Genomic DNA, 57,111 nt, shown 5'->3' on the forward strand with positions numbered 1-57,111 from the left:
TGGGTGGCTTCCTGACTCTGACGCGCATCGCCGGCGAGCACTGCGACGCCTGGACCGGCTTGGCTGCCGCAGGCGCGGCAACGCCCGACGTGGTCGAGGCCATCTGGCGGACGGTTTCGTCGGCGGGCGTGTTGCAGCAGGCCCTCGACCTCGCCGACGGCGATCTGGGCTTCACCTACGACAGTGGTCTGTACCTGCAGTTCCGCGCCGCCGACCGCGACGGTTTCCAGCTGGCCTACGCCGCGACGCTCGCCGGTGCCGGCGCCTACGAAGAGGCTGATCAGCTCGTCGGCGACCTGCTCGACCGCAAGCCGGGCTGGCTGCCGGCGCGCTGGGTGCGGGTGGCGATGCACCACCGTACCCGCCGCTGGTCCGACGTCGTCCGGCAGCTGACCCCGATCGTCAACGACCCCAGCCTCGACGCGAACTACGCGCATGCCGCGCGGGTGGCGCTGGGTATCGCCCTGGCACACCTGGGCATGTTCGCTCCCGCGCTGTCGCACCTCGAGGATCCCGAGGGACCGGTGTCCGTCGCCGCCGTGGACGGCACGTTCGTCAAGGCGCTGTCGCTGCGGGCGCAGGGCGAGGACGACGAGGCCACCGACGTGCTGGCCGAGCTGTATGCCGCGCACCCCGACAACACCGCAGCCGAACATGCGTTGACCGACACCAGCTTCGGCATCGACCCGACGACCGCCGCCAGGATCGAGGCCCGGCACAACCCGTGGGATCCCGAGACCGAGCCGACCGAGGCCGACTTCGTGGACCCGGATGCCAAGTCGCGCAAGGCGCATCTGCTCGTCGAAGCCGAGGCCGAGCTCGCCGAGTTCATCGGCCTGGAAGAGGTCAAGTATCAGGTGGCCCGGCTGAAAAGCTCTGTGGCCATGTCGATTCGGCGGCAGGAGCGGGGCCTGGCCGTGGCCCAGCGCACCAATCACCTGGTGTTCGCCGGACCGCCCGGAACCGGTAAGACGACCATCGCCCGCGTGGTCGCGAAGATCTACTGCGGCCTGGGCCTGCTGCGTAAAGAGACGGTGCGCGAGGTGCACCGTGCCGACCTGATCGGCCAGCACATCGGTGAAACCGAGGCCAAGACCAACGCGATCATCGACAGCGCGCTCGACGGCGTGCTGTTCCTCGACGAGGCGTACGCGCTGGTGTCCACCGGCGCCAAGAACGACTTCGGTCTGGTCGCCATCGACACCCTGCTGGCCCGCATGGAGAACGACCGCAGCCGCCTGGTCGTGATCATCGCCGGCTACCGCAAGGACCTGGACATGTTCCTGGACACCAACGAAGGTCTGCGCTCGCGCTTCACCCGCAGCATCGACTTCCCGTCCTACTCGGCGACCGAACTCACCGAGATCGCCATGCGGATGGCCGAAAAGCGCGACAGCGTCTTCGAACCCGCGGCGCAGAAGGAGATGGAGCAGCTGTTCGGGCACCTCGCGACGGCGACGACGCCCGACGCTGCCGGTGTCGCGCGCCGCAGCCTGGACATCGCGGGTAACGGCCGCTTCGTCCGAAACCTGGTGGAGCGCTCCGAGGAAGAACGTGAGTACCGGCTGGATCACCTTGCCGCACATGACTTCACCGATGACGAACTCATGACGATCACCGCGGGTGACGTCAGCAACTCGGCCGCGCCGTTGCTGCGCGGCCTCGGACTGGCGGTGCCCAGCGAGGAGCCGAAGGCGGATCGCGCATGAGCAAGCGCAATGAGACCGATCGACTGACATTCAGTTCCCGTACACCGGTGAACGACAACCCGGACCAGATCCACTACCGCCGCGGATTCGTCACGCGGCACCAGGTGTCCGGTTGGCGATTCCTCATGCGGCGCATCGCCTCTGGTGTGGCCCTGCATGACACCCGCATGCTCGTCGACCCGTTGCGGACCCAGAGCCGCTCGGTTCTGGTCGGCGCACTGGTGCTCGTCACCGGCCTGGCGGGCTGCTTCGTCTTCTCCCTGATCCGGCCGGCGGGTGTCGCGGGCAACAACGTGATCCTGGCCGACCGGGAGACCTCGGCGCTGTATGTCCGGGTCGGCGACCAACTGCACCCTGTCCTCAATCTGACGTCGGCCCGGCTCATCGCCGGACGGCCCGACAACCCGACCCTCGTCCCGAGCGCGGAACTGGACAAGTTCCCGCGCGGCAGCCTCATCGGCATCCCGGGCGCCCCGGAACGCATGGTGCCCAACACTTCTCGTGACGCCGACTGGACCGTGTGTGACGCGGCCACGGGCGAGGTCGTGGGGGCCACCCTGATCACCGGCCCGCTCGCCGAAGGCGGATCGCGCGCGGCCGCGCTGGGTGCCAACGATGCCGTGCTGGTGCGCAACGACGGTGTCGGCTCCGCCGGCGTCAACGGCGGCAGCTGGCTGCTGTGGAACGGCAAGCGCAGCGCGGTCGACCTCAACAACCGCGCGGTGACGGCAGCACTCGGCCTGGGCGCCAACGGAACTGCCCTGCCCGCGCCCCGTGCCATCGCCGATGGCCTGTTCAACGCGATCCCCGAGTCGGCCCCGCTGGCCGCACCGGTGATCGTCAACGCGGGCCAGCCAACGCCGTACCCCATGCCGGTCGCGGCACCCGTCGGCGCCGTGGTCACCGCCGTCACCACCGAGGCCGCCACCGACAACGCGGTGCGGTACTACGCGGTCCTCGACGATGGCCTGCAACCGATTTCACAGGTCGTCGCCGCGATTCTGCGCAACACCGACTCGTACGGTCTGGAGCAGCCGCCGCGGCTGAGCGCCGACCAGATCGCCCGCATCCCGGTCTCCACCGCGATCAACACCGCGGCGTACCCGGAGCGCCCGCTGACCGTCGTCGACGCCACCAAGGCACCGCTGACCTGCGCCCGCTGGACCAAACACGATGGTGCCACGACGAATTCGCTCACCCTCCTGGCGGGAGCGACGCTGCCGCTGCCCGCCGACGCGCACACCGTGGCACTGGCGGGCCCGGCCGGCACCGCGCAGCGCGTCGCGGTAACCCCGGGCACCGGTTACTTCGTCCAGGCCACCGGCCAGGGGGGAACCCCGGCGCTGTCGGGCTACTGGATCAGCGACACCGGCGTCCGCTACGGCATCTCCACCGAGGGTGACGCCACCAATGCCAACCGGAAAACCCCTGCCGCGCTGGGACTCACCGCATCACCGCTGCCGGTGCCGTGGTCGATCCTCAGCCAGTTCACGCCCGGCCCGACGTTGTCGCGCAGTGAGGCGTTGCAGGTCCCGGCGCTCGTGCCCACCCGGACGAGCCCGGCAGTCGAAATCGCCGTGAGGGAGAACCCGTGAGCCGTCTGATCTTCGAAGCGCGGCGCCGGCTGCCCATCCCGGCAACCCGCGCGAGCGTCATCACCATCGAGCCGCCGCCGGAGCTGCCGCGGCTGGTGCCGCCGTCGTTGTTGCGCCGGGTGCTGCCCTACCTGATCGTCATCCTGATCGTCGGGATGATCGTGGCCCTGGTGGCCACCGGCATGCGCGTCATCTCGCCGCAGACGCTGTTCTTCCCGTTCGTACTCCTGTTGGCGGCCACCGCGTTCTACCGCGGCTCGGACAACAAGACCCGGACCGAGGAGGTCGACGCCGAACGCGCCGACTACCTGCGCTACCTGTCGGTGGTGCGGGACAACGTGCGGGCGCAGGCGGCCGAGCAGCGCGCTGCCCGCGAGTGGTCCCACCCGGCGCCCGACCAGCTGGCCGCAGTCGCCGGCACCCGTCGCCAGTGGGAGCGCGACCCGCACGACGCCGACTACCTGGTGGTGCGGGCCGGTCTGCACGACGCCCGCCTGGAAACGGTACTGCAGGTCAAGGACACCGCGGCCGAGATCGATCTGGAACCGGTGTCGCACAGCGCACTACGCGGACTTCTCGACGTGCAGCGGACGGTGCCCGCGGTGCCGGGCGGTATCGACCTGGCCAAGGTTTCGCGGATCACCGTGCTCGGTGATGCCGATGAGGTGCGCGGCGCGCTGCGGGCCTGGATCGCGCAAGCGGTGACGTGGCACGACCCGGCCCTGCTGGGGATCGCCCTGGCCGCGGCGGACGCCGAGGCGCTGGAATCGGAGTCGTGGTCGTGGCTGAAGTGGCTGCCGCACAGTGACATCCCGGGCCAGATCGACGGTGTCGGCCCGGCTCGCTACCTCGCCGCCGGCGTCCCCGAGCTCGCCGCCCTCATGTCAGGTGAGCTCGCCGACCGGCAACCGTTCGGCGGCGCCGACAGCACGCCGCTGCGGCACCTGCTGATCGTCGTGGACGACCCGGACGCCGACCTCGGTGAGCTGCTGCCGCGGACCGGCCTGGCCGGTGTCACGGTGCTGCAGCGCGGCACCGAACAGCCCGAGTACCCGGACCCCGACCGCCCGGTGCTGCGCGTGTCCGGTGGCCGCATCGAGCGGTGGGCCGCGGCCGGCTGGCAGCCGTACTTCGATGTCGCCGACGACTTTTCGCCGCACGCCGCGGCGCACCTGGCCCGCGGCCTCGCGCGCTGGGACTCCAACCCGAACCGGGCCCGGAGCACGGGCGCCGGCCTGGCCACCTTCGGCACCCTGCTGGGCATCCCGGACGCGGCGGCGCTCGACGTCGCCGGCCTGTGGGCGCCGCGCTCGCGGGCCGAGGAGCTGCGCGTGCCCATCGGTGTCACCGCCACCGGTGAACCGCTGATGTTCGACCTGAAGGACGAGGCCGAAGGCGGCATGGGTCCGCACGGTCTGATGATCGGTATGACGGGCTCGGGCAAGTCGCAGACCCTGATGTCGATCCTGTTGTCGCTGTTGACGACTCACTCGGCCGACCGCCTCATCGTCATCTACGCCGACTTCAAGGGCGAGGCCGGCGCCGACATCTTCCGGGACTTCCCGCAGGTGGTGGCCGTCATCTCGAACATGGCGGAGAAGCGCTCGCTGGCCGACCGGTTCGCGGACACCCTCCGCGGTGAGGTGGCCCGGCGTGAGCAGTTGCTGATGGAGGCCGGTCGCCGCGTGCAGGGCAGCGCCTTCAACTCGGTGCTGGAGTACGAGGCGGCGCAGGCAGCCGGACACGACCTGCCGCCGATCCCGACGCTGCTGGTGGTCGCCGACGAGTTCTCCCTGATGCTCGCCGACCATCCCGAGTACGCCGAGCTGTTCGACTACGTTGCCCGCAAGGGCCGTTCGTTCCGCATCCACATCCTGTTCGCGTCGCAGACGCTGGACGTGGGCCGGATCAAGGACATCGACAAGAACACCTCCTACCGCATCGGTCTGAAGGTCGCGAGCCCGTCGATCAGCCGGCAGATCATCGGCGTCGAGGACGCGTACCACATCGAGGCCGGTCCGGAACACAAGGGCGAGGGCTTCCTGGTCCCCACCCCGGGCGCGGTGCCGGTGAAGTTCCGCAGCACCTACGTGGACGGCATCTATGACCCGCCACGTGCCGAGAAAGCGGTTGTGGTGCATGCGGTTCCGCAGCCACAGCTCTTCCCGGCGGGTCATGTCACGCCGGCTCCCGACACGGTGATCGTCACCGACACGGCACCGGACCTGCGTCCGCCCCGCAAGCTGGTCGCCACCATCGGCGAGCAGTTGGCGCAGTACGGCCCGCAGGCGCCGCGCCTGTGGCTGGCTCCGCTGGACGAGCCGATCGCGCTGCCGGAGCTGTTGGCCGGTACCGAGATTCCCGCGGGCCACGGCCGGTGGCCGCTGGGCGAGATCGACAGGCCGTTCCAGATGCGCCGCGACCCGCTGGTCTTCGACGCCACGTCGGCGGCCGCCAACCTGGTCATCCACGGTGGGCCGAAGTCCGGCAAATCGACTGCGCTGCAGACGTTCATACTGTCGGCGGCCGCGACCCACTCGCCGCGTGCGGTCACGTTCTACTGCCTCGACTACGGCGGCGGCGGGCTGCGCTCGCTCAAGCCGCTGGCCCACGTCGGCAGCGTCGCGTCACCGCTGGAACCCGAGCGCATCCGTCGCACCTTCGGCGAGCTGGAGCAGCTGCTGGCGTCGCGTCAGGCCCGCGCCGCCGCCGGTGACGGCGACCTGCGCGATGACGGCTACGGCGACGTGTTCCTGGTGATCGACAACCTGTACGCGTTCAGCCGCGACAACACCGACACGTTCAACACCCGGAACCCGTTGCTGTCCAAGGTGACCGAACTGGTCAACACCGGCATGGCCTACGGCATCCACGTGGTGATCACGACGCCGAACTGGCTCGAGGTGCCGCTGGCGATGCGCGACGGCCTGGGCCTGCGGCTCGAGCTCAAGCTGGCCGACTCGCGCGACAGCAATGTGCGGTCCGCGGGTAATCCGGGAGTGGCGGCCCTGTCCCGCCCCGCCGACGGCGTCCCGGCCGATCAGCCGGGCCGCGGCCTGACCATGGCAGCCGAGCACTTCCTGTTCGCCGAACCGGATCTCGGTGCGATCGCCGCCATCAACGACCGGTACCCGGGGCAGACGGCGCCGCCCGTGCGCCTGCTGCCGACGGACCTGGCCCCGGAAACCCTTGCGCCGCTGTACCACAGCCCCGAGACGATCGTCATCGGTCAGCGCGAGCAGGACCTGGCCCCGGTCACGGTCGACTTCGCGGCCAACCCGCTGCTGATGGTGCTGGGCGACGCCAAGTCCGGCAAGACCACGCTGCTGCGGCACGTGATCCGTACGGTCCGCGACAACGCCACGCCGGAGTCGGTCGCGTTCACCGTGATCGATCGCCGGCTGCACCTGGTGGACGAGCCGTTGTTCCCGGACAACGAGTACACGCCCAACATCGACCGCGTGACCCCGGCGATGCTCGGTCTGGCCGCGCTGCTCGAAAAGCGCAGGCCCCCAGCGGGTCTGACGGCCGCCGAGCTGAGCGGCTGGACATACCGGAACGGGCAGGGCAACCACCTGCACTACCTGATCATCGACGACGTCGACCAGATCCCGGATGCCCCCGCGGTCAGTGGTCCGTTCGTCGGCCAGCGGCCCTGGACGGCGCTGCTGGGGCTGCTGTCCCAGGCGTCCGAACTGGGTCTGCGGGTGATCGTCACCGCCCGGGCCGCCGGCTCCGCCCACGCGGTGATGACGGCTCCGTTGCTGCGCAGGCTCAACGAGCTGCAGGCCACCACCGTGATGCTGTCCGGCAACCCGCAGGACAGCGGCCGCATCCGCGGCCACCGGTTCAACCGGCTGCCGGCCGGTCGGGCCATGGTGCTCGGCGACAGCGACGAGGCCACGTATGTCCAGTTGATCAATCCGCTGGTGGCAGACCCGATCACCGGGCGGCCCACCGGAACACAACGAGGGGAGTTCCACTGATGACCTTGCGCGTCGTTCCCGAAGGACTGACCGCAGCCGGTGCCGCCGTCGAGGCGCTCACCGCTCGGCTCGCCGCCGCCCACGCCGCGGCCGCTCCCGCGGTCACCGCGGTGATCCCGCCCGCCGCGGATCCGGTTTCGCTGCAGACGGCGATCAGCCTCAGCGCCCACGGCGCACAGCACGAGGCGGTCGCGACGCAGGGCGTCACCGAACTCGGCCGCGCCGGCGGCGGTGTCACCGAAGCCGGAATCAGCTACGCGACGGGCGACGCCGAAGCCGCCGCCACCTACGTCACGGTCCTGGGCTGACATGACCGCCCCCATCTGGATGGCGTTGCCGCCGGAGGTCCATTCGACGCTGCTGTCCAGTGGGCCCGGTCCGGGCTCCCTGCTGGCCGCGGCGGCTGCGTGGCAGTCGCTGAGCGCCGAATATGCCTCGGCCGCAGCTGAACTCACCGCGTTGCTGGGTGAGGTCCAGGCGGGGGCCTGGGAGGGGCCGAGCGCCGAGCAGTACATCGCCTCCCACGCGCCGTATCTGACGTGGCTGGCACAGGCCAGTGCCAACAGCGCCGCCAACGCGGTCCAGCACGAGACCGCCGCGGCGGCCTACACCACCGCCCTGGCCGCGATGCCGACGCTTCCCGAACTGGCCCTCAACCACGTCGTGAACGCCGCGCTGATCGCGACGAACTTCTTCGGTATCAACACGATTCCGATCGCGCTCAACGAAGCCGACTACGCCCGCATGTGGCTGCAGGCCGCGACCGTGATGAGCACCTACCAGGCGGTGTCGGGCGCGGCGGTGGCGGCGGCCCCGACGACGACGCCGGCACCGATGATGCTGGCGGCGGGCATCGGTGAGGCCGGCACCGCGTCGGCGAGCGCGACGCAGGCGGGCGCCCAACTACAGGCAGCGGATGCCGGTACGTCGCTGGACACGTCGAACGCGATCACCGACTACCTGTACAACTACATCAAGACGCTGCCCGGCGGCGATCTGATCTGGAAGTTCCTGCAGGATCCGCTGGGCCAGATCCAGCAGATGATCTTCGACTTCCTGACCAACCCCTCGCAGGCGTTGGTCACCTGGGGGCCACTGCTTTTCGCGCTCGGCTATCAGGCGTTCTTCCAGCCCGTGGGCTGGGGCACCTGGGGCGCGATGCTGTCGGCACCGCTGTGGGGGCCGGCGCTGATCGCCGTCGGCCTGTCGAGCCTCGGGTTGTTGGCCCTGCTGGAACCCGACTACGTGCCGGATCCCGAAGTCGCCGACGCGTTCCCGCCGCCGCCGCAATTGCAGGCCGTCGACCACCAGATGCCGGTCGTCAGCGTCGCCCCGACGGTGCCGGCGACCCCCGCCTCCCCGGCGAGTGCGCCCGCACCCGCTCCGGCCGCGTCGGCAGCGGCTCCCGCGCCGGCAGCGCCGGCACCGCTGATGGCATACGCGGTGGCCGTCGACGATCCGGGACCGGGCTTCACCCCGACCGTGCGGGACGGCGCCACCGCGCCGGCACCGGCGTCCGGCATCGCTGCCGCCGCAGCAGCAGCCGCGGCAGCGGCCGCGGCCGAGCGTCGCCGCGCCCGTCGCCGCCGCGCAGCGAAAGAGCGCGGTGTCCGCGACGAGTACATGGACATGAACTCGGAGGTCGATCCGGACTTCGGGGATGACGCCGGTTCAGACCGGGCTCCCCGTGCCGATGTTCTCGCTTCGGCCCGCGGTGCCGGACCGATCGGTTTCAGCGGCACGGTGACCCGCCAGGACCAGCAGGCAACAGGCCTGAACCGCCTGACCGGCAACGGTTACGGGGGCGGTGTCACCGAACCCATGCTGCCCGGCAGCTGGGACACGGAAGGCGGTGCCAACCGCTGATCCTGCGGACGAAAAGACTTGACCACCAACAGAATCCGGACGAATCCCGAGAGGAATCACTATGAGCATGCTCGACGCACACATCCCCCAGCTGGTCGCTTCCGAGTCGGCCTTCTCCGCCAAGGCCGCACTGATGCGCAGCACCATCGCCCAGGCGGAACAGGCCGCGCAGTCGGCCCAGGGCTTCCACCAGGGTGACTCGGCCGTCGCGTTCCAGGCCGCACACGTCCGCTTCATGGCGGTCGCCGCCAAGGTCAACGCCCTGCTCGACATCGCGCAGGCCAACCTCGGCGACGCGGCCGGCACCTACGTCGCGCAGGACACCGCCGCGGCCGGCACCTACACCTCGGTCTGACCGCCGCACCCACACCCAGACACCTAGCAGCGAGGAGATCCCATGTCCCAGATCATGTACAACTACCCGGCGATGCTGGCCCACGCCGGTGAGATGACCGGTTACGCCGGTGCTCTGCACGCCGTCGGCCTCGACATCGCCAGCGAGCAGGCCGCGCTGGCCGGCGCCTGGCAGGGTGACACCGGAACCAGCTACCAGGCGTGGCAGGCCCAGTGGAACACCGCGATGGAAGAACTCGTCCACGCCTACCGGGCGATGGCGAGCACCCACGAGACGAACACGCTGTCGATGAGCGCACGCGACAGCGCCGAAGGCGCCAAGTGGGTTTAGGTCCAACGGTTTCGGCGCGTTCCGGGTCACTCGGTGACCCGGAACGCGCCGGAATCCCGGTCTCCGCGGTAGAACTCACCGCGGACCAAGCCTGGTTCCTCGCGGACCGTCTCGGCGCCGGGGGCTTTCCGTGGGTGCTGGCCATCACGCAGCCCTACAGCGACCCCGCCGCCAAGGGCGGTTTCGACGCCGACCAGGTCACCGCGCTGACGCGGATGGGGGTGCTGTCCGCCGATGGCTCCGTGCATCCCGCTGTCGCGCAATGGATTCGGGCCGTATGCCGGCCCCGGCGCTGGCTGGAACTGCGATGGGTGTCCGGAGCCGGTGCCATGCTGCGCGGCATTCTCGTGCGCAACGGCAACCTGACCGTGGCGGTCTTGCGCAGCGAGCACCTGATGACCTGCACCGAACTGACCGTCGCGTCGACGGATGCACTGGTACCGGTGCTCACGGCAGGATTGTCCGGCCGGGCGCCGGCCCGGTTCGACGAATTCGCGATGCCAGCCCACATCGGGGCCAAGGCCGACGAACGACTGCGCCGCGGCGACTCGCTGGACCACGTGATGGAGCACCTCGGCATCCCGGTGTCCGCGCATGCCGTCGTACGGGCCGCCTTCGCACCCGGCCGCAGCTATGTGGAGATCGTAGCGGGGGACCACCGCGACGGACACCGGATCAGCACCGACGTCGGCGTCAGCATCGTCGACACCGCCGCCGGCCGCGTCGTCGTCGCACCGGTGAAAGCCGCTGACGGCACCTGGATTTCAAACTTCACCCCGGGCACCGACCTCGCCGTCACCGCTGCGGTGCAGCGGCTGACCGCGACACTGCCCGACGGTCCCTGGTTCCCCACGGCGAACCTGACCCGAGACTTCGAGACCTCGACTGGAGAACGGAAAGAACATGTCCCCCAACACGTCTGGTAGTACCGCGATGCCGATTGTGCGGGTCGCGGTGCTTGCCGCGGGCGACGAGCAGGGTGGTCGCGGGCGACTCACCGACGTAGCCCTGCCGGCCGGCCTGCCCCTGCGCGAGATCGTGCCTGCCGTGCGGCGCATCGTCGGAGTCAACGGGGCACCCGACTCCGCAGCCCCCGCCGAGCTGTCACTCGCGCCGCTGGGCGGTGCGGCGTACAGCCTCGACGCCACCCTCGACACCGTCGGTGTGGTCGACGGTGACCTGCTGGCGCTGCAGCCCGTGCCTGCGGGTCCGCCGGCGCCGCGCATCGTCGAGGACATCGCCGATGCCGCCGCCATCTTCTCCGCCGCCCGCGAAAACCCCTGGGGTAACGCGCATATCCGGCGTTTCGCGGCGTGGGCCGTCGTGGCCCTGACGGTGCTCGCCACCGCGCTGGCGACACTGGTGCGGGTGCGTACCGGCCAGCCGGCCGGGCTGTTCACCGTCATCGGCGTGGCGGTGCTGACCGTCGCGGCTGCGCTGTTGACCCGTCCGGCCATGCCGCGGCTCGCGACCGCCCTGAGCCTGGCGGCACTGCTGCCGGTCGGTGCCGCCTTCGCGCTGGCGGTCCCCGGCCCGACCGGTCCGGCCGCCCTGCTCCTCGGTGCGGCAGCGGTCGCGGCCTGGTCGATCGTCAGCATCACCGTCGGCGGGCAGGCCATCGCGGCCTTCACCGCCACGACCGTCCTCGGTATCGCAGGCGTGATCGTCGGTGGCGCTGCGTCGATCTGGCAGCTGGGCAACGCCGTGATCGGTGCTGTGCTAATCGTTTTCGCATTGCTGGTCATGGTCCAGGCCGCGCAGCTGTCGACGCTGTGGGCGCGCTTCCCGGTGCCGAACATCCCGGCACCGGGCGACCCGACGCCGTCGGCCCTGCCGCGGTCCGTGCTGGCTGATCTGCCGCGCCGAGTCCGCGTGTGTGACGCACACCAGACGGGCTTCCTCGCCGGTGCCGTGCTGACCATGACCACCGGCTCGGTGGTCCTGGTGGCCGGGGCCCACCCGTCGCCGTGGGCGTGGTACGTGGTCGTGGCCGCGGCACTGGCGACGGCGCTGCGGGCCCGTATCTGGGACTCGGTGCCGTGCAAGGTGTGGCTGCTCGGCCAGCCGTATCTCGTTGCGGCCGTGCTTCTCACGATGTTCGCGATCGGTGGCCACTACGCCAACGCATGGTGGTCGCTGGGCGTGCTCGCGGTGCTCGTCGCGGTCGGCGTGGTGGCCGCACTGAACCCGCAGGTCGCCGACCCGCAGACCTATTCGCTGCCGATGCGTCGCCTGGTCGGCTTCGCGGCGACGGCCTTGGACGCTTCGCTGATCCCGGTGCTGGCCTACCTGGTGGGTCTGTTCGCCTGGGTCATCAACCGGTGATGGTGGCCATCCGGCGCGGAATCTCCGTCCTGACAGCCGCTTTCGCCGCCACCGCCGCAGTGGTGCCGACGGCGCTGGTGCCGACCGCAGGTGCCGTCGTGCCGCCGCACGTCGACGAACACGCGGCGCCGCCATCGGGCAGCGTCGGCCCCGTCGCGGCGATGGGGCAGCGCGGACAGTGCGTCACCGCCGGCGTGCTGCCCGGCACCGATCCGGGCGCACCGGGTCCGGGCCACACCCTGCTCAATGTGCCGGGTGCCTGGGCCTTCAGCCGCGGTGACGGACAGACGGTGGCGGTCATCGACACCGGCGTGCATCCCGGTCCGCGGTTGCCCAATGTGGACGCCGGCGGCGACTATGTGGAGAACACCGACGGGCTCACCGATTGCGACGGCCACGGCACGCTCGTGGCCGGACTGATCGCCGGTCAGCCGGGCGCGGACGGGTTCTCGGGCGTCGCGCCGGGCGCCCGCATCCTGGCCATCCGTCAGACGTCGGAGCGGTACGCGCCCCGCGGTAACGGGGGAGATCCGGCCGCGGCGTATGCGACCATCGCGGTCGCGTCACTGGCTCGGGCCGTGGTGCATGCCGCCGACCGCGGCGCCAAGGTCATCGCCATCACGGCGGTCACCTGCCTGCCCGCCGACCGGCCTGTCGATCAGACCGAACTGGGCGCGGCCCTGAAATACGCTGCGCAGGAAAAGGATGCGGTGATCGTCGCCGCCGCTGGCAATGATCGGGCCGGCCTGGCCGGCGGCCCGTCCTGCGAGGCCAACCCCCTGGACAATCCCGGGAACACGGCCGACCCGCGCAACTGGGCCGGCGTCAAGTCGGTGTCCATCCCGTCCTGGTGGCAGCCGTACGTGCTGTCGGTCGGCTCGCTCGACGCCACCGGACAACCGTCGGACTTCACCACACCCGGCCCCTGGGTCGGCATCGCGGCACCAGGGGAGAACGTCGCGTCGACCGGCGTGAACGGCTTGGCCAACGCACTGCCCAACGAACGCGGTGACCTGTTCCCGTTGCGCAGCAGCAGCTACGCCGCCGCGTACGTCGCCGGCGTCGCGGCCCTGGTGCGCAGTCGATTCCCCGCACTCAATGCGGCGGACGTGATGCACCGGCTGACCGCCACCGCGCACGGTGCCGCGCGCATGCCGTCGAACCTGGTGGGCGCCGGCGTCGTCGACCCCATTGCGGCACTGACCTGGGACGTGCCGGCGACAGCCCCGGCGCCGAAATCTGTTGCGGTGGCGATGCCGCCGGAGCCGGCGCCGAAGGACACCACGCCCCGGACCATCGCCTTCACCGGTGCGGCAGTGCTGGCCGTCGCCGCGCTGATCGCCCTGGTCGCGTACCGAAGAAAGGACGGCGCCCGATGACGGCCCGAATCACGTTGGCACTGCTGGTGATAATCCCGGCGGCCATGACGTACCCGTGGCACACGACGCCGCACAAGTGGATCCTGGGTGTCGCGGTCGCCGTGGTGCTGCTGGTGTTCGCCTGGTGGCGCGGCATGTTCCTGACCACGATGGTGGCCCGGCGGTTCGCGGTATGGCGCCGGAACCGGCGCGGTGCCGCGCGGCCGTCGGCCGGTCAGGTCACTGTCGTGCTGGAAGCCGACGAATTCCCTTACGACGCATTGCCTCTCGTCACGTCCTACGTGGACCGGTACGGCGTGCGGTGTGACTCGGTGCGCGTCACCGAACGCCGACTCGACGGCGCGCGCAGCGCATGGGTCAGCGTGACCGTGGCGGCCGCATCGAATCTGGCTGCGCTGCAGGCACGTTCGCCGGAGCTGCCGCTCGCGGACACCGCGGAGAAGGTGGCCCGACGGCTGGCCGACCAGCTGCGCGAAGCCGGCGTCCCGGTCGCGGTCACTGACGCCGCGCCCGCGCCCCGGTCAGACGGCGCGCGGGAGACGTGGCGTGCGGTCCGTGACGAGGACGGCTACCTGACGGCATACGGGCTGCCCGCCGATCAGCGGCTGCCCGGTTGTCTGGCCGAGCTGGCCTCGGCGACCGAACTGTGGACGGTGCTCGAGTTCGCGCCTGGTGCAACCATTTCCGCGGCCTGCGCGGTACGCACGGCCAACGCTCCCGCCGCGGCGGCTGTCGCGGGCCTGGCGCGCGAGTCGGGCCGGCAGGGGCCGCTGCTCGCGGCGATGGCCCCGGCGTCGGCCGGCGGCCTCGGCACGCGGCCGGGTGCGCTGACGAGCGAGTTACTCGCGGAGCTGTCGGGACGCGGCGCTGACACTGCCGTTGCGTCTGCGGCGCGGGCGTAGCGCCGATCCGGACTCCAGGGTCAACGGGCCGAACGGGCCCGGTCGGCTTGACGGTCGCTGCCGTCGAACATGAACGGGCTCATGAACTTGGTCATGCGGCGCAGGTAGTCGGGCTGGCTGACGTGCAGGATGTGGTTGCCGGGGAACCAGTGGAACGCGCAGCGATCCCAGTGTTCCCACAGCAATTCGGCCTGCTGCGGCGGCGCCAGGCGGTCACCCAGACCGGCGATGATCAGCCGGCGGTCGCGCGGCACCAGCGGCCGGTAGTTCAGCGGTGAGTGGTACTGCCCGGCGGTGGCGATCAGGTCGTCGTCGGTGTGCGCCAACCGGTTGCTCAGCTTGACCAGCAGATTGGCCGGAAACCATTCGTCGACCGTGCGGTCCGGTGTCACCACCGGGACGTTCGGGATGACGGCCTGGATGCGGTCGTCGACCGAGGCGATCAGCGACGAGGTGTAGCCGCCCAGCGACATTCCGGTCAGGGCAACGCGGTCGACCCCGGTGTGCTCCAGATAGTCGAGTACGGAACGGAAGTCGTGCACCGCTTGCGCCATGGCCTCGGCGAAGCCGGGGACGCCGTCCATGAAGAAGCCGTAGCCGCTGTACGGAGAGCCCTTCTCGGCCCGCGGCCCGTGGAACGGCAGGGTGTACAGCAGGACGTCGTACCCGGAGCGGAAGAACCACGGCAGCGAGAAGAACAAGCCGTTGAACAGGTAGGGCGAGCCCATGAACCCGTGGATCACGCACAGTGTGGGACGCGGACCGTCGTCGTGCCGCCAATGCTGGGCATGCACCACGTTGTTGCGCGCATAGCCGCGTCGCCGGTCCCGCATGCCGGGATACACGGCGTCGTAACTGCTCTGGAACCAGATGTTCTGCACCTGGCCGCGCGCGACCCGCTGCGCGACGGCGCCGGCGGCACGCGTGGACACCTGCGGCGGACCGCTGGGCGCGGGGAAGCACTGCCGGGGGTCCTTGGTGGCGGCCAGTTCGGCATAGAACCGCAGGGCGTCGGGGTCGTCGCCGGCCCGGTTGCGCACCGCCGACGCTGCCATCCGCGGAATCATGCCGGCGCCGATCACCGAGGCCAGCGCCGTACGAAGGCCCAGGTCAGCGACGGCAGAGGAGTCGACGATCAGCTTCTGTTGCCACGTCAGGTCGGACCGGCGCGGCAGTCCGCGGGCGGTGGCATCCGCGCCCGGCACGTCGGGGACCGGGACGGGTGGGTTGAACGCATCGCCGTGCGGATTGTTCACGTTCGGATGCTAACCCCGGTTCTCGGCGCCCGTCAGCCGATCTTCGAGATCGAACAGCCTGGCGGCGTTGTGGTACAGCACTTTTCGCAGCCAGTCGTCGTCCGGGGCCACCTTGCTGAGCACCTCGAGGGACTCGCCGTACCGGTACGGGATGTTGGGGAAATCGCTGCCGAACAGGATGCGGTCACCGAGCGCAGCCAGCCGGGGCAATTCGGCAGGCGGGAACGGCATGGACTCCTCGATGAACGGGGTGAACGCCATGGTGGTGTCCAGGTGCACGCCGTCGAATCGTTCGCAGAGGTCCAGGAAGTCCGTGTATTCGGGCATGCCCAGGTGCGCGATGATGAGCTTCAGACCCGGATGCCGGTCCAGCACGGTGCGGATCTGGCCTGGGCCGGTGTGCGCGCCGGGCGTCGGGCCGGAACCACAGTGGATGATCACCGGGACATCGGCCTCGTCGATGGCGCCCCACACGTCGTCGAGCAGCGGGTCGGCGGGGTGATAGGCGCCGACCTGGACGTGCGCCTTGAAAACCTCGGTGCCGCCGGCGATGGCCTCGGCCACGTAGTCAGCTGCGCCGGGCTCCGGGAAGAACGTCGCCGTCGACAGACAGTCGGGGTTCTGCGCGGCGAACTGCGCGGCCCACTGGTTCAGCCAGGCGGCCATGTCGGGCTTGTGCGGATAGACCAGCGACGTGAACGCCAGCACCCCGAAACCACGCAGCGTCTCCAGCCGGTGCTGCTCCTCGGTGCGGTAGGTGATGGGCCAGGTGCGGCCCGTGAGCGGCCCGGCGCTGTCGAAGTACTTCCACACCTTGTCCATCACGTTCTTGGGCATGAAATGGGTGTGCACGTCGATCAGGCCGGGAAGGGCCAGCGACTGCCAGAAGTCGCGTACTGAATCGTCCATCACCCAACAGAATGGCAGGCGCGCGCCAGGACCCGGCGGCAGGATGGGGATGTGTGGAATCCAGACACCTACCTCGCCTTCGCTGACCACCGCGGCCGGCCCTTCTACGACCTGCTCGCGCGCGTCGGTGCCCAGGCACCCCGGCGCGTGGCGGACGTGGGCTGCGGCCCCGGGAATCTGACTGCCACGCTGTCGGAGCGCTGGCCCGGCGCGGTGATCGAAGCGGTGGACAACTCACCGGAGATGGTCGAGGCGGCCCGGGCACGCGGCGTCGACGCCCGGGTGGTGGCGGCCGCCGACTGGGCGCCCGCGGCCGACACCGATGTGATGGTGAGTAACGCTGTGCTGCAATGGGTTCCGGAGCACCGCGACCTGTTGCGGCGGTGGGCCGCCGAACTGCCGAAGGGTGCCTGGCTGGCCTTTCAGGTGCCCGGCAACTTCGACTCGCCGTCACATCGGGCGGTGCGGGAGGTCGCCCGGTATCCGGAGTTCGCCGAGGCGCTGGCCGACATCCGGTTCCGCGAGACGAACGTGGTCGACGACCCGGCGGGCTATGCCGCGCTGCTGACCGCCGCGGGGTGCACCGTCGACGCCTGGGAGACGACCTATCTGCACCAATTGACCGGTGCCACACCGGTGCTGGACTGGATCACCGGCACCGCGCTGACCGACGTCCGCTCCCGGCTCACCGTCGACGCCTGGGAGCGGTACCGGCAGGCGATCATCCCGCTGCTGGCGCAGGCATACCCGCCCCAGCCCGACGGCACGACGTTCTTCCCGTTCCGCCGGATCTTCGTGGTCGCCCAGACGTGAATCAGTGAATCTGCTGGTACTGGTGCTGAATCGGGGTCCCGGGCTGGGGCGCGTTGTTCTGGTGCGCGAACACCTGGTGCACTGAGCTCGAGGTGGTGGAGGGCGCGGCGTGAGCGGACGTGGCCAGGCCGATCGCGATGAGGCCGGGCGCGACGGTCAGGCCGATGACGATGATGAAGTAGCTGACCCAGCGGGTGACGATGCTCATCTGAATTCTCCTGCTGCTGTGGGCTTTTGATGTCGTATCCGGGGTGATCCGGTGTTGACTCAAGAGTCCCGCAGCAGGGCCCGGCCGTCTGTCCACCAGCCGGGCCCTCAACAGGATGAATTCACTGTCCCCCGATCGGGGGACACCGCCACGGGGATTTGTGCACGATTTTCCGCGCCGACCGCGGAAAAACGTGCACAAATCCCTGGTCAGCGGAGGGTGTTGAGCGCCCCGAGCACCTGGGCGACCAGGGTGTCGATGTCGGCGCCGGTGGTGTCGACGACGAGATCCGGGTTCTCCGGCGGCTCGTAGGGGGCGTCCACGCCGGTCAGGCCGCGCAGCTCACCGGCCTTGGCCCGGGCGTACAGGCCCTTGGGGTCGCGGCGCTCGCACTCGCTGCGCGGGGTGGACACGTAGACCTCGATGAACGGCAACTTGGCGACGGTGCTCAGCTCGCGGGCGGTGTCGCGGTCCGACTTCAACGGCGACACCAGCGAGGCCAGCGCCACCACACCCGAGTCGGCCAACAGGCGTGCCAGGTGGCCCACCCGGCGGATGTTCTCGGCCCGGTCTCCCGCGGAGAACCCCAGGTCGTCGGACAGCCCGTGCCGGATGTTGTCGCCGTCGAGCAGGTAGGCCACCTGCCCACTTTCGACCAGCGCCCGCTCGACCGCGACGGCCAGCGTCGACTTACCCGACGCCGGCAGCCCGGTGAACCAGATGGTCGCGCCCCGCTGCCCGGTCCGTGCCCACCGGTAGGACCGGTCCAATGACGAATGGTGCCAACGGATGTCGCTGCGCGAGTGGGTGCCGAGCTTCACCTCGCGCGGCTCGGTGATGGTGCCGGCGCCGACGGTGTCGTTGGACGTCTCGTCGATCAGGATGAAGGCGCCGCTCTCCCGGTTGTCGCGGTACGGGTCGGCGATGACGGTCGAGCTGGTGCGCAGTGTGACGGCGCCGATGTCGTTGAGTACCAACTCGACCGGCTGATCGATGTCGTCCAGCGTCTCGGGATCGAGCCGCGTGTGCAGCGCCTGCACCGTGGCGCGGACGGTGCGGGTGCCCTGCTTGAGTGCCAGACGGTCACCGGCGCGCAGCGGGGTCTCGGCGAACCAGCACACCGTGGCGTCGAGCTCGCGGGCCAGCACCGGGATCGACGCGTTCTCGGCACTGCTGACCAGCACGTCGCCGCGGCCGACATCGATGTCGTCGGCCAGCTCGATCGAAACCGACAGTGGGGCAACGGCTGTGGTGCGGTCGTCGTCGAGGGTGTCCACGGCGGTGACGGTCGAGCTGGTACCCGCAGGCAGGCTCAGCACGGTGTCGCCGACCTGCAGGGTGCCCGCGGTCAGCCGGCCGGTGTAGCGGCGGCGCTGTTCCGCGGTGGGTCGGGACACCCACTGGATGGGCAGCCGCAGCTTGGCCGGTTCGGGTTGCGGCGCACTGAGTTCGATGCCCTCGAGGTACTCCAGTAGTGTCGGCCCCTCGTACCACGGGGTGTTCTCCGAACGGTGCACGACGTTGTCGCCGAGCTTGGCCGCGAGCGGGATCACGGTGAGGTCCACCGCACCCAGTCGGGCGGCAACCTTACCGAGCTCGTCGTGTACCGCATCGAAGCGCGCCTGGTCGAAGTCGACCAGATCGATCTTGTTGACCGCGGCCACGAAGTGCTTGATACCCAACAGCTTTGCGATCCGCGCGTGGCGCAGGGTCTGGCGCAGCACACCGGCGCGGGCGTCGACCAGCAGGATGGCCACGTGCGCGTTGGAGGCGCCGGTGAACATGTTGCGGGTGTAGCGCTCATGGCCCGGGGTGTCGGCCAGGATGTAGCTGCGGGACTCGGTGGAGAAGAAGCGGTAGGCCACATCGATGGTGATGCCCTGTTCGCGTTCGGCGCGCAGGCCGTCGGACAGGGCCGCCAGGTCGGCCACCCCGTCGTCGTCGGTGACGGCGTCCAGGTGGTCCAGCGGCAGGCTGTCGGTGTCGTGCAGCAGCCGGCCGATCAGGGTGCTCTTGCCGTCGTCGACTGAGCCCGCGGTGGCAATGCGCAGAAGTTGCCTGGTGCTCATCAGAGGTAGCCCTCTCGCTTACGGTCTTCCATCGCCGCCACCGACGTGCGGTCGTCGGCGCGGGTCTCGCCGCGTTCCGACACGGTGGCAGCGGAGATCTCGGCGATGACGCTCGCGATGTCGACGGCCTTCGAGCGCACCGCACCGGTGATGGTCAGGTCGCCGACGGTGCGGTAGCGCACCCACTCCACCGCGGCCGATTCGCCAGGACCCGGCTGGGTGTACTCCGACACGGCGAGCAGGATGCCATCGCGTTCGAACACCTCGCGCTCATGCGCGAAGTAAATCGACGGCAGCTCAAGGTTTTCCAGCTCGATGTAGCGCCAGATGTCCAGTTCGGTCCAGTTGGACAACGGGAACACGCGCACCTGTTCGCCCTTGCGGATGCGGCCGTTGTAGAGCGACCAGGGCTCGGGCCGCTGGGCGCGCGGGTCCCACTGGCCGAACTCGTCGCGGAAGCTCAGGATGCGTTCTTTGGCGCGGGCGCGTTCCTCGTCGCGGCGGGCGCCGCCGAACGCTGCGTCGAAGCCGCCGGCCTCCAAGGCATCGAGCAGGGTGCGGGTCTGCTGCCTGTTGCGCGACGCCCCCGGACCCGGGTCGGCCACCCGGCCGGTGTCGATGCTCTCCTGCACCGACCCGACGAGCAGCTTGTGCCCGACGCCGGTGGTGCGGCGATCCCGGAAGTCGATGACCTCGGGGAAGTTGTGGCCGGTGTCGACATGCAGTACCGGGAACGGCAATGGTCCGGGCCGGAAAGCCTTCTCGGCCAACCGAAGTAGCACTATCGAGTCCTTGCCCGCGGAGAACAGCAGGACCGGGCGCTCCAGCTCGGCCACGACCTCGCGGATGATGTGCACGGCTTCGGCTTCGAGCAGCCGGAGCTCGTCGACGTGAATACTCATACCGGCAGCCCTTCCTTTTCGGCTTCGGCGCGGTAGCGCTCCACCCATTCGTCCGAACGCTGATCGGCCTGCCGCTCCAGCACCGGCGTCGGTGCCAACCTGCGGTCCTGACCGAGCGCCTCGAGCACATCGCCGACGACCTCGGTCAGGTTGCGCCACAACACCGGATACGGCACTTCGATCCGGTTGACGTTCTCGTCGAGGAACCACTTCTGCCAGCCCTCCTCCTGGGCCCGCAGCATCCGCACGACGTGTGCGATGGCGCCGGCGTGGTACTCGGCGCGGGCGTCGCGCACCGGGTCCGGACGGCCCCGCCACACGCGGGTCTGCACCGCGCGCCAGAACGAAACCGCTTGTGACACCACGTCGGGCCGGTGAATGTGGATGAGCACCGGATCGGAGCCGATGACGTCGCGGATGGCGGCCAGCAGTCCGTCACCGGAGCGGTCCGGCAGGCCCTGGGCCCGGCGCTGCAACTGCGCGGTCTGGTTCCACATGAGCTTGCCGCCCCAGATGCCGTTGGGCGTGCGTCCGGCGGTCTGGATGTAGTCGCGCCAGATGGTGGCCGGGGCCAGCTCGGGCCTGCCGTCGATCAGCGGGTCCAGCAGCCGCAGGATCGATTCGTCTTCCGTGTCGGCGAACCATTCGCGCGGCTGCGGGGACATGCTGGTGTGTGGCAGGTACTGGAAGAACTCCTGGGGTTCGCCGGCCACACCGGTGGCGCGCAGCGACTCGACGAGAAGCGTGCTGCCGCTGCGCTGTGATGCGAGGACCAGATAGGCCGTCCGTGCTGTCATGGCGCAAGAGCCTAGCCTGCGCTGAAATCCCTTGCAGAAGGGGATTTTTCGCACAATGAGTATTAGTCTTGCGACGTCGAATCCGGGTTGATTCCGCGGTCGGAGGCCACCGCTGAGCGGCTCGTCGCAGGGCGTCCGTGGATGCTCAGATATGTCCGGGTATAGCGGTCGGAGATCTGCGTCCCGGTGAAGTCCGACGGTATGACATCGCCCGTCTGCTGCCGCCAGGTGTTGAGCTTGAGCGCCAATTGTGCTGCCACTGCATGGTATTCGGGTTGCACGTCGAGCAGGAGATTGTGCCGCTCGGTGGGGTCGGCGTGCAGGTCATAGAGTTCGCGGGCCGGGCGTGGGTCACTGATGGCCGGCTGCACGGCCCGGCCGGGCGGGCTGTCGGCGATGTCCCATGGCAGGTCCAGCAGCGGGCGCGAAGCATAGTTCTCGATGTAACTGAAGTCTTTTGTTCGCACTGCGCGAATAGGGTCGAACGAGTCGTGATAGGTCTTCGCGGTGTAGACCTCCTCGCGTACCGCGGACCCCGCCTCGCTGCGCGTCAGAGCCTGCGCGTGCGAAAAACCCTCCACCTCAACTGGAACGGGCACCCCGAGCAACTCCAACAGCGTCGGCAGCAGGTCCACCCCGCTGAAGAGTTCGTCGTACACGTGTGGCTCGATCCCGGCGTCGCGTGGTGGCCGCACGACCATCGCGATGCCCGTGCCGGCGTCGTACAGCGTCGACTTCGCCCGTGGCAGGGCCGGTCCGTGATCGGTGAGGAACACCACCCACGTGTTGCGGTCCAGCCCACGGGCTTCCAGCGCGTCCAGCAGCTGCCCCACCGCCGCATCGGCGACCGCGATGGACCCGTAGAACTCCGCCAGGTCTTCCCGTACGGAGTCGGTGTCAGGCAGGTAATCGGGGACGGTGACGGTCTCGCCGGCGGCGGGTTCGTAGCGTTCCCGCGGGTACGGCCGGTGCGTCTCGAAGAATCCAGTGGTGAGCAGGAACGGCTTCTGTGGTGGTTCCTCGAGCCACCGCAGGGCCTGCTCGACGACGTATTCACAGTAGGAGTTCGAGACGTCGTATTCGTCGAACCCCAGCCGGGACGGGAACGACGTCTCGTGCTGCATACCGAACAGTGCGGTGTGCCAACCGGATTCGGAGAGCAGCTGGGGAAGCGTCTGCACGCCGGCGTGGTACTCCCAGCCGTGGTGCGCCAGCCCGACGAGCCCGTTGCTCTGCGGGTAGCGCCCGGTGAAGATCGAACCGCGCGACGGCGAGCACAGCGGGGCGGTGGCGTGTGCCCGGGTGAACAGGGTGCCTTCGGCGGCCAGCTGGTCCAGCCGGGGACTGCGGACGTCGCGGTGGCCGTACGCCCCGAGGTAGCGCCCGAGGTCGTGCCAGTGCACGAACAGCACGTTCTGGCCCGGCGTGTGGGGCATGGGTCGGCTACCTCCTGGCGATCATGGTCACGAAATCAGCCATGAAACCGCGAATTGCTTTACTGTTCAACGGTTTCGTGCGGCATGATTCGTGCCCGCCTCATCGCCACGCGAACACCGGCTGCTCCAGCTCGTCGACCGGGTCCGGCCGGCCTTCCAGCCCGAGCCAGCGCATCTGCAGCAGGACCGCGCCCGTGGGCGCGTGGATGAGGTCGTTGCCCAGCGGAATCTGGACCACCGGACGGTCGCTCTCGGGGATGGAGATGAACCGCGGCGAGTCCGGCCGCTGCAACTGGTGCAGCCCGACGCGGTACACGGCCAGCACCTCGTCGGGTGACGGCTGCGGGTCCAGCCGGCCGCCGCCCCACACCACCACGGGCGTGATGACGTATCCGGAGCGCGTCGCGTAGTCGTCGAGCAGCCCCAGCACGGATTCCTCCGCCAGCTTGATGCCGACCTCTTCGTGCAGCTCGCGCAGTGCCGCGTCCACGACCGTCTCGCCGGGATCGAGGCGCCCGCCGGGCAGCGCCCACTGCGCGGAATGCGAGTTCAGCCGGGACGTCCTGCGGCACAACAGGAACGCCGCGCCGCCGGCGACGTCGACCATGCGGCCGTCCAGATTCTGGTCGGGCAGCGGCCGGCCACCGATCCATTCGTCGACCGGGGCGGGGTCGATCCGGTCCTCACCACGCTCGGAGTCCACCAGCACGATGGCCACCGCGGCGTGGCGCTTGGTGGGGTCGTCGACCACCCGCCGGCGGTGGCCGGTCAGGTGCGTCCCGATCTGCTCGCGCAGTGCGTCGTCGTACCGGATCGTCATCGGCCCGACGCTACGCGCCGACTGATTCAGGTGGTGGGCGGCATCCCACAGGCCAGATACACGTATTTGTTGGGCACGTCGAACGTGAATGCCCGGGCCGGCAGCGCGGCCAGCAGGTCGGCGGGTAGCGGCGTCTTGTAGCGCAGCGACATCGAACCCTCGAAACTCGGGTCGACCGCGGAGAGATCGGGGGCGTCCAGCAGCAGACCGGACTCGTCCAGCTCGGCACGGACCATGGTGCCGGCGGGCGCGTCCCACAGGTGGTTGACGGTCTTGGCGCCCTTCTTCGGCACCGACGACAGCGTGCCGAGCAGCCGCTTCTCGGTGATCACCAATGCGCCCACCAGGCTGCGGAGGGTGCTCTTGGCGACCTTGCCGGGGACGTGGCCGGAGAACCGGAACGTCACCGGGATGAACTCGGCCACGTGCAGCAGCCCCTCGGCCTGGAGCTGCTCACGGATGTCATCGGGCAGGTTGCCGATGCCGAGCAGCTTGCGCAGCAGTACAGCCATGCCTTCAGCGTAGGCCCCGGGGGTGAATGCCCCACGAGAAACGGCGCCGAGCGTGGACGTGTTGTCTCACACTCGGCGCCGCGTCGGTGGTGACGGCCGTCAGTTCTGCGCGGGCAGGACGTGCTCTCCGGTCTTGTCCGTGGCCAGGCACAGCGAGCAGATGTAGCCGCCCTCGGCCGAGGCCAGCATGTCGGGCCGCTCGTACTCGTGGTGGCACTTCTGGCACAGCAGGTGCGCGTCGGACGGGTTGCCGTGCTCGTCGTACATCGGCAGGTCGATGCCGTCGTCGGTGCGGCGCAGGTAGTACTTGCCCTTGGTGGCGATGGCGATGATCGGCGGCAGCACCACACCGAGCCCGATCGCCACCAGCGGCGAGTAGGGCGTCAGCGCGGAGCCGAGTCCACCGAAGAACGCCACCACCGACAGGCCCGCCGCGATCAGCATCGAGCCGAAGCCCACCGGATTGAAGGCGTACAGCATGCCGCGACGGAACTCGGGCTCCTTGGGCGACAGCTTCAGCAGGTACTTGTTGAAGACGATGTCGCTGGCCACCACCACAACCCAGGCCATGCCGCAGTTGGCGTAGAAGCCGAGGATGGTGCTGAGGAAGTCGAACATGTTGGCTTCCATCAGGATCAGCGCGATCAGCAGATTCACGCCGAGGAACACCAGGCGGCCGGGGTAGTGGTTGGTGATGCGGGTGTAGGAGTTGGTCCAGGCCAGCGAGCCCGAGTAGGCGTTGGTGACGTTGATCTTGATCTGGCTGATCACCACGAGCACCACGGCCAGGGTCATGGCGAGCCAGCCCGGCAGGAAGTTCTCGTAGATCGACAGGAACTGGTGCACCGGCTGGTTGGCGATGCCCGCGCTGTCGGCGACATTGGCGATCAGGTAGACGGCGAGGAACAGGCCGACGACCTGCTTGATGGCGCCGAAGAACACCCAGCCCGGGCCGGCCAGGAACATCCAGGTCCACCAGGAGCGCTTGTTCTCCGGGGTCTTCGGCGGCATGAACCGCAGGTAGTCGTTCTGCTCGGCGATCTGCGCGATCAGCGACAGACACACACCGGCGGCCAGCAGCGTCGAGCCCATGTCGAAGCCCTGGATGTGGTCCTTGCCCTGGTAGGCGAAGAACTGCCCGACCGATTCGGGGTGGCTGATCAGCAGGTAGACGAACGGCGCGACCATCAGGATCAGCCACAGCGGGGTGGTCCAGACCTGCAGCGTCGAGAGCACCTTCATGCCGTAGATGACCAGCGGGAAGATGATCAGTGTCGACACCGCGTAGCCGAGCCACAACGGCAGGCCCAGGCCCAATTTGAGGCCCTGGGCCATGATCGACCCCTCCAGCGCGAAGAAGATGAAGGTGAACGTCGCGAAGATGACGTTCGTGACCACCGAGCCGTAGTAGCCGAAGCCACTGCCGCGCGTCACCAGATCGAGGTCGATGTTGTAGCGGGCCGAGTAGTAGGCCACCGGGAACCCGGTCAGCAGGATGACGACCGCGAAGATCGCGATGCCCGCCAGTGCGTTGGTGGTGCCGTACGAGATGCCGATGTTGGCGCCGATCGCGAAGTCGGCCAGGTAGGCGATACCGCCCAGTGCCGAGATGCCGACCACGCGCGTCGACCATTTCCGGTAACTGCGCGGCGCAAAGCGGAGGGTGTAGTCCTCCAAGGTTTCGCGTGTCGCGGTCAACCGGTCCTGATCGACGTCCGGTACAGCGGCAGGCGACAGCGGCTCCTGGCTGAGGTCTTGGGTCATGGTTAGCGAAGCTATGGTCAGTTTGTTTCGTGCCCGTGACAGTTATGTTCCGGGCGGTAGCGAATTTCCAGCGCGCGAGCGCATCCCGGAAGGAGACCGGTGACGAACCGCAACCGCTGGCTGATCGGGGCCGCGGCCGTGATCGGTTACGCCCTGCTGTGGGTGGGCTGGGCAGCGCAATGGCCCTGGGTGACGGCTTTCGACACGTCGCTGCTCGCGCCCTTGCACCGGTACGGTGCGGCACATCCCGGCTGGGTGGTCGGCTGGCAGTGGTTCTCCTTCGTCTTCGGACCCTGGACCTTCCGGATCATCGGGGTGGTGGTCGCGTTCTTCGCGCTCGCACGGCGACAGCGTCGCACCGCGCTCTTCCTCTTGATCGGCGTCGCCGCGACCGGTCTGGTCACCGAGCTCGCCAAGGACATCGCCCAACGGGCGCGGCCGCTGACGGCGCTGGCACACGAACCGTCGTGGTCGTTCCCCTCGGGGCACGCGCTGGGCACCATGGCCGGTGCGCTGGGGCTGTGTGCGGTGTTCCGGCTGTGGGGGGTGGCGCGGCAGCGGCTGATCGAGGTGCTCTGTGCCGTCATCGTCGTGACCGTCGGGGCGAGCCGGGTGGTGCTCAACGTGCACAACCCGACCGACGTCCTCGCAGGGTGGTTGCTGGGTGCGCTGTGGTTCCTGATCTGCGTGCCCTTGCTCGCGCCAGTGCCTGCGTCGGCCGGGTCTCAAAGCCGAAGCCCTATCGTGCCCAAACCTTGACCCGCCCTGGCTTGACCTTCCAGAGGGCGGTTCTCGACCATGGACGGGTGCGCCGACTGTTCGCTTTGCTGTGTGCTGCCGCGCTGGCGGTGGCACTGGCGCCCGTCGGCAACGCGGTGGTCACTCCGTGGTTCGCCAACTCGGTGGGATCGGCCACGCAGGTGATTTCGGTTGTGGGCGTTGGTGGTTCGTCGGCGAAGATGGACGTGTATCAGCGAGGGCCCGCAGGGTGGGACGCCGTCGCGGTCGGGATTCCGGCGCACGTCGGTTCCCGGGGCATGGTCCCGCAGAGCCACGACGGCAACCTGCAGACGCCGATGGGCATCTTCACGCTGCCGTTCGCGTTCGGCACCGCCGCCAATCCCGGTACGGGTCTGCAATACGTCCAGACCACGCCCGATCACTGGTGGGACGGCGACATGAAGAGCCCCACCTACAACACCATGCAGGTGTGCAAGAAGGCGCAGTGCCGCTTCGACACCGACCCCGCGAGTGGCACCGAGAACCTCGACATCGCACCCTACAAATACGCCGTGGTCATGGGCGTGAACCCGCAACGGACGCCCGGCAACGGTGGCGCGTTCTTCGTCCACATCGGTGACGGCCCGACGGCCGGATGTGTGGCGATCGACGAGGGCACCCTGGTGAAGATCATGCGATGGCTGCAACCGGGAGCGCTGATCGCCGTTGCCAAGTAATCAGATATGAAGGGCAGCACCGGGTTTCAGCTTGAGCGGCATCGTCGCGTCGGGGGTGCGGTCGTGACTGTGGAGCTCGTCGATGCCGCCCCTGCCGGGCGTTGCAGCACACCGGGCGCACAGGCTCGGCAGGTTTCGTCCACAGGGCGGACACAGCGGACGAAAAGCAATCTGCGAGAACGCCGTTCGCACGTGTCCCGAGCTGCGGCAACGCGTTCGCACGTTAGGGTGGTGGGGTTATGAGCCACCAGCTGGGGTTGTCGATCGGGACGACCAACCTGGTCGCAGCGCGCGTCGGTGAACCGCCCATGGTGCGGCGCGCGGTGCTGCGCCTGTTCCGTGACCGCGCGCCCCAGATCGGGTTGGCCGCGGATGCCGTCGACGACGGCGTGACACTCACCGGCTTCGTCGAACGCGTCGGCGACCCGGTGCCGATGGTGGCGCCCGACGGCACGGCGTATCACGCCGACCAGTTGGTGGCCGAGGCGTTGGACGCCCTGATCGAGGCCGCGGGCGGTGAGCCGCCGACAGGACAGCTGGCGATTTCGGTTCCGGCGCATTGGGATACCGCGACGTTGCGGGCGATGCGGACCGTCATGCGATCCAATCCCAGCCTGGCGCCCAACGGCGTGCCGGCGCGGCTGGTGTCCGACGCGGTCGCGGCACTGACAGCACTGCACGCCAACCCGGGTCTGCCAGCCACCGGCACCGCGGCGCTGCTCGATTTCGGCGGTGGTGGCACCAGCATCACGCTGGCTGCCGCGGACACGTCGTTCGAGCCCATCGAGACCGTTCGGTACACCGAATTCTCCGGGGAGGCCGTCGACCAGGCGCTGCTGGCGCACGTGCTCGACCGTGTCGGTGGTGCCGGGGGAGTGGACACCGCAGGCACCGCGGCTGTGAGTTCACTGGAGAAGCTCCGTGAATCCTGCTGTGCGGCAAAGGAAGCACTGTCGGAGGCCGAGACGGCAACGGTGCCGGTGGACATTCCGGGCCACCAGGGCGATGTCGAGGTCACCCGCGCCGAGTTGTCCGAACTGCTCGACGATCCGCTGACCGGGGTGCTGACGGAGCTCGATGAGCTGTTGCAGCGCAACAACATTGCGTGGCGATCCGTCAGCTCGCTGGTTGCGGTCGGTGGTGGCGCGCGGATCCCGGTGATCAGTACGCGGCTCGCCGCACATCTCGAGGCGCGTGGCGCCGCGGGCATTCTCGTCACGACCCCGCAGCCGGCGCTCGATGCCGCGGTGGGTGCGGCACTGTTCGCGGTGTACGGCGCCGACGCCGACGCCAAGACCGGCATGGCGCCGGCCGCATTGCTGGGCACCGCACCGACCGCGGCGGTCGACGGCGGCCCTGCCACCGCGCCCGCGGCCATCCCCGAACTCGACGTGCTCACCGACACCGCGGCCGCCCGGGTGGTCAAAACCACCGGACCGTCCCTGGCCTGGTCCGAGGACTCCGACGGCGGCGGTGACCTGCTGCCCTACACCGGCGACGACGTCTTCGGTGACACCACGACCACTCGCGCCATCGCGCAGTATGTGCCGCCGGCCGCAGCGGTGGCCACCGAGCCGTCCAAGGCCTGGCAGCGGCTCCCGCTGGTGGTGTTCGGCGTCGCGATCTTCGCCGCGATCGCGGCCGTGGGCGGCGTGACGATCGCGCTCACCGGTGACCGCAAGCCCGTCGCGCCGCCGACCACCCCGCCGCCGTCGCTGAGCGAATCTCCGACGCCACCCCCGGCGCCGCCGGCCGAACCGGCGCCGCCCAGCACTGTCACCGTCACCAACGAGGTCCCCGCACCGCCACCCCCGCAGCCCAGCCCGACGTACCAACCGCCGGTCACCCACGCGCCGGCGCCGACGCACACCACCACGACGCACGCGCAGACGACGACTCCGCCGCCGGCGACGACCACCGCCACCACGAGCGAGCCGCCGCCTCCGCCACCACCACCGCCTACGTCGGAGACGCCGACTTCGACGACGCCGACCATGACGACGAGCTACATTCGGCTGCCGTTCGTGCCGGTGCCGATCCCGATTCAGGTCCCCAAAGGCCCGGACCAACCGGTGGAATCCCAGCCGCCGGCCAATCCGTACTACCCGGGACAGCAGCAGTACCCGTACGGGCAGTACCCGCAGCAGTATCCGCAGCAATACCCCTATTGATGGGCGGAATTGCATCGGATCTCGCTGATTTGAATCCCGTATTGACTATTGACGCAGGCGTCGGAACGTCAGTGTGAACAGGAAATTCACTTGCTCGCATACCACAAATGCGGCAATCTTGTTCTATGAATTCGACAAGAACACGCGTCGGGTTGGCGGCCGCTGCGGCCATGGTTGCGCTGGGCACTCTGGGTGCGATCTCCGCTGGAGTGACCGATGGAGGCGCCGTCGCCGGCTCCGACCACGCCCCGACCAACACCGTTTTCAACAGCCCGGAAGTCCCGGAATTCAACAACGGGGCCACCCAAACCTGGTCTCCGGCGGCATCAACTGCTTCAACGATGAGCGCAGCGCCGGGAGTTAAGGCAGGATAGGGCCCCATGAAGACTGCATGGGGTGTTGCTGCGGCAACTTCGCTGGGTGCTGTGGCCTTGATGTGTAGTGGTGTGGCGTCCGCCGGTTCTGCGCCCAATGTGGTCGGCCAGAAGTTCAGTGACGCGCGGTCGGCGCTGTCCAGTGCTGGATTCAAGCCGCTGGTCTCCACGACGGTGGGCGACCAGCTGCAGTGGCCGAACTGCGTTGTGACCAACCAGGTTGCCCGCACGGTGGCAGCGCCGGCGAACAGCGGTGGTTCGAGCAGCAGTCAGGTTTTGCTGTCGCTGAACTGTGAGGCGGCGTTCGCCACTGCGGGTAGCCCCGGTAACTCGCTGGGTAGCCCGGCGGGTTCGCAGGCTTACGCCTCGGCGTCGGCATCGGCCGCAGCGGCTGCCTCGTCGGCGTCCGCCGCAGCCGCGGCTGAGGCGGCAGCGGCCGGCGAAGCGGGCCAGGTCTGGGAGGGCCAGAACTCCGACCGCTGAACCTGAACCGGTATTGCTGGACGGTTTCGGTTTCTCGGTGGTGCCGAATGCGCGGCTGTCTGCACACCTGCGCGTTCGGTATTGCTGTTCTCAATGCTCGGGTAGGGATTCGCTGGCTGGCATAGAGATTTGGACAAGCGTACGTTTTGCTGACTGCTGGTTAGCGCTCCTGCGCCCGTGATGAGAATGCCGCTCTGACAGGTGATTTCAAGCGTGTCGTAAGTTGCGCCAAGTCTGTCTGAGCGGCTTGTATATCCCCTTGTGCCGGAAATGGATCGTCGAAACATGATGCGCGCGTCGGGGCTTGGCCTGCTGGCCGCCGCCGCGATGCCGTCCCCCGCCGCTCTGGCGGATCCCCAACCGGGCAGTTCGCCCACTGCGCCGCTGGCCCCGCAGCCTGCCGCGCAAACGCCCACGTACATCTTCCACGATGAGTTCGACGGCCCCGCCGGGTCGCGGCCCGACCCGGCCAAGTGGAACATCTCGCCGCGGCGCGAGACCATCAAGAACCCGGTGTTCTGGGACCGCCCGGAGAACATGGGTCAGTACCGCGACGACCGGGAGCACGTCTTCCTCGACGGCAAGGGCAACCTCGTCATCCGCGCCACGCGCGATGCCAACGGGAAATACACCAGCGGCAAGGTCTTCGGCACTTTCTGGGGTGGCATCAACACCACCTGGGAAGCCCGGATCAAGTTCAACTGCCTGACCAACGGCTGCTGGCCGGCCTGGTGGCTGTCCAACGACCACCCCGTCGTCGGCGGCGAGATCGACCTGGCCGAGTGGTACGGCAACGGTGAATGGCCGTCGGGCACCACGGTGCACGCCCGGTCGGACGGCACGTCGTTCGACACGCACCCGCACCCGATCGACGGTGGCTGGCACACCTGGCGCGTCACCTGGAACGACGCCGGTATGTCGTTCTGGCAGGACTACACCGAAGGCATGCAGCCGTACTTCTACGTGCCGGCGAACTCTCTGGACGACTGGCCGTTCAACCTGCCCGGCTACTCGGTGTTCCCGGTTCTGAACCTGGCGGTGTCCGGTTCCGGTGGCGGCGACCCCAAGGGTGGCAGCTACCCGGCCGAGATGCTCGTCGACTACGTGCGCGTCTGGTAAACCTCCGACAACTGTCGATGGGCCCCGCTTCGGCGGGGCCCATTCTCATTGGGGGCCGCGACCGCGGAACGTGGTGCCGGCCCGCTCCAGCAGTCCGCGTACGCGGGTGATTCCGTAGCCGGTCTCCTCGGCGAGCTGGCGGATGCTCTCGCCGTTCTCGTAGCGGATGCGCAGTTCCTTGCCGATGCGTTCGGCCGTCGTCGGGTCCAGCCGGACGTGCTTGGTCACCGGCGGCACGTCGATGGCGCCCCCGGCGTAACCCTTGTGGACCTGGCCGCGCGGCGTGACATCGGCGGCGGACTCGTCGCCCCACGCCGTCCAACCCGGCTGCGGATGCCGGGCAAACAGCTCCAGATACGGGCCGGGCGAGCAGGCCTCGATGAATCCGTACTGCTCGTCGGGCTTGCGGGAATGCTCCCGCTTGCGGGTCTCGATCATGTTGACCTGGCTGCGGGCGTGCGGCAGCGTGCGCATGCTGCCGCGCACGCCGAACAGGATGATCTCGGTGACGTTGCGGAAATAGAAGCCGACACCGCGGCCGTCGGGCCCGCCGTCCTTGCGCCGCTTGGCCCAGATGACGTTGGAGACGTAGCGGTAGCCCCACGCCTCCATGACGCGCAGCCCCTCGGGCAGCAGCGCGTTGGGCACCCACAGGTACAGGTGCGAGTCACGCGCGGCGACGGTGGACACCGGGATGTCGCAGATGGCCTCGAGATCGAGCGTGGAGTACCGGTCAAGGCGCCGGTGCTCCGGTGCCACCTTGCCGGTTCGATTGGTGAAACGCCAAGGCGGATCGGCCAATACGGTCTTCCAGCCGCCATCGATGGTGGGCAGCGGCGGCGGCGCGGCGATATCGCGCAGGGGGGCGGCCTTCGACTCGGCGCCGGCCTGATCGCTGCGTTTCGCCACGTTGTCACTCCTACCTTCGAATTAGATCTTTTCGAACGGAGAAGATCTTCACGAAATCGTAGGCGATGGCACCGACAGGTCAGGCTTCCCAGAGGCCGATGTCGTCTGCGGGTTGCCGGTCGTCTCGAACCGGGGCGTGGTCGGCCCAGGTGCGGGCGCAGATCGCGACGGCCAGCAGCGGGCAGCCGCCGCTGTCGCCGCGCTGCATGCGGGGCCGCAGCTTCTCGGTGTTGGTGGTGGTCGTGGTGGCCAGGATGCGGCGGGCGCGCTCGTCGTCCATGCCGGCCTCGATGCCCAGGCGGTAGCCGAGCGTGCGCAGGTCGGTCTGCGTGCGGGTGATGATGACGGCGACGTCGATCAGCGCCGCGTCATACAGCGCCCGGTACGCGCTCAGGTCGCGATCGAGGTTGCCGTCCTTGGCATTCCACTCCACATCGAGGGCCAGCCGGTCGACGAAGTTGTCGACCTTGTAGCCCTCGTTGAAGACCTCGGTGTCTTCCAGCGTGGGGTGCATCTCGCCCGCCGGCTTGTGCGGCATCTTGCGCAGTTCCAAGCGGATTCGGGTGTCCACGCGTGCCTCACGCCAGCCCTTGTTGCGGAAGGCGGTGTTGAGGCGGGCGGCGAGTTCGGTCTCCTGGCCGCCGGGCTGGACGAGATCGTCGGTACGGAGCTGGAATTCGTGCAGGGCGGTGAGGAGCTCGTCGAACCGCTGCGGGTTGGTGGCGGCGAGGATCGCGGCGGCGTTGCGGGTTTCGATGAACTCGTACCGGTCGCGGATGTGCGGCGGCAGCACGCGGGTGTACGAGTCCGTCAGATCCACGGGGCGACGGTAGCAGTGCGCCGGTCCACGGAATAACCCGCGGAAGTCCGCCGTCGCATCGTGCTGTGCAGGCCCTTGATCTTTCGCCGCATGACCGGGCACTACACGCTGACCGAGGAACACGCCCGGCGGCTGGCTGCGACGGCGTTGCGGGGCTTGTCCCCCTAGTGACCCTCGCCGCCGCGCGTCAGCCCGTCGAGGAAGTCGCCGAGTTCGCGCTGCACCGTGTCAGGCTGTTCGGTGAGCAGGGCGTGGCCGGCGCCGGCGATGTCGACGATTCGCGTGCGGGACAGGTGGGCTGCGGTGTACTCGGCCTCGCTGCGCGGGATGTAGTCGCAGACGCCACGCAACAGCAAGACCGGTATCGACTGCAGACGTCGCAACGCGTCAGGGGTGAGCCCGGTGCCGGGCTCGCGTTGCAATTGCTCGTGCAGGTAGTGGCCGGGTGTGGAAGAAGGGGACGGCGGCGGTTCGCCGGAACAGGTGAGTCCGCCGGCGGCGAGGTCATTGAGTGTCGCGAAGCGCGCGTCCATCTCGGGGTCGTCGCCGAATACGTGTGCGGTGTCGGGATCGGTGAGCGTCAGCAGGTACATGAACAAGTTTCGTGGCGTGAGCGCGCTGGCGTACAGGCGCAGGGTTTGCGTGGTTGACAGACGCGCCTGTGGCTGCGGGATCGGCGCCGCGCGGCCCAGAACTGGCAACGAACCGGGTGACAGCAACACCAGCCCCTCGACCCGGTCGGGTTGCTCGGAGGCGAACGTCTCGATCACACCGGAGCCGGCGGAGTACCCGAGCAGCACGACCCGTGCCAGGCGGAACTCATCGAGCAACTCGGAGAGGTCGGCCACCGCGCGGGCGGTCGAGTACCCGGTGGGGCGTTCGAGACGCGACGCGTCACCCGCGCCGATCTGGTCGTAGAAGATGACGGTGCGGTCCGGCACGGCGCGGAGTATCGCGGTTTCTTCGGCCTGGCTGAACGGCACCCCGGGGCCGCCGTGCACGGCCACCAGCGGTGGCAGGTCGCCGGGTCGCTCATGAATCCGCACCGGCATCACCGCACCATCTCGCAGGTGGAGCCCGTCGGCGACCCGAGACGGCAGCGGCCTCGGCATCAGATACAGGCCGCTGGCGGCCAGTGTTGCCAGGCTGAGCGCGATGATCGTCGTACCGCGCCGGCCCAAGACGCCGACGAGCCGGGTGCCGACCCAGGCGGTACCGATCACGGCCGCCACCCCTACGGCGATCGCTGCCGATGCCGGCAACCCGACCGCTGCGCCGGCGATCACAGCCGCGCCTTCCAGAACCCACGCGACCACAACCACCGCTACTGCGGCGAGCACGGTTCTGGCCATCATCGACGCTCAGCGACGGGTGAGTACCGACTCCAACTGTTCGGCGGTGCGCGCCCAGCCGTTGTGGAAGTTGTCGTACTCGTGCGAGGGCAACAGAGAGTGCTCGATCTTCATCAGCGTCTCGCCCTCGCCGTGGGGTTCGAAGGTGACGTTGACGACGCTGGCCATCGTCGGGTCGGGCCAGTTCGAATTGCTCCACGTGAAACGAAGCAGTCGCGGACGGTCGATCTCCAGGAAGTGGCCGATGATCAGGACGATGGTGCCGGTGGCGTCGTGGTCGACGTCGAACCGCAGCTTGCCGCCGACATGGGGTTCGACGGTGATGGCGACGCACCGGGACGGGCGTGGGCACATCCAGTCCATCAACGACTCGACATCGAGCCACTCGCCGAACACCACGTCGGGGACTGCCGGCATGACGCGCTGCACGCGCACGGTGACGGGTTCTGTCATTGACCATTTCCTTTGCGTCGCAAGCGGTCTGCGAGGGCATCCGCCCGCACCGACCAGAAGTTGGATTGTTCGTTGATCCACTGCTGCGCCATGGTCAATCCCTCGGGGCGCAGGGACACCCAGCGTTCGCGGCCGCGGACATCGCGTTGTACCAGGCCCGCCGATTCCAGCACGCCGATATGCCGGGAGACGCCGGCGAACGTCATCGGCAGCGGGGCGGCCAGGTCGGTGATGCGCGCATCGCCTTGCCGCAGCGTCTCCAATAGCCGGCGGCGCGTCGGATCTGCCAGGGCGGCGTAGGCCCGGTCCAGCAGCTGATCTTCAACCATCTTGTTGACTATAGCGGCGGATCGTGCTCTCCTGGAACGGTGACGTTCAACAAGTTTGTTTAATGAATCTGTAGAGGAGGGACGCCGTGCAGAAACCCGACATCGTGTCCGCGGCCGAATGGGACGCCGCGCTGGAGAAGATGCTCGTCGCCGAGAAGGAATGGACCCGCCAGCGTGACCAGTTGGCGGCGATGCGCCGCCGCATGCCGTGGACGCCGGTCACCAAGGACTACACCTTCGTCGGTCCGGACGGCGAGCTCAGCCTGGCCGACTTGTTCAGTGGGCGAAGGCAACTCGTGATCTACCGGGCGTTCTTCGAGGAGGGCGTACAGGGCTGGCCCGAGCACGCCTGCCGGGGTTGTTCGATGATCGCCGACAACGTCGGCCATGTGGCCCACCTGAACGCGCGCGACACGACGCTGGCGTTCGCCTCACGCGCGCCGCAGCCCGACATCGCGCGGATGACGGCCCGGATGGGCTGGAAGATGCCCTGGTACACCATCACCGACGACTTCGACGTCGACTTCGGCGTACACGAGTGGCACGGCACCAACGCCTTCATCCGCGACGGCGACGCCATCTACCGCACCTACTTCATCAACAACCGCGGCGACGAAGCACTCGGCACCTCGTGGAGCTATCTCGACATGACGGCGCTCGGCCGGCAGGAGACCTGGGAGGACTCGCCGCCCGGGTACCCGCAGGACCCGCCCTACGAATGGTGGGACTGGCATGACACCTACGGCGAGCATCAGCCCTCACGATGGTTCGGCGACCCCGATCCCAGCAAGCCCGACGATCCCCGCCCGCCCCGCACAGAAGGGTGCGCCTCCTGTGAGCGATGAAGCCCATCTCGCGGCGCTCTACCAGCAGACCATGGACCGCATCGTCGAGTTGGTCAGTGCGCCAGAGGTTTCCGTCGATACTGCGGTCGCTGCCTGTCCCGGCTGGTCGGTGCGGGACGTGCTGGCCCATATGGCCGGCGTCGCGCAGGACTGGGCCGCGGGGCGTCGGGTCGCCCCACCCAACGATGCCCAGACGGCAGCGCAAGTTGCTCGGTTCGATGGCTGCGGCCTCGACGACATCCTGCGGGCCTGGGGCGATGCGGCCGCCGAGCTGCCGCGGCTGGCTCAGGAAGGTATTGCGCCGCCGCTCGGCGACATCGTCGTCCACGAACATGACATCCGGGATGCGCTCGGCCGACCGGGCGCGCGTGATTCCGCTGCCCTGCAGCAGGTTTCGGACCAGCTCCTGCGGATGCTGGTCACGCCGGTGCCGATGCGTGTCGTAGTCGAAGACGGTGAGTACCGGTGCGGTCCGGACGCGGAACCTGCGGTCGATCTGAAGACGACGCTATTCGAAGCGCTGCGCTGGCGCACTGGGCGGCGCAGCCGTCGTCAGATGGCGGCCATGGCGTGGTCCGGGGACTCGGCACTTGTGCTCGACCACCTGTACCTGTTCGGACCCGCGACCGCCGATCTCGTTGAGTGACTACGGCCGCGGCTGGGTCAACAACGCGACGACGGCATCGGTCAGCGCCGCGCGGGCGACGTCGAGATCCGACGTGAACCCGATCTGCCGTTCGTTGCTGAGACCGCGGATCGCGGCGGGAAGCAGGCACCGCACCCGGTGCAACTGGTGCGGGTCGACGTCGAGCCCTTCCATCAGGTAATCGAAACCCTGAATCCAGTCGAGTTCGCGGGCCGCGAAAGCCGCTGCGGTGCGCGGATATTCGGCAGCGATGTCGGACCGTCGCGCCGGCAGTGACGTGCGCAGCGCGGTGAGGGCGCGGCCCTCGGTGGTGTCCAGGTAGCGCCAGACGGATTCGATGGCGCCCTCCACCCGCTCGCGCAGGGTGCCGCTGCGCGGCGTCTCCGGTCCGGACGCCCAACTGCGGGAGTGGATTTCGGTGATCACCGCGACCCAGAGCCCGTCCAGGTCGGCGAACTGATGTTGCACCGTGCCCCAGGTGACGCCCGCATCCTTGGCGATGCGGTTCGCCGACACCGGCTCGCCACCGCTGTCGGCCAGACAGCGGATGGCGACGTCGAGCAGGCGGGCCCGGGTTTCCAGGCCGCGCTTGTTCAGCTTGGTGCCGGCGCCCGACTCGGTGACGACGGCCTGCCACTGCTCCCGGGCGAGGGCCGCCTGCGGGGAGTCGCGGGCCGGACGGTCAGGCAAATCGGCCCGGATTCGCCGCGACGGCCCGGTGCAGCGTCGGCCGGTTGGCCCGGTAGGCCTCGACGACGGGCGCCAGTTCGTGCGGACTGGCCCCGTGCATGATCACCGAATGCACGCCCAGATCATACTGGCGGGCAATGGTTTTCGCGCAATCCTGCGGCGAGCCCTTGGCGACGGCGTCCAGCCACTCGGTGGGGATCAGCTCGGCGATCCGCTGCAGCGTCTCGAACGACGCGCTGGCATCGATCGGTCCGGCGGTCGCCGCGTCCGTGAACAGGTCGGACTGCCGGATGCGATCCCACGTCGCCCGGTCCCAGCCGTTGGCCGAGACCAGGACATCTGGGTACGCCTGCAGGTACGTCGCGAGCCGTCCGACGCCACGCCGGATCTGGTCGTCCTCGGACAACGCATCGGGGACCGTCGCCAAGCAGGCCCAGATGCGGACACTGTCCGGATCCCGGCCGGCCTTCTCCGCGCCGCGGCGTACCGCGGCGACAGACTTCTCCGTCGCCTCGTCGGAGAAGAACGTATGCAGCACAACGAAATCCGCAATCTCGCCGGCCAGTTCCATGGTCTTCGGGCCGACCGCCACCAGGCCGATCGGCGGCCCGTCTTCCAGGCCGTTCACGTGGCGCAGCATGGGCCACTTCCCGGCTGGGCCGTCGTGATCGAGGATCATCTCGCCGGCCCAGAGGCGGCGCAGGATGCCGAAGAAATCGCGCAGCCGCGCCTCGGTCACGACCGGCAGACCGATCGCCTGCCAGTAGGGCCCCATCCCGCGGCCGAACGCCATGGCGAACCGGCCCTCGGTCAGGGCATGCATCGTCGACCCGATGGTCGCGGTGACCGTGGGGTGCCGGGTGTGGTGATTGGTCGACGGCGCGATGCCCAGCGTCGTGCTGGCGCCTGCCACCGCGCCGCTGAGAACGCCCGCGTCCTTCACGGTGAAGCGCTCACCGATGTGGCAGGAGCCCAACCCGAGCGCCTCGGCATCCCGGGCCTCGGGCAGCACCACGCGGGTGTCCGCGGGATGCCGGGTGACGGCGTAGTAGCCGAGCTCGTTGAGCTGGTCCTGCGTGCTCATGGTGCGCCTTTCATCGGAGACGCTTAGCACTGTTAACCATCTAGCAGGCAATTGTCAATGAGGGTTCTCAATAACTTGGAGCGTCTGCCGATGCACCCGCCGCGTCGATGCTCGGGAACCGGGCATGCAATTGATCGATCAGGAACCGGGCCTCGTCGAGGTCGCGCCGCAGCTCCCGGGCGCGCCGGCGCATCGACCGCGCCCGCTCTGACCAGGCCGTCGCATCGGGCAGGGACTCGACCCTGGCCAGCCTGGATGCGAGGTCCCAGGCATGCCTACGCAGCTCGGCGCGCAATGCCCGAGCTTGTGCCACATCGGCATCTTCAGTCACGCCGCCATATTTACATGACGGTCAATTGGCTGCATGGCCAAATGCTTAGATTGACTTTGAATCGTGGCTCACGGCCGCTGTCGACACTGACAGGACGACGTCGACAACGGCGTCGAGGAACGCATCGTCGACCGGTTCGCCCGTCACGATCACGCGATGGTGGACCGGGCCGACGAGCCACTCGGCCAACGCGGCGACGTCGGTCTCGGGGTGCAGCTCGCCGCGTTCGATCGCGCGGAGGAACGGTTTTTGGTCGCGCGTGCGCTGATCATCGAGGTAGCGGGACCGAAATGTCTGTGCCAGTTCCGAATCGTGTTGCGCTTGCCCGATGAGTGCGCGGTAGACGGCGCCCGCGTCATCCGTGGTCAGGAAGTGCGCGGTATCGCGCAGATGTGCGCGTAGATCCGAGTCGAGGCAGCCGGTATCGGGCGGCTCCAACGCTGCGGCGGCGTCTTCGAGGAATGCGTCCATGAGGACTTCGGTCTTGGAGCCCCACCAGCGATAGACGGTCTGCTTGGCGACTCCAGCCGCTTTGGCGATGCCTTCGATGGTGACGCCGGAAAAGCCCTTTTCGACGAGTAGATCATCAGCTGCGCGCAGTACGGCTTCCCGCGCAGCTTCACTGCGACCGTGCCGGTTCCCGTGATGCGGTTGCGCGCCTGCCATGGGTCGATTGAACACCATCGTAGCTCTAGTCTAGACGCAACGTTGCGTCTACTGTAGGTCGTATGACCTCAACGCTGAACCAACCGGAATACGCCTCGATCATCAATCGCCTGTTCGCCGATGCACAGTTGGACGATCGACGGCGGCAAGGGTTTTCGCCGACCGACTACGACATTGCGGAACGTGCCGACGTCTGCCAGGACTTCTACCTGTCGGTGGCTCCTGACCCGGGCCGACTGCTGTACAGCCTGGTCCGCGCAGTGAAGCCCTCGACGATCGTGGAGTACGGGATGTCGTATGGCATCTCCACCCTGCACCTGGCCGCGGCGGTCCGAGACAACGGTGTCGGGCGGATCATCACCACGGAGATGAGTTCGCGGAAGATTGCGGCGGCCCGCGCGACGTTCGCTGAGGCGGGGGTTGCTGATTTGATCACGATTCTGGAAGGTGACGCCCGCACGACCCTCGAGACCGTCACGGGTCCAGTGCAATTCGTGCTTCTCGACGGTTGGCCCGATCTGGACCTGCCGGTGTTGAAGATCCTGGAGCCGGTGTTGGCGCCCGGTGCACTGATTCTCGGCGACAACGTCAGGCTCGACCCTGATCACGTCTACCGCGACTACGTCAACGCGCCGGGGAGCGGCTACGTCAGTGTCCCGATTCCGCTCGACAAGGGCTTGGAATTGACCGTTCGGGTGTAGCCCGCCCTACAGCGGGCGCACCACCCGGGCGGGTGAGCCAACGGCCAGCACACGCGGCGGCAGGTCGCGGGTGACGACCGAACCGGCACCCACGACTGTGTCGGCGCCGATCGTGACGCCGGGGCACACGATGACGCCGCCGCCGAGCCACACGTTGTCAGCGATCGTGATCGGCTCGGCCGCCTCCCACTTGTCTCTCCGGGGCCCCGGCTCGAGCGGGTGAGTGGCCGTCAACAGTTGCACGTTGGGTCCGATCTGGACGTCGTCGCCGATGCTGATCCGCGCGACATCGAGCAGGATGAGCCCCCAGTTCGCGAAAGTGCGTGCACCGATGGTCGTTTGGTAGCCGTAGTCGCACTGCAGCGGCGGCCGGATCTCACTGCCGTCCCCGAAAGCGCCGAGGAGTTCTCGGAGTAGACGGTTGCGTTCCTCGAGCTCGGTGGGATCGAGCGCGTTGATCCGGTGGGTGAGCCGCTGTGCGTGTTTGGACTCGCGGATCAATTCGGGATCATCGGCGAGGTACAGGTCACCAGCGAGCATGCGGTCGCGCATCGAACGAGCCATGACTCCACGTTAGGTGCGCCCGGCCGGGTGAACCTTTTTGATAGCTGATTCGTTCAATTGATATGAGCATCATCGACTTCCGCCGCCGGCGCCCCGCCGCGCCGACCTTCGTGGTGGTCGACCGTCTGCACGGCCGGCGTGCCGAAGAGGTGCCCGGGGAACAGATCGCCGCCACCGTGTCGTCGTGGCTGGCCGAACTGGGGGTGGAGAGCCCGCTCATCGATGCACTGGAGTCGGCCGCCCAGAATCAGGACTGGCCGACCGTCTACGCCCTCGGGGAGCGGCTGTCGGTCGACGTCATGGTCGCGTAGCCGAAACCCGCACGCGGTCGTCCGACGTCGCGCACAGTGGGTGCATGACAAAGTTGCGCGTTGGGAATGCCTGTGCCGCACTCGGCTTGGCCCTGTTGTCGGCGCCCGTCGCAGCGGCGACGCCGCCGGAGGGTGACGTCGTGCGGACCGATCTCGCGCGTGGCGACACCACGGCTCCGGTGGACATCGATACCGGTGGCGCGCCGTCGACCCTCATCATTCAGGGACTGAAGCTGGCGCCGGGCGCCAGCAGCGGCTGGCACACGCACCCCGGCACCGAGTATTCGGTGATCAACACCGGTGGGGTCGTGTTGCAGACCGCGGGTGACTGTGCGGGAACCGAGTTCGCCAGTGGCCAAGCGGTTTTCATTCCCGCTGGGGTACCGCACCGGGTTGCCAACGAGAACACCGGTGCCGCCGACGTCGTCGTCACCTATACGGTGCCCGTCGATGTCCCGCTGCGGGTCGATGCCCCCGACGCCTGCGCCGGGTGAGGTCAGCCCAGCGCCAGCTTGGTCGGCGCGCCGTCCATGCTCGACAGGTTCTTCTGCTGCCAGTAGTCGGCGACGCCCTCCGGCCCCTTCTTCTCGGCCCAGGTGTCGAGCAGGACGCGCTCGGACTCGACCGACATGAGCGGCACGCCGAAACCGCATGAGGTCTGGACGATGTCCACGCTCAGGTTGTAGATCTGACGGGCACTGATGTGCGGCGGGAACTGGCTGTAGAGCTCGTCCCAGTCCGCGTCGCCGGGCGCGACCTCACGGGCGGTGCCATACAGCCGCAGGATCATCGGCTCACGCTCGAACGAGCAGAACATCAACGTCATCCGCGGGTTGTCGAGCAGGTGCGCCGAGGTCTCGTTGCCGCTGCCGGTCAGGTTCAGCCAGGCCACCCGATGTGGCCCGAGGACGCGAAGCGAGTCCAAGCCCTTCGGCGACAGGTTGACCCGGCCGTCGCGCGCTGCGGTCGCCACGAAGTAGATGCTCTGCGCGGCGATGAACGTGCGGAACCGGTCGTTGATCTCCGGGAACTGCTTGGCCATGTGGGCATGCTTGCACGCGGGAGAGGCCGGGGGCGAGCGAGTTTCAGATGCCGGGATGGGTCGCCCGGCCGCGCGGCTACGGAGCTGTGTGGGCGGCTGTGTCGTGATGCAGCTGGACTGCGGGCGCGACCCAACGACGGAGGAACGCGCGTAACTCCTTGCCGTGTCGGTCAGGTCCGCCGGGATCCAGGATGAACGACTGCAGTGTGCGCAGCATGAACTCGACGAGCTCATCGAGTTGCCGGCCGCTGAAACCGGCTGCGGGCCAATCGACTTGGAAACGTTCGAGGATGGAGCGGCCGAATGTAATCGCCGTCTCGGAGGTGACGCCCGCGGCGAACGCACTTGCCCTGCCGGGATGCATGACCAGGCTCAGGTAGCGGTCGTTGGGGAGCTGTTCCAAGGTGTAGGCGATGCCTTCGATCACGGCGTCGGTGGGGTCGGTGATCGACTGCAGGTCGTCGGCCAAGCGGTCCAGGAATCCTTCGACTGCCGACAAGGCGGTGCCCGCCATCAGTGCGTCGAGCGTCGGGAAATACCGATACACGGTCTGCCGGGTGACCCCGAGTTCACTGGCCACATCGGACACGCTCACCGAACCGCGCGCGTCGATCGATGAACGCGCCGCGCTGACAATGCGGCGAACCGCCTCCTCGTCGTCGACGGGGATGTCACCAGACCAGCCGTGCCTGCGCATCACCGCATACTCCCATCCCGCTGCGATTCGGAGGGTGCCACCAACTCTTGACCATACATATGGCATCTGATGTATGGTCCGAATATTCCCGAACGTGAAATGAGGTCAGCCATGACGGCGATCGCCGAAGGACCGGTCAGCAATCAGGACGAGGAACTGACCAGGCGCGCCTTGCGTCACGCCCTCGACAAGACGACGGACATGGCCGACCGCGAACTGCGGGTACCGCTGCACTACTACCGCGATCCGAAGATCACCGAGATCGAGGAGTCGCAGGTGCTACGCCGCGTTCCGCTGGCGATCGTGCCGTCGGCCCAGATTCCCAACGTCAACGACTATGTCGTGCGCTCGGTGCTGGGCGATTCGCTACTGGTGACCCGCGACCGTGACGGCATCAGTCACGTGTTGCTCAACTACTGCCGGCACCGTGGCGCGAAGCCGGCCTGCGGGGCCGGTAACGCCGCCCGGTTCACGTGCCCGTACCACGCGTGGAGCTACAAGAACACCGGCGAACTGTTCACCGTTCCCGGCAAGGCGGGATTCGATTCGATGAACAAGGCCGACTACGGACTGGTCGAGCTGCCGAGTCAGGAACGACACGGCTTCATCTGGGCCGTGCTGACTGCCGGCGCCGACATCGACGTCGATGGCCATCTCGGGGCGATCGGGCCGGAACTCGAGCTGATGAACTACGCCTCGTACGGCTATCACACGGAGAAAGAGTTTCAGTCCCAGGTGTCGTGGAAGGGTGCCCTGGAAGCGTTCGCCGAGGGGTATCACTTCCCATTTGTCCACGGCGAGAGCGTGATCGGGCAGAACACCCTGTCCAACACCGGGGTTTACGACGAGTATGGCAAGCACCACCGCATCGGCTTCCCCTTCAACTGGGTCGCCAATCTCGCCGACGACCCGACGGGGTCGTGGGACCCGCACCAGAACATGGGCGTCATCTACTGGATCTATCCCAACCTCATCCTGGCGAACAGCCCGATCGGGGTGGAGATCATCGACATCCTGCCGGCCGGCGAACCGACCCGATGCTCGGTGCGGCACAGCTGGATGGGACGGGTGCCGGCCACCGACGACGCGATGCGTGCGGTCTATGACCAGGTGTACGACAACGTCCACGCCGCAGTTGTCGACGAGGACTTCGCCATGTTGCCTCAGTGCGGCGAAGGTGTCAGGCGCGGCCAGCACGACCACATGATCATCGGCCGCAACGAGATTGGTGTGCAGCACATGATCAGGGTGTTCGCCGATGAGCTCGGTGTGGCGCTCGGATAAGTACGCGCAATCCGCCGTCCTGCGCGCTTTCGAGCGCTAGATTCGGTGCCAAATCCGGACCGAAGAAGGTGCCCATGCCGAACTCTCGCGGCCTGCTGCTCAACCCGAACGACTTCGACCCTCAGAAATTCGACCCCGAGACGCGGCGTCAGCTGCGGGCGCTGATCGAGTGGTTCGAGGATCGCGGCAAAGTGCGCTTGCTGCGCGACGACCTGGACGCGACGTGGGTCGCCGACTTCCTCGAATTCATCAAGCGGGAGCGCGTTTTCGCGACGTTCCTGACACCGTCCGAGTTCGCCGATGGTGAGCCGAACAAGCGCTGGGACACCTCACGCAATGCCGTGCTGAGCGAGATTCTCGGGTTCTACGGGCTTGCGTACTGGTACGCCGAACAGGTCACCATCCTCGGCCTCGGCCCCATCTGGCAGAGCGACAACATCAAGGCGAAGGAGCGGGCCGCCGCCCAACTCGAGGCGGGCGGCGTCATGGCGTTCGCCCTGTCCGAGCGTGAGCACGGCGCCGACATCTACAACACCGACATGCTGCTGACGCCGACCACCGACGAGGGTGTGGTGTTCCGGGCGTCGGGGGAGAAGTACTACATCGGCAACGGCAACGTGGCGGGCATGGTGTCGGTGTTCTCGCGCCGCACCGACGTCGACGGACCCGAGGGCTACGTGTGGTTCGTCGCGGACAGCGGACATGAGAACTACGAACTGGTCGACAACGTCGTGCACGGCCAGATGTTCGTCAGCACTTTCCGGCTCAACGACTATCCCGTGCACGAGGAGGACATTCTCTGTACCGGGCCGGAGGCGTTCTCGGCGGCGCTCAACACCGTCAACGTCGGCAAGTTCAACCTGTGCAGTGGCTCGATCGGGATGTGCGAGCACGCGTTCTACGAGGCAATCACGCACGCCAACAACCGGATTCTCTACGGCAACCCGGTCACCGATTTCCCGCACGTGCGTGCGTCATTCGTCGACGTCTATGCCCGGTTGATCGCGATGAAGCTGTTCAGCGACCGCGCCATCGACTACTTCCGCAGCGCCGGTCTCGACGACCGTCGCTACCTCCTGTTCAACCCCGTCACCAAGTCCAAGGTCACCTCCGAGGGTGAGCGGGTCATCACCCTGCTGTGGGATGTGCTGGCCGCCAAGGGATTCGAGAAGAATACCTACTTCAACGAGGTCAACCGCCTCATCGGTGCGCTGCCCCGGCTCGAGGGCACGGTGCACGTGAACGTCGCGCAGATTCTGAAGTTCATGCCGAACTACATGTTCAACCCGGCGAGCTACCCGGAGATCGGCACCCGCGACGACGCGGCCGACGACGTGTTCTTCTGGGCGCAGGGACCGGCGCGCGGCGCCTCCAAGGTGCAGTTCGCGGACTGGGCGCCGGTGTACGAGCGGAACCTCGCGGTGCCGAACGTGGCCCGCTTCTACGAGCAGGTGCAGGCCTTCAAGGACCTGCTGCTGACCGCGGCACCCGACGCCGACCAGCAGCGCGACCTCGACTTCGTTCTGGTCGTCGGGCATCTGTTGACGCTCGTCGTCTACGGGCAGTTGATCCTGGAACAGGCCGAGCTAACCGGGCTCGACCACGACCTGCTGGATCAGATCTTCGACTTCCAGATCCGTGACTTCTCGTCGTATGCCGTTGCGCTGCACGGCAAGCCGAGTTCCACGATGGCGCAACAGGAGTGGGCCTTGGCGGCGATCCGCAAACCGATTGCCGATGTGGCTCGTTTCGACCGGGTCTGGGAACAGGTGGCGGCGTACGACGGTGCTTACGAGATGCGGCCCTAGAGGGGACGGAAGACCGGCAGCGCGCGGTACCGCACGGTGAAGCTGGCCTCGCTCAGCGCTTCTCCCACCTCGCCGTCGTAGGCGACGGTGGTGGGTCCGTCGACCGCGACGAACCGGAACTCCGGCACCTGCAGTTCGTGATACAGCGGACTGCGTTCCAGCCGGCCCAACAGGACCGCCGTCGCGATGCGCAGCCGGCTGAACCGGCGCCCGGTTTCCAGGATTCGGACGTCGATCAGGCCGTCGTCGAGGCGCGGCCGCACCGACGGGGCGAAGCCGGACGGGAAGTACGTCGAGTTGCCCAGGAAGAACAGTTCGGTCTCAAGTGTCTTGTCGTCGTACCTGATTCGTACCGGGGCTTCCTTGCGCAGCGTCAGGTACAGCGCGTACATGCCGGCCAAGCGTTTACCCATCCGCCGTTCGAGCTTCTCGCGCGTGCGCACGTAGTTCGGGTAGGCGCCGATGCTGGCGGTGTTGATCACCATGCGTTTCTCGTTGAGGCACACCAGGTCCACGTAGGCCGCGGAGCCTTTGGCGATCGCGTCCACGGTGCGGGCCACCGAATCGCAACCGATGTCCTTGGCGAAGTGGTTGAACGTGCCGCCCGGGAACACTGCCAGCGGCACGCCGGCCTCGACGGCGATGCCCGCCGCGCATGCCACCGTCCCGTCGCCGCCACCGACCGCGAGCACCTCGGTGCGTGCGGCCGTCTCCCGCAACACCTTCTCGATGTCGTCGTCTTTTTGGAGCTCCACGATTTCCATGCGCGGTAAGGCTTTTCGGGCTTCGTCGATGACCCGCTTGCCCGTCCCGTCGCCGGACGCCGGGTTGATCACCAGCGCGACGCCTTCGCCCTGTGGCCTGGGCTCGGTGCGGAACCGCAATGGCTCCGACGTCGGTAGCGTGGTGGCCGGGATGGTCGGGACGATGCGGGCGCCCAGGACGGCGATTGCGGCGCCGATGCCGAAGCCGGCGAACACGTCACCGGGGTAGTGCGCGCCGGTAGCCACCCGCGACAGCCCGACCAGGCCGGCGAGCAGTGCCAGCGGCAGACCGACGGCTGGCGACTCCAGGCCGACGCCCACTGCGAACGCCGCGGCGCTCGCGGAGTGCCCTGATGGCAGCGAATTGGAGGTGGGCACACGCTTGCTCCGCCGGACCAGCGGGATGAGGGTGCGGTCCGGGCGCGGCCGGACCCAGATTCGTTTGGCCAGCTGGTTGGTCACCAGGCTGGTCACCGCAAGGCTGACGACGCCGCGTGCGGCGCCGCGCCTGACCGACTGGCTGCCGACCGCGCTCATACCGGCCGCGATGGCGAACCACAGCTTGGAATGGTCGGCGGCCCTGGTCAGGCGGGGCATCGTGGCGTCCAGGAGTGGGCTCGGCGACTCGGCTACTGCTTCGAAGACCTCACGGTCCAAGCTGCCCAGGCCCTTGCCGATCGCGCGTACATCCATGAGGCCCAAAGTATCCGTTGTGACGGAGATTCAACCTTCGTGGAGCCGATGACGGGAATCGAACCTAAGTCCCGCGAGGGCATCCGGTTAGGCTGGGTGGCATCCGACACGTATTGGCGGGACGGTGTTTAGGTGGTGATGCGGTCGGGCGGCGTCGTACTGGACTGCCGAGCGCCTTGGGGCATTCAGGTGCGCTCCGCGACTGCAATAGTGTTTTTTAGAGCGCTAGCTGGGGGTTTTAGTAGTGGACGAATCCGAATTCGAGGCAAGTGAGTTCAGGATCGCATACAACGACTGGGCGGCCTACATGCGACAAGTGCTTCAATATAATGCCAATGTCCGGTCACTAATTAGAACGTATCTACCTCCAGTCGCCGGTGTGCAGCGCATCCTTGGGCGGACTCCTCTGAAATCCCATGCGCGAGTGGTCCGAGTTGGTCGGAGTGTCTCCGCGGGTAAAACTGAACTCGCGAGCGGGTTCAGTTTCACGCATGCAGTAACGCTGATGGCTGTTTGGGGCGCCTTCGAGGCCTTCGTAGCGGACGGCTGCAAGGCGCAGCTGTTGCTGCACCCGGAGCTAGTGGAGACGAAACCATTTGAAAGCGCAAGGGTCCCCGCGTCGTTGCTGTTTAAGGACCGTAGGGACCGCGTTGCGGCCCTCTATGATCATGCTGTTGTCAGACTGCGTTCAGACGTCCGGCAGGGTGATAAGACTCCGTTGATCGGCATTGCGAAAATCGAAGCCCAACTCAAAATTGTGGGACTGGGTAATCGTGGCCATGACATTAGCGATGAATTGGGCCAAGCTATTCTCCATGCGCAGCAGTCGCGGCACGTTTGGGCTCACAGAGCAGGCAAAGCAGACGAACAGTTCATCAAAAACTGCCCGATGATCACCACTGAAGTCGGAAAAATCATTCAGATCACGCAAGAGCAGAACGATTTGTATTGTTATGCGCTAATTGTTTATGGGCTGCTTATTAATAATCGATTTCGTGAGGCTCACGACCTCGCTCCTGAACCGTTTCCATGGGATCGTAACGTTCCATTCGCGGACCCATACGCCAATCTGTGGGGTGTGTCCGATTGATGCCCAGTCTGTGTCCGATTGATACCCAGTCTGTTGTCCTGAGGTTAGCGCGGCTTGGTGCTCTGTGGGCGCACGCGCCCTGTCGTCGGCGCGAGAGCGTGGTTTTCCGAATCCTGCTGTTCAAGCCCGGCCTGTATTCAGCGGGGCGCCTGGCATGACTTACTAGTGCAAATGCGAAGCTATGCCAATGAAACTGACGACAGCGAAAAAACTGATTCTGCTTGACGAGCAGATTCATGATGCACGTGGTGGAGAGCCTACTGACTTCAACGAGTGGAAGGCGAAGACGGGCGTGATTTTGCGACGCACGGTCGGGGAAGCCGACCCTCTGGTTGTGAAGTTCGAGAAGATCAAGTACACGCTCGGCTTCTGGACTGATCGGACCACGCAGGCGGAGTTCAACGCCGCCAAACGGCGAGGCGTTTTGCAAGGGGTCGCATTGCTAGAGGCCGCGAAGACACAACTTGAAGTCATCGACGACCTAGCGGAAGGTGAGCACGAGAGCGTGATCCGGCAGGACGATGCGGTCACGGACAAGTCAGAGATCTTTATCGTCCATGGCCGCGACGACGGAGCTAAAGCGATCGTTGCGAGGCTGATTGCCAACTTGGTCGGCAGAGAACCGATCATTCTGCATGAGCAGGCGAGCTCAGGCGCAACACTGATAGAGAAGTTGGAACGCTATGCCGCCGTCGCAGCATTCGCCGTTGTCATCGCCACGGGGGACGACGTGGGCCGCATTGCAGGAAATGACGATGCTGCCGAACAGCCGCGCGCACGCCAAAATGTGATCTTGGAACTGGGCTATTTCATCGCACTTCTTGGCCGTCAGAACGTGATTCTGCTGCTTGAGCCGGGCGTCGAGCGACCCTCTGACACCGACGGCATCGTCTACGCGCGACTTGATTCGAGCAAGGACTGGCAGGTTGAGCTTGCTAAGGAACTTGAGGGTGCAGGATTCGACGTCGACCGATCGGCCATCAAGTAACTGCGGTGGTGCAGTCGCGAGCGGCGACACAGCGTTCGTGAGGCTAGACGGTGGAGCCGATGACGGGAATCGAACCCGCGTATTCAGCTTGCGGTCGCGCTGTCCGCTGGTGTCGTAGCGTGTCCGCTGATGTTTTGTGCCACAACCGATTACGCCATTTCGTGACACCAGCGGACACCACGCGACACCAGCGGACACTCTGGCGATTATGCGGGGAAAATACGGAGCGCCCGCTAACCCGTGGGGGTAGACCAGGCCGCCGGCGGGCATAGACGGGCGCAGAGGTGTCATACCCCAGCGGTAGCGTCGCGGTGATGCACGCACACATCGCACATCGGGGAGCGTGGCTCCCATGGGAGTCCATGTACGACGACGACGCGGGGCACCGCCTCGCAACCTGGATCGACGACAACGTCGGGGACGACGAATACCGGAAACGCGAGATCTTCACGCCGCTCAAGAGCAACGAGACCAGCTCGCCCAAGGTGCTGGCCGCGATGGCCCGCAATGCGCCGAACGTCGCTAGCCGAAGTCCTGGGCCGCGCCGAAACGGCCTTGTGGTCGCTGCGTGGCCCCGTGAGCCCCAGCTTCAGGACTGCGTGAGCCGAGCCAAGGACAACACACTCATCGTGTTCCAGTGGGGCGATCACCTCTCTTTCGAGGGCTGGGCGACCGCGGTCCAGGCGTTCAACGCGGGCACCGGCGAGCCCACCCCGCCTCTCGACGAAGAGCTGGACGAGGAATTTCGGTTTCTGCTGATGAGCTCCCGGGAGCTGTCCTCGGGCGCACAGCGCGGCCGCGAGCGGCATATCCCCCAGGCCTCGATGGCTGTGTTCAAATCTGCCGGCCTGGACGAGGACTTCGTGGTGACGTACTGCATCGCGCTGGGCTACCTCGGGGACACGAAGAACATCCGGGATCACTACCGCGCCGCGAAAGGCTAGGCGCGGCCGTGGCCCAGGATCTGCGGTTCACGTGCCGGTCCGGGGCTTCGACCAGTGATCGAACAAGACTCGCGGCCCTTCGAGTCGATGCGGTTGTCTGAAGCCCATCGCGGCGACGCTGGAGCAGGAAAGCTCGCCGCAGGTAGCGGCCGATTTCTCGCTCATTCGCCGAATGGGATCGATAGTTTGCTGACGATCGTCGGATCGCGTTGATTTTTGTTCGATTTTTCAGGGGGAGAGGACCCTTGCCGCGGCGAGGGGCCGCCTGGGGCTGGCCGCAGAGTCTTGACCCGCCCCCCGCCTCGGGCCGGGCGCCGGAGCCCCCGCACGGGGGGCCGGTGTGGGGGCGGGAGGGCCACCAGCTCGCCGGGCTCGGCTCATGTGGACCATGGCCAGCCACGAGACGCTGAGGGGCAACCAGCGGGCAGTGTGGGCGTCGGCCCAGCCGCCGCGCCCGCGCCAGGTGTTCGAATGCCGCAGGTCAGCAGGTGTTTGCTGACTCGGCTGACTGGTTGGGATCAGCTAACGCGGGTCTGTCGGGCGCGGACCCCCGACGTTACGCAGACGGCTCGCCGTTGTTGGACGAAGGTGCGTCGCGAAGGTGATCTGGGTTGACGGCCACAACGTCGATGACCTCGTCGGCGGTGATCGGGTTGGCAGCGTAGTCGGCAGCCAGCTCGGCGTAGTCCGCGTCGGTCAGGCGGCGCTTGGTCATGAGTCCGATGGTAGGCGCGGTCGGTTTCATTCGAACGCACTCCGCGAGCGTGCACGCCATGGCATGCTTCCCAGCAAATAGTCACGCACGTCAGCGAAGAGGATGCAGGTGGCAGACAATACGGCCGTCGACGATGACACCGCCAAAGCGCCCAAGACCCGGCGGGTCCGGGCCAAGTCCGCATCGAACGGAAGGGTCGATGGCCATGCGTCCGGTGCTGTCCCGGCCGGCGCAGACGGTCCCAAGGCCCAGCGGACTGTCCTGTTGGCATTTCTCCAGCACGGTGATGGCCCAACTGCCTCGATCGGTCGCCATACGGTTGAGCAGGTGCGCAAGGCGCTCGACGGGGTCGACCCGGCTGACCGTGAACACACCACCCTCGATGTCTGGTTGGAATCCGGCGGTGGAGATGCTCACTCGGCGTACAAGATTGGCCTGATTTTCCGCAGTGTCGCGTCTTACATCCGCGTCGTGGTGCCGGACTATGCCAAATCTGCTGCAACCCTGCTGAGTTTGGTGGCTGACGAGATCTACATGGCTCCGGCGGCGGAACTCGGGCCGTTGGATGCCCAGGTGACCCATGAGCAGGAAGGCATCACGGTTTCGGCATTAGATCGTGCCCGGAGCCTGGACGATTTGACCGAGACCGCGATGGATATCGTGCTCCGCGGCGGGGGGATGGTTCTTCAATACACACGGCTGAGTCGTGCGGAGGCGATCACCGCCATGCTGGACTTTTCGGCGAAATTCATGGAGCCGATCGTGGCGAAGATCGATCCGACGATGCTCCACTGGTCCAATTCACTACTGCGTGTCGCGAAGGAGTATGGCAAGCGGCTGATGGAGACTCGGTCGAATTGCCCGCCGGGCTTGTCGTCTACGGTCCCCGCTCAGCTATTGGAGGAGTACCCGACCCACGGCTTCGTGGTGTCGCGCGCTGAAGCTGAGGGGTTGGGCCTTCCGGTTAAGCCAATCGAAGATTACGAACATCTCGCGATGGTGAATCATGCTTACCGGACTGCGGAACAGCATGCCATGAATCTCATTGGTGTCGTTCCCTTTCCTCCCGGTGACGGGCAGACTAGAGGCGAGGGTGAGGAGTTGACTGGTGATGAAGGCGATGAATGCCGCGGTGAACGTGGGGACGACTCGGAAGGCGGCAATGGTGAATAGCAACTGCGGCCCTGAGCGGACCGAGCGCCGGGATCGCATTCGCCGCATCATGACCGACCTGGGCGCACCCACTTCGGGGAAGCGTGACCAGGAGATTCGCGATATCTGGCGCGAGGCCGCCGACTCGGGGCGCTGAGCCAGTCAGACGCCAGCACGGCACTGACTCCGCGCGAAGCTCTGTACGGCGGCGGCTAATGCCTGGGGCTGGGAGTGGACGTAGGTCTGCATGGTGAAGGCCTTGGAGGCGTGTCCCAGCCATGCTGCGATGACGGCGATGGGTACGCCTTTGAGGTGCATCGCGGTGCCGCAGGTGTGTCTGGCGTCGTGCAGTCGGACGTGCCGGACGCCGGCGGCGTTGAGTAGCCGGGCCCACCGGGAGGTCAATGTGTGAGGGCTGAGGGCTTGCCCGGCTTCGTTGAGGACGACGAACCCGGACGCCTGGTAGTCAGGGCCCAGCGCGAGCTGCTGGGCGGTCTGGAGCGCCTTGGCTGTCTTGAGCGCGGCCACCAGATGGTCGGGCAGCGGAAGCTCGCGCCGGCTGGCGCGCGACTTCGGTGTGTCCTCGACGATGTGCTTACCGAACCGCAACCGTGTCTGAGCGACCGTGAGCGTGCCGCGCTGGAGGTCTACGTGCTCCCAACGCAGGCCGGCGATCTCGCCGCGCCGCATGCCGCACAGCGCCAACGTCCACGCGATCGCGTACTGGTCGCCCGTGAAGTACTTCTCGACGGTCTCGACCTCTTCTGGGGTCAGCGTGTCTGGCGGCTTCGGATCTCCCTCCGCTCGGTCGACCAGGGCGGCCACGTTGCGCACGACGTGGCCCTGCTTCTTCTCGCTCTCGAGGATCGAGTCGAGGAGTCCCAGTAGATAGTTGATCGACCGTGGCGACCAGGGTTTCCGCGTCCGGCCGGTGGGGGAGGACAGGCCCCCGGCCCGCAGCGCGGTCACGAGGTCATCGAGGTGCCGCTTGGTGAGCTTCTGCACCAAGATGGCGCCGAGCTCCGCTCGCACCACAGTCAGCTTCTCCTCGTAGCCGTTGACGGTCGATCGCTTCCGGTCAGCGGCGACCTTGCCGGCGATGTAGTCGTCGCACGCATGGTTGATCGTCCGTTTGTTGGCGTGAACGTACATGCCTCTGACGACGTCACCGCGAATCAAGTCGAGGGCGTCGCGGGCTTCGCGCTCGGTCTTATATCGCTTGCGGAACCGGAGCCGCTTCGGGCCGTTCCATCCGACGTCGACGGTGAGTTGGTAGCGAACAACGGGCCGTCCGCCGGCCCGGGCGGCCAGTTCGACTCGCTTGATCTGTGGCGGCAGTTGGCGCCGAGGCTCAGCTACGGTCCGGCTCATCGCGGCAATCCTGTCTGTCGGGTGGCTATGCGGTCGGGCTGCGAGGGCATCCCGGCAGGCGCCTGCATCGTGACCGGCCCGTAGATCGCGACGCCCGTGTTGGTCGTGTTGTTGCTATTCGAGTTGTTCGTCGTGTTGGTGTTGGTGGTGCCGCCACCGTTGGTGGCGTTGGGCAGCCAGTCCGACGCCTGCGGCAGCACGGAATCGAGAAGCCCCGTGGCCAGGTTGCCGAAGCCGCCGTCGCCGACGCCACCGATTTCGGACGGGCCCGGCAAGCCACCAGTTCCGATGTGCTGAGTACGGCTCGGGTCGTCCCCGGGCCGGCGCACCATCCGCCGGTTGCCTTCTTCGTCGGTGCCAACGTTCTTCGCGAGGCCTCCGAGATAGTTCGCGCCGCCCGTGCCGAGCTTCCAGATCCCCCACTGCGTCGGGTCGGAGAACACCGAGCCGTCGAAGCCGAGCACCTCCATGGCCCCGGACAGCAGGTCCTTGCCGAACGACTTGCCGTCCGGGCCGCCGTCGCCGGTACCGTCGCCCCGGCCGGTGCCGCGGGATCCGCGCTTGGCGGACTTCTCGTTGACCTCTTCCTGCTTGGATGCCTGGTCGTCCAGGGCGTCCTGGTGTTCGCGCTCGGCCTTGTTCAGCCGCTCCTGCGCCGCGGCCTGTGCCGACGGCTTCGCCTTGGGGTTGGCGTTGACCTCGTCCAGGTGCTGCTTGGCGATCTCGACTGCCTTGGCGGTGTCGTCGACCTTCTGCGCGGCGTTGCGCAGCGCTCGCTGCTCGGCGCGGGTCGGGCCACCGCCGGAGCCGCCGTAGCCGCCTCCCCCACCGCCGTAACTCCCGCCGCCGAAGCCGCCACCGCCAGAACCGCCGGAACCCTCCGGGTACAGGGCTTCCTCGGGCAGGTACATGTGCTGGTCGAACTGCGGGTCCGATGCGCCTGCCGCGCCTGCACCGAGGGTGAAAACACCGTTCTTGCCGCCAGATTCGACGTTGCGGCCGTCGGGCAGGGTCGCGGCCATGTGGCCGTCGTTCGGGTTCGGTCCATGGTCGTACCAGCCGATCCGGAACGACCCGGCTGGCCCGTTGCCCATCTTGAAGCCGCGCGCGGCCAGCCATGTGGCGGCCGTCTTCGTCGTCATCAAACTGCCGTCGCCGCCTCCGAGCGCCGCGTTCACGAGCTGGGCGATGCTGCCGGAGCAGTCGTTGCGCGCGCCCTGGCTGTAGGGGGTACCGACCATCCCCTCGGCGGCGTCCTCCAGTGCGAAAGCACCGCCTTCGGCGTAGCCCTTCAACCCGGACAGGTCGCGCAGCAACGGGATCGGGGGCACGTAGCCGTTGTTCATCGCGTTGATCAGCGGCCAGTTCTTCGCCGTCGACGCCGCGGTGTTCACGGACTCCTTGTTGGATACCTTGACGAAGCCACCACCCATCACCTGCGCGAGGATCGAATCGCTTGTGCCACTGCCAGGCCCGCTGATCCGGCCCGACGGGTCGATCCGGCCGCCGGTCGCGCGGCCGCCGACCGTCTGGCCGGGCGTGACCGGCGCCTGCGGCATCGCACCCGGGTTCTGGCCCGACTGCAGGCGCTGGACCCACGCCTTGAGCGCGGCGTCGTAGTTCTGCACCTGCAACTCGATCGGTACCTGGACCGGCGTGCCCTCAACCTTCTTCACGTACGCCTTCCAGCGCTCCACGGCGGCGTCGTCGTTCGCGGTGACGACGATCTCGCCGTTGGGCAGGTGCTCGACGGTGTTGCCGATGTCCTTCATCTGCTGCATGAACGCAGCCTTCTTTTCGTCGGGAACGCTCACCACGATCTGCTTGTCCGACGGCACCGCGACGACCGCGGCGCCGAGCGCCTTGAAGGCCTCCACGCCGCGCGCCGAGGCCTCCCACACGCCGTTGAGCGAGCGGTTTTCCTGCGCCCAGCCTTCTGCTGCGCGCGTCGCGGTGAGCGCCTGTTGGTTCATCTGCTGGTTCATCGTGGCCGCCGACTCCGCGGCGTCGGGCAGCTTCGCCATCAACTGGTCGAGGTCACGCAGCACCGGCTCGTAGGTGCGCTCGACCTTTCCGCCAGGGTGCTCCCGTTCGAGCGCTGCCTGCTGGGCGTCGTTGTACGCCTTCAGTTTCTGGGTGACGATGTCCCAGTTGAAGCCCTCCTTGGACAGCGCCTTGGACAGCTCCTCGGTGCTGATCCCGGCGGCCTGTGCGGTGTCGAGCATCTTCTGCACATCGCCGTTGCCCTTGCCGGCAGCCGTGAGGTTGTCCGTGAGCGTCTTGTTCAGCAGCGCCCGCGCCGAGTCGCTGCCGGTCGCGGCGCCGAGGACCGTCCCGGCGGGCAGCTTGAACGACTGTTCGCGGTCCAGCGCCGACGGAGCGCCGTCCTTGCGCTCGCCGAGCGCGGTGTTGATGTCGTGGCGGGTCCGTTCGGTGAGGCGGCCGGCGGCCAGCGTGTCCTTCAGAGCATTCTCCGCGGCCTGCTGTTCGCCGGCCTTCCGCGCCGCGTCGGCGTGGGCCGCTGCGAGTCCACCGAGCAGTGCGGTCGCGCCCATGATCGCGATGCCCCACGGGCCGCCGAGTGCCGACATCAGCCCGCCGGCAGCCATGGACAGGCCCGATCCGGCTGCCCGAGCGGCGCCCATCACCGTGCTCATGCCTCTGATCGACGTCACCGCGTTCGACCCGGCCTGCTGAATCCGTTGCAGCGGGCCAACATTCTGGACCAGCTGGGTGCGCAGGAAGGTGTTGTTTTGCGCGAACGTCTTGGCCTGCTGTGCCCCCTCCAGGTAGGCCGCGCGCATGCGTCCCACCGGGCCGAGAGTGCCCTCGGTGGCGCGCGTCAGCAGACCTTGCTGCGTGACCAGGCCCGTCGTCCGGTCCTTGACGTCGTTGAGCGGCGTGCGCAGCTCCGACCACACTCCCTTGGCCCGGGTGACGGTGCTGTTGACCGAATTAAGCACGGGGGGAAGCAGTTTCGTCTTTGCGATGAACATCGCGAATGCCGCCATGAGGCCTGTCGACAGCCATTGGTTGCTGCCGAACAGGTCGGCGATGATGCGCAGCGGCGGCTCGACGGCCTTGATCGCCATGCCGAGCGCCTGCCAGCCAACGACCGCGACACCACCAGCACCGGTAGCGAGCGCCTTGATCGCCTTGCCGAGGGTGGGCGCGAGATCTTTTGCGGCACCGGAGATATCGCGCCAGACGTCAGCGACTACGGCCAATCCGCCTGTGGCGGTGCCCTTCTTCAGGCTGGTGAAAGAGTCGCCGATGCCCTGGATCACCGTCAGCAGCTTGTCGCCGCCGGACTGCAACGCAGGCT

55 protein-coding genes (2 of these 55 running past the window's edge) are annotated in these 57,111 nt (G+C 67.6%); 29 read left to right on the plus strand and 26 right to left on the minus strand.

Annotation, left to right across the window (positions count from 1 at the left end; genetic code table 11):
• The 11 genes from eccA to eccE form a co-directional block, all read left to right on the plus strand.
• Positions 1-1,709, plus strand: partial view of a type VII secretion AAA-ATPase EccA gene (eccA, locus tag ACJH7A_RS07320; protein WP_406801699.1) — the 3' portion only. Its footprint begins 133 nt before the window's first position; the window shows 1,709 of its 1,842 coding nt (coding positions 134-1,842); its start codon lies beyond the left edge, outside the window; its stop codon occupies positions 1,707-1,709.
• Positions 1,706-3,304 carry a type VII secretion protein EccB gene (gene eccB, locus ACJH7A_RS07325; protein ID WP_406801665.1) on the plus strand — a complete coding sequence of 533 codons (1,599 nt, stop codon included), beginning with the start codon at positions 1,706-1,708 and terminating at the stop codon, positions 3,302-3,304. Before eccA ends, eccB begins: the two co-directional genes overlap by 4 nt.
• Positions 3,301-7,290, plus strand: a complete 3,990-nt coding sequence (eccCa, locus tag ACJH7A_RS07330) for a type VII secretion protein EccCa (RefSeq protein WP_318984729.1) — start codon at positions 3,301-3,303, stop codon at positions 7,288-7,290. The genes eccB and eccCa overlap by 4 nt, the downstream gene beginning before the upstream one ends.
• The gene (locus tag ACJH7A_RS07335; RefSeq protein ID WP_318984728.1) at positions 7,290-7,598 is read left to right on the plus strand and encodes a PE family protein; all 309 of its coding nucleotides are present in this window, start codon (positions 7,290-7,292) and stop codon (positions 7,596-7,598) included. The genes eccCa and ACJH7A_RS07335 overlap by 1 nt, the downstream gene beginning before the upstream one ends.
• A 1-nt stretch (position 7,599) precedes the next feature.
• Positions 7,600-9,156, plus strand: a complete 1,557-nt coding sequence (locus ACJH7A_RS07340) for a PPE family protein (RefSeq protein WP_318984727.1) — start codon at positions 7,600-7,602, stop codon at positions 9,154-9,156.
• A 61-nt stretch (positions 9,157-9,217) separates the two neighbouring features.
• On the plus strand, positions 9,218-9,511 hold the full coding sequence (locus ACJH7A_RS07345; RefSeq protein WP_212808036.1) for a WXG100 family type VII secretion target: 294 nt from the start codon (positions 9,218-9,220) through the stop codon (positions 9,509-9,511).
• 42 nt (positions 9,512-9,553) lie between these two features.
• Complete coding sequence (locus ACJH7A_RS07350) at positions 9,554-9,841, plus strand: WXG100 family type VII secretion target (protein ID WP_020103897.1); 288 nt, start codon at positions 9,554-9,556, stop codon at positions 9,839-9,841.
• 53 nt (positions 9,842-9,894) lie between these two features.
• Positions 9,895-10,767, plus strand: coding sequence for an ESX secretion-associated protein EspG (locus ACJH7A_RS07355; RefSeq protein ID WP_406801700.1), 873 nt, complete (start codon positions 9,895-9,897; stop codon positions 10,765-10,767).
• Complete coding sequence (eccD, locus tag ACJH7A_RS07360; RefSeq protein WP_406784387.1) at positions 10,745-12,166, plus strand: type VII secretion integral membrane protein EccD; 1,422 nt, start codon at positions 10,745-10,747, stop codon at positions 12,164-12,166. The genes ACJH7A_RS07355 and eccD overlap by 23 nt, the downstream gene beginning before the upstream one ends.
• Positions 12,166-13,545, plus strand: a complete 1,380-nt coding sequence (gene mycP / locus ACJH7A_RS07365) for a type VII secretion-associated serine protease mycosin (RefSeq protein ID WP_406775401.1) — start codon at positions 12,166-12,168, stop codon at positions 13,543-13,545. The genes eccD and mycP overlap by 1 nt, the downstream gene beginning before the upstream one ends.
• Positions 13,542-14,447 (plus strand): type VII secretion protein EccE, encoded by a 906-nt coding sequence (gene eccE, locus ACJH7A_RS07370; protein WP_406775400.1) that lies wholly within the window; start codon positions 13,542-13,544, stop codon positions 14,445-14,447. The genes mycP and eccE overlap by 4 nt, the downstream gene beginning before the upstream one ends.
• Positions 14,448-14,467: 20 nt before the next feature.
• On the opposite strand, the gene ACJH7A_RS07375 is transcribed toward eccE, so the two are convergent.
• Together ACJH7A_RS07375 and ACJH7A_RS07380 are read right to left on the minus strand one after the other, a co-directional pair.
• Positions 14,468-15,703: an alpha/beta hydrolase family protein gene (locus ACJH7A_RS07375; protein WP_406801666.1), complete on the minus strand. Its 1,236-nt coding sequence runs from the start codon at positions 15,701-15,703 to the stop codon at positions 14,468-14,470.
• Between the two features lie 9 nt (positions 15,704-15,712).
• Entirely contained in the window at positions 15,713-16,612 is a 900-nt protein-coding gene (locus ACJH7A_RS07380) for an amidohydrolase family protein (protein ID WP_212808041.1), read from the minus strand.
• 51 nt (positions 16,613-16,663) lie between these two features.
• On the opposite strand from ACJH7A_RS07380, the gene ACJH7A_RS07385 reads away from it, so the two are divergent.
• Positions 16,664-17,425 carry a trans-aconitate 2-methyltransferase gene (locus tag ACJH7A_RS07385; RefSeq protein ID WP_406801667.1) on the plus strand — a complete coding sequence of 254 codons (762 nt, stop codon included), beginning with the start codon at positions 16,664-16,666 and terminating at the stop codon, positions 17,423-17,425.
• Position 17,426: 1 nt separating this feature from the next.
• Here ACJH7A_RS07385 and ACJH7A_RS07390 read toward each other — a convergent pair whose 3' ends face one another.
• The 8 genes from ACJH7A_RS07390 to ACJH7A_RS07425 all read right to left on the minus strand — a co-directional run bounded on the left by ACJH7A_RS07390 (position 17,427) and on the right by ACJH7A_RS07425 (position 25,933).
• Positions 17,427-17,633 carry a hypothetical protein gene (locus ACJH7A_RS07390; protein ID WP_318984720.1) on the minus strand — a complete coding sequence of 69 codons (207 nt, stop codon included), beginning with the start codon at positions 17,631-17,633 and terminating at the stop codon, positions 17,427-17,429.
• Between the two features lie 209 nt (positions 17,634-17,842).
• Entirely contained in the window at positions 17,843-19,702 is a 1,860-nt protein-coding gene (cysC, locus tag ACJH7A_RS07395; protein ID WP_406801668.1) for an adenylyl-sulfate kinase, read from the minus strand.
• Entirely contained in the window at positions 19,702-20,604 is a 903-nt protein-coding gene (gene cysD / locus ACJH7A_RS07400) for a sulfate adenylyltransferase subunit CysD (RefSeq protein WP_406801669.1), read from the minus strand. Before cysD ends, cysC begins: the two co-directional genes overlap by 1 nt.
• The gene (gene stf0, locus ACJH7A_RS07405) at positions 20,601-21,401 is read right to left on the minus strand and encodes a trehalose 2-sulfotransferase (protein WP_061001055.1); all 801 of its coding nucleotides are present in this window, start codon (positions 21,399-21,401) and stop codon (positions 20,601-20,603) included. The genes cysD and stf0 overlap by 4 nt, the downstream gene beginning before the upstream one ends.
• 62 nt (positions 21,402-21,463) lie before the next feature.
• Positions 21,464-22,837, minus strand: coding sequence for a sulfatase (locus ACJH7A_RS07410; RefSeq protein ID WP_061001056.1), 1,374 nt, complete (start codon positions 22,835-22,837; stop codon positions 21,464-21,466).
• A 100-nt stretch (positions 22,838-22,937) separates the two neighbouring features.
• On the minus strand, positions 22,938-23,657 hold the full coding sequence (locus tag ACJH7A_RS07415; RefSeq protein ID WP_406801670.1) for an NUDIX hydrolase: 720 nt from the start codon (positions 23,655-23,657) through the stop codon (positions 22,938-22,940).
• 26 nt (positions 23,658-23,683) lie between these two features.
• Entirely contained in the window at positions 23,684-24,169 is a 486-nt protein-coding gene (locus tag ACJH7A_RS07420; protein WP_212808045.1) for a hypothetical protein, read from the minus strand.
• A gap of 99 nt (positions 24,170-24,268) precedes the next feature.
• On the minus strand, positions 24,269-25,933 hold the full coding sequence (locus ACJH7A_RS07425) for a cytosine permease (protein ID WP_212808046.1): 1,665 nt from the start codon (positions 25,931-25,933) through the stop codon (positions 24,269-24,271).
• A 99-nt stretch (positions 25,934-26,032) separates the two neighbouring features.
• On the opposite strand from ACJH7A_RS07425, the gene ACJH7A_RS07430 reads away from it, so the two are divergent.
• From ACJH7A_RS07430 to ACJH7A_RS07450, 5 genes are all read left to right on the plus strand, one after another.
• Positions 26,033-26,692 (plus strand): phosphatase PAP2 family protein, encoded by a 660-nt coding sequence (locus ACJH7A_RS07430; protein WP_406801672.1) that lies wholly within the window; start codon positions 26,033-26,035, stop codon positions 26,690-26,692.
• Positions 26,693-26,739: 47 nt separating this feature from the next.
• Positions 26,740-27,390 carry a L,D-transpeptidase gene (locus tag ACJH7A_RS07435; RefSeq protein ID WP_212808048.1) on the plus strand — a complete coding sequence of 217 codons (651 nt, stop codon included), beginning with the start codon at positions 26,740-26,742 and terminating at the stop codon, positions 27,388-27,390.
• A gap of 239 nt (positions 27,391-27,629) precedes the next feature.
• Complete coding sequence (locus ACJH7A_RS07440) at positions 27,630-29,561, plus strand: Hsp70 family protein (protein ID WP_406801674.1); 1,932 nt, start codon at positions 27,630-27,632, stop codon at positions 29,559-29,561.
• A 380-nt stretch (positions 29,562-29,941) separates the two neighbouring features.
• A complete protein-coding gene (locus ACJH7A_RS07445) occupies positions 29,942-30,418 on the plus strand; it encodes a PASTA domain-containing protein (protein ID WP_244872704.1) in 477 nt (158 codons plus the stop codon).
• A gap of 270 nt (positions 30,419-30,688) precedes the next feature.
• A complete protein-coding gene (locus tag ACJH7A_RS07450; RefSeq protein WP_212808050.1) occupies positions 30,689-31,537 on the plus strand; it encodes a family 16 glycosylhydrolase in 849 nt (282 codons plus the stop codon).
• 45 nt (positions 31,538-31,582) lie between these two features.
• Here the strand turns inward: ACJH7A_RS07450 and ACJH7A_RS07455 are convergent, their stop codons facing one another.
• From ACJH7A_RS07455 to ACJH7A_RS07475, 5 genes are all read right to left on the minus strand, one after another.
• Entirely contained in the window at positions 31,583-32,446 is an 864-nt protein-coding gene (locus ACJH7A_RS07455; RefSeq protein ID WP_212808051.1) for an MT-A70 family methyltransferase, read from the minus strand.
• Positions 32,447-32,525: 79 nt separating this feature from the next.
• A complete protein-coding gene (locus ACJH7A_RS07460; RefSeq protein ID WP_212808052.1) occupies positions 32,526-33,266 on the minus strand; it encodes a BglII/BstYI family type II restriction endonuclease in 741 nt (246 codons plus the stop codon).
• Positions 33,267-33,430: 164 nt separating this feature from the next.
• Positions 33,431-34,621, minus strand: a complete 1,191-nt coding sequence (locus tag ACJH7A_RS07465; RefSeq protein WP_212808053.1) for an alpha/beta fold hydrolase — start codon at positions 34,619-34,621, stop codon at positions 33,431-33,433.
• A 6-nt stretch (positions 34,622-34,627) separates the two neighbouring features.
• Complete coding sequence (locus ACJH7A_RS07470) at positions 34,628-35,071, minus strand: SRPBCC domain-containing protein (protein WP_212808054.1); 444 nt, start codon at positions 35,069-35,071, stop codon at positions 34,628-34,630.
• Complete coding sequence (locus ACJH7A_RS07475) at positions 35,068-35,400, minus strand: helix-turn-helix transcriptional regulator (protein WP_212808055.1); 333 nt, start codon at positions 35,398-35,400, stop codon at positions 35,068-35,070. Before ACJH7A_RS07475 ends, ACJH7A_RS07470 begins: the two co-directional genes overlap by 4 nt.
• Positions 35,401-35,486: 86 nt before the next feature.
• Between ACJH7A_RS07475 and ACJH7A_RS07480 the strand changes: the two genes are divergently transcribed.
• Both ACJH7A_RS07480 and ACJH7A_RS07485 read left to right on the plus strand, forming a co-directional pair.
• Positions 35,487-36,245: a DUF899 domain-containing protein gene (locus tag ACJH7A_RS07480; RefSeq protein WP_318984708.1), complete on the plus strand. Its 759-nt coding sequence runs from the start codon at positions 35,487-35,489 to the stop codon at positions 36,243-36,245.
• Positions 36,235-36,891, plus strand: a complete 657-nt coding sequence (locus tag ACJH7A_RS07485; protein WP_406801675.1) for a maleylpyruvate isomerase family mycothiol-dependent enzyme — start codon at positions 36,235-36,237, stop codon at positions 36,889-36,891. Before ACJH7A_RS07480 ends, ACJH7A_RS07485 begins: the two co-directional genes overlap by 11 nt.
• Here ACJH7A_RS07485 and ACJH7A_RS07490 read toward each other — a convergent pair whose 3' ends face one another.
• From ACJH7A_RS07490 to ACJH7A_RS07505, 4 genes are all read right to left on the minus strand, one after another.
• On the minus strand, positions 36,892-37,581 hold the full coding sequence (locus tag ACJH7A_RS07490; protein ID WP_406801676.1) for a TetR/AcrR family transcriptional regulator: 690 nt from the start codon (positions 37,579-37,581) through the stop codon (positions 36,892-36,894).
• Complete coding sequence (locus tag ACJH7A_RS07495) at positions 37,574-38,665, minus strand: TIGR03857 family LLM class F420-dependent oxidoreductase (RefSeq protein WP_318984705.1); 1,092 nt, start codon at positions 38,663-38,665, stop codon at positions 37,574-37,576. Before ACJH7A_RS07495 ends, ACJH7A_RS07490 begins: the two co-directional genes overlap by 8 nt.
• A gap of 67 nt (positions 38,666-38,732) precedes the next feature.
• Positions 38,733-38,996, minus strand: a complete 264-nt coding sequence (locus ACJH7A_RS07500; protein ID WP_212808060.1) for a hypothetical protein — start codon at positions 38,994-38,996, stop codon at positions 38,733-38,735.
• A gap of 45 nt (positions 38,997-39,041) precedes the next feature.
• On the minus strand, positions 39,042-39,662 hold the full coding sequence (locus ACJH7A_RS07505; RefSeq protein WP_406801677.1) for a TetR/AcrR family transcriptional regulator: 621 nt from the start codon (positions 39,660-39,662) through the stop codon (positions 39,042-39,044).
• 62 nt (positions 39,663-39,724) lie between these two features.
• Here ACJH7A_RS07505 and ACJH7A_RS07510 point away from each other — a divergent pair, with 62 nt between their 5' ends.
• Positions 39,725-40,363, plus strand: coding sequence for an O-methyltransferase (locus ACJH7A_RS07510; RefSeq protein WP_406801678.1), 639 nt, complete (start codon positions 39,725-39,727; stop codon positions 40,361-40,363).
• Between the two features lie 6 nt (positions 40,364-40,369).
• On the opposite strand, the gene ACJH7A_RS07515 is transcribed toward ACJH7A_RS07510, so the two are convergent.
• Positions 40,370-40,927, minus strand: coding sequence for a sugar O-acetyltransferase (locus tag ACJH7A_RS07515; protein WP_406801679.1), 558 nt, complete (start codon positions 40,925-40,927; stop codon positions 40,370-40,372).
• A gap of 62 nt (positions 40,928-40,989) precedes the next feature.
• Between ACJH7A_RS07515 and ACJH7A_RS07520 the strand changes: the two genes are divergently transcribed.
• Both ACJH7A_RS07520 and ACJH7A_RS07525 read left to right on the plus strand, forming a co-directional pair.
• On the plus strand, positions 40,990-41,238 hold the full coding sequence (locus ACJH7A_RS07520; RefSeq protein ID WP_406801680.1) for a hypothetical protein: 249 nt from the start codon (positions 40,990-40,992) through the stop codon (positions 41,236-41,238).
• A 44-nt stretch (positions 41,239-41,282) separates the two neighbouring features.
• Positions 41,283-41,732: a cupin domain-containing protein gene (locus ACJH7A_RS07525; protein WP_406801681.1), complete on the plus strand. Its 450-nt coding sequence runs from the start codon at positions 41,283-41,285 to the stop codon at positions 41,730-41,732.
• Positions 41,733-41,734: 2 nt separating this feature from the next.
• Here the strand turns inward: ACJH7A_RS07525 and ACJH7A_RS07530 are convergent, their stop codons facing one another.
• On the minus strand, positions 41,735-42,280 hold the full coding sequence (locus tag ACJH7A_RS07530) for a pyridoxamine 5'-phosphate oxidase family protein (protein ID WP_406801682.1): 546 nt from the start codon (positions 42,278-42,280) through the stop codon (positions 41,735-41,737).
• Positions 42,281-42,356: 76 nt separating this feature from the next.
• Positions 42,357-42,977 (minus strand): TetR/AcrR family transcriptional regulator, encoded by a 621-nt coding sequence (locus tag ACJH7A_RS07535; protein WP_406801701.1) that lies wholly within the window; start codon positions 42,975-42,977, stop codon positions 42,357-42,359.
• A gap of 111 nt (positions 42,978-43,088) precedes the next feature.
• Between ACJH7A_RS07535 and ACJH7A_RS07540 the strand changes: the two genes are divergently transcribed.
• Both ACJH7A_RS07540 and ACJH7A_RS07545 read left to right on the plus strand, forming a co-directional pair.
• On the plus strand, positions 43,089-44,261 hold the full coding sequence (locus ACJH7A_RS07540) for an SRPBCC family protein (protein ID WP_406801683.1): 1,173 nt from the start codon (positions 43,089-43,091) through the stop codon (positions 44,259-44,261).
• A 74-nt stretch (positions 44,262-44,335) separates the two neighbouring features.
• Entirely contained in the window at positions 44,336-46,069 is a 1,734-nt protein-coding gene (locus ACJH7A_RS07545; RefSeq protein ID WP_406801684.1) for an acyl-CoA dehydrogenase family protein, read from the plus strand.
• Here ACJH7A_RS07545 and ACJH7A_RS07550 read toward each other — a convergent pair.
• A complete protein-coding gene (locus tag ACJH7A_RS07550; RefSeq protein WP_406801685.1) occupies positions 46,066-47,526 on the minus strand; it encodes a bifunctional phosphatase PAP2/diacylglycerol kinase family protein in 1,461 nt (486 codons plus the stop codon). The two genes, ACJH7A_RS07545 and ACJH7A_RS07550, sit on opposite strands and share 4 nt — an antisense overlap.
• Positions 47,527-47,770: 244 nt before the next feature.
• On the opposite strand from ACJH7A_RS07550, the gene ACJH7A_RS07555 reads away from it, so the two are divergent.
• The 3 genes from ACJH7A_RS07555 to ACJH7A_RS07565 all read left to right on the plus strand — a co-directional run bounded on the left by ACJH7A_RS07555 (position 47,771) and on the right by ACJH7A_RS07565 (position 50,548).
• A complete protein-coding gene (locus tag ACJH7A_RS07555; RefSeq protein WP_406801686.1) occupies positions 47,771-48,616 on the plus strand; it encodes a hypothetical protein in 846 nt (281 codons plus the stop codon).
• Between the two features lie 187 nt (positions 48,617-48,803).
• A complete protein-coding gene (locus ACJH7A_RS07560) occupies positions 48,804-49,604 on the plus strand; it encodes a TIR domain-containing protein (protein WP_406801687.1) in 801 nt (266 codons plus the stop codon).
• Between the two features lie 314 nt (positions 49,605-49,918).
• Complete coding sequence (locus tag ACJH7A_RS07565) at positions 49,919-50,548, plus strand: hypothetical protein (RefSeq protein ID WP_406801688.1); 630 nt, start codon at positions 49,919-49,921, stop codon at positions 50,546-50,548.
• Positions 50,549-51,104: 556 nt separating this feature from the next.
• On the opposite strand, the gene ACJH7A_RS07570 is transcribed toward ACJH7A_RS07565, so the two are convergent.
• Positions 51,105-51,263: a hypothetical protein gene (locus ACJH7A_RS07570; RefSeq protein ID WP_406801689.1), complete on the minus strand. Its 159-nt coding sequence runs from the start codon at positions 51,261-51,263 to the stop codon at positions 51,105-51,107.
• A 108-nt stretch (positions 51,264-51,371) separates the two neighbouring features.
• Between ACJH7A_RS07570 and ACJH7A_RS07575 the strand changes: the two genes are divergently transcribed.
• On the plus strand, positions 51,372-52,436 hold the full coding sequence (locus ACJH7A_RS07575; RefSeq protein WP_406801690.1) for an SDH family Clp fold serine proteinase: 1,065 nt from the start codon (positions 51,372-51,374) through the stop codon (positions 52,434-52,436).
• Positions 52,429-52,572 carry a hypothetical protein gene (locus ACJH7A_RS07580; protein WP_406801691.1) on the plus strand — a complete coding sequence of 48 codons (144 nt, stop codon included), beginning with the start codon at positions 52,429-52,431 and terminating at the stop codon, positions 52,570-52,572. The genes ACJH7A_RS07575 and ACJH7A_RS07580 overlap by 8 nt, the downstream gene beginning before the upstream one ends.
• Positions 52,573-52,577: 5 nt before the next feature.
• Here ACJH7A_RS07580 and xerC read toward each other — a convergent pair whose 3' ends face one another.
• Complete coding sequence (gene xerC / locus ACJH7A_RS07585) at positions 52,578-53,786, minus strand: tyrosine recombinase XerC (RefSeq protein ID WP_406801692.1); 1,209 nt, start codon at positions 53,784-53,786, stop codon at positions 52,578-52,580.
• Positions 53,783-57,111: the 3' portion of a phage tail tape measure protein gene (locus ACJH7A_RS07590; RefSeq protein ID WP_406801693.1), read on the minus strand. 1,528 nt of this gene lie beyond the right edge of the window; 3,329 of the gene's 4,857 nt are visible here — the last part of the coding sequence; the start codon falls outside the window, past its right edge — the gene reads right to left on this strand; its stop codon occupies positions 53,783-53,785. The genes xerC and ACJH7A_RS07590 overlap by 4 nt, the downstream gene beginning before the upstream one ends.

Origin of the sequence: Mycobacterium sp. SMC-17 (genome assembly GCF_045310915.1) — a bacterium.
Taxonomy (GTDB): Bacteria; Actinomycetota; Actinomycetes; order Mycobacteriales; family Mycobacteriaceae; genus Mycobacterium.

Coding starts and splice junctions, on each gene's coding strand:
- ACJH7A_RS07540 (WP_406801683.1), top strand. CDS start 43,089: ATGACGGCGATCGCCGAAGGACCGGTCAGCAATCAGGACGAGGAACTG.
- ACJH7A_RS07535 (WP_406801701.1), bottom strand. CDS start 42,977: ATGCGCAGGCACGGCTGGTCTGGTGACATCCCCGTCGACGACGAGGAG.
- ACJH7A_RS07440 (WP_406801674.1), top strand. CDS start 27,630: ATGAGCCACCAGCTGGGGTTGTCGATCGGGACGACCAACCTGGTCGCA.
- ACJH7A_RS07570 (WP_406801689.1), bottom strand. CDS start 51,263: ATGACCAAGCGCCGCCTGACCGACGCGGACTACGCCGAGCTGGCTGCC.
- ACJH7A_RS07465 (WP_212808053.1), bottom strand. CDS start 34,621: ATGATGGCCAGAACCGTGCTCGCCGCAGTAGCGGTGGTTGTGGTCGCG.
- ACJH7A_RS07510 (WP_406801678.1), top strand. CDS start 39,725: ATGACCTCAACGCTGAACCAACCGGAATACGCCTCGATCATCAATCGC.
- ACJH7A_RS07520 (WP_406801680.1), top strand. CDS start 40,990: ATGAGCATCATCGACTTCCGCCGCCGGCGCCCCGCCGCGCCGACCTTC.
- ACJH7A_RS07495 (WP_318984705.1), bottom strand. CDS start 38,665: ATGAGCACGCAGGACCAGCTCAACGAGCTCGGCTACTACGCCGTCACC.
- ACJH7A_RS07425 (WP_212808046.1), bottom strand. CDS start 25,933: ATGACCCAAGACCTCAGCCAGGAGCCGCTGTCGCCTGCCGCTGTACCG.
- eccE (WP_406775400.1), top strand. CDS start 13,542: ATGACGGCCCGAATCACGTTGGCACTGCTGGTGATAATCCCGGCGGCC.
- eccB (WP_406801665.1), top strand. CDS start 1,706: ATGAGCAAGCGCAATGAGACCGATCGACTGACATTCAGTTCCCGTACA.
- xerC (WP_406801692.1), bottom strand. CDS start 53,786: ATGAGCCGGACCGTAGCTGAGCCTCGGCGCCAACTGCCGCCACAGATC.
- ACJH7A_RS07420 (WP_212808045.1), bottom strand. CDS start 24,169: ATGGCTGTACTGCTGCGCAAGCTGCTCGGCATCGGCAACCTGCCCGAT.
- ACJH7A_RS07410 (WP_061001056.1), bottom strand. CDS start 22,837: ATGCCCCACACGCCGGGCCAGAACGTGCTGTTCGTGCACTGGCACGAC.
- ACJH7A_RS07470 (WP_212808054.1), bottom strand. CDS start 35,071: ATGACAGAACCCGTCACCGTGCGCGTGCAGCGCGTCATGCCGGCAGTC.
- eccD (WP_406784387.1), top strand. CDS start 10,745: ATGTCCCCCAACACGTCTGGTAGTACCGCGATGCCGATTGTGCGGGTC.
- ACJH7A_RS07450 (WP_212808050.1), top strand. CDS start 30,689: ATGGATCGTCGAAACATGATGCGCGCGTCGGGGCTTGGCCTGCTGGCC.
- ACJH7A_RS07345 (WP_212808036.1), top strand. CDS start 9,218: ATGAGCATGCTCGACGCACACATCCCCCAGCTGGTCGCTTCCGAGTCG.
- ACJH7A_RS07550 (WP_406801685.1), bottom strand. CDS start 47,526: ATGGATGTACGCGCGATCGGCAAGGGCCTGGGCAGCTTGGACCGTGAG.
- ACJH7A_RS07525 (WP_406801681.1), top strand. CDS start 41,283: ATGACAAAGTTGCGCGTTGGGAATGCCTGTGCCGCACTCGGCTTGGCC.
- ACJH7A_RS07445 (WP_244872704.1), top strand. CDS start 29,942: ATGAAGACTGCATGGGGTGTTGCTGCGGCAACTTCGCTGGGTGCTGTG.
- stf0 (WP_061001055.1), bottom strand. CDS start 21,401: ATGACAGCACGGACGGCCTATCTGGTCCTCGCATCACAGCGCAGCGGC.
- ACJH7A_RS07390 (WP_318984720.1), bottom strand. CDS start 17,633: ATGAGCATCGTCACCCGCTGGGTCAGCTACTTCATCATCGTCATCGGC.
- ACJH7A_RS07515 (WP_406801679.1), bottom strand. CDS start 40,927: ATGGCTCGTTCGATGCGCGACCGCATGCTCGCTGGTGACCTGTACCTC.
- ACJH7A_RS07560 (WP_406801687.1), top strand. CDS start 48,804: ATGAAACTGACGACAGCGAAAAAACTGATTCTGCTTGACGAGCAGATT.
- ACJH7A_RS07340 (WP_318984727.1), top strand. CDS start 7,600: ATGACCGCCCCCATCTGGATGGCGTTGCCGCCGGAGGTCCATTCGACG.
- ACJH7A_RS07350 (WP_020103897.1), top strand. CDS start 9,554: ATGTCCCAGATCATGTACAACTACCCGGCGATGCTGGCCCACGCCGGT.
- cysC (WP_406801668.1), bottom strand. CDS start 19,702: ATGAGCACCAGGCAACTTCTGCGCATTGCCACCGCGGGCTCAGTCGAC.
- ACJH7A_RS07545 (WP_406801684.1), top strand. CDS start 44,336: ATGCCGAACTCTCGCGGCCTGCTGCTCAACCCGAACGACTTCGACCCT.
- ACJH7A_RS07415 (WP_406801670.1), bottom strand. CDS start 23,657: ATGACGATCCGGTACGACGACGCACTGCGCGAGCAGATCGGGACGCAC.
- ACJH7A_RS07530 (WP_406801682.1), bottom strand. CDS start 42,280: ATGGCCAAGCAGTTCCCGGAGATCAACGACCGGTTCCGCACGTTCATC.
- mycP (WP_406775401.1), top strand. CDS start 12,166: ATGGTGGCCATCCGGCGCGGAATCTCCGTCCTGACAGCCGCTTTCGCC.
- ACJH7A_RS07565 (WP_406801688.1), top strand. CDS start 49,919: ATGCACGCACACATCGCACATCGGGGAGCGTGGCTCCCATGGGAGTCC.
- ACJH7A_RS07380 (WP_212808041.1), bottom strand. CDS start 16,612: ATGGACGATTCAGTACGCGACTTCTGGCAGTCGCTGGCCCTTCCCGGC.
- ACJH7A_RS07505 (WP_406801677.1), bottom strand. CDS start 39,662: ATGGCAGGCGCGCAACCGCATCACGGGAACCGGCACGGTCGCAGTGAA.
- cysD (WP_406801669.1), bottom strand. CDS start 20,604: ATGAGTATTCACGTCGACGAGCTCCGGCTGCTCGAAGCCGAAGCCGTG.
- ACJH7A_RS07335 (WP_318984728.1), top strand. CDS start 7,290: ATGACCTTGCGCGTCGTTCCCGAAGGACTGACCGCAGCCGGTGCCGCC.
- ACJH7A_RS07475 (WP_212808055.1), bottom strand. CDS start 35,400: ATGGTTGAAGATCAGCTGCTGGACCGGGCCTACGCCGCCCTGGCAGAT.